The sequence below is a fragment of the Streptomyces sp. NPDC033216 genome (assembly GCF_055577115.1).
Genome location: NZ_JBVIQK010000030.1, coordinates 1 through 57,671 on the forward strand (window position 1 = coordinate 1; position 57,671 = coordinate 57,671).

43 protein-coding genes and 8 pseudogenes are annotated in these 57,671 nt (G+C 67.2%); 28 read left to right on the plus strand and 23 right to left on the minus strand.

Annotated features, from left to right (window positions below):
* The first annotated feature begins 114 nt into the window (after positions 1 to 114).
* From ACZ5Y0_RS32775 to ACZ5Y0_RS32785, 3 genes and pseudogenes are all read left to right on the plus strand, one after another.
* Positions 115 to 498, plus strand: coding sequence for a DUF6009 family protein (locus ACZ5Y0_RS32775; RefSeq protein WP_392121095.1), 384 nt, complete (start codon positions 115 to 117; stop codon positions 496 to 498).
* A 99-nt stretch (positions 499 to 597) separates the two neighbouring features.
* Positions 598 to 1,363, plus strand: a pseudogene (locus tag ACZ5Y0_RS32780) (IS256 family transposase); the annotation flags it as partial.
* A gap of 17 nt (positions 1,364 to 1,380) precedes the next feature.
* On the plus strand, positions 1,381 to 1,503 hold the full coding sequence (locus ACZ5Y0_RS32785; protein ID WP_469132297.1) for a hypothetical protein: 123 nt from the start codon (positions 1,381 to 1,383) through the stop codon (positions 1,501 to 1,503).
* 102 nt (positions 1,504 to 1,605) lie between these two features.
* Here ACZ5Y0_RS32785 and ACZ5Y0_RS32790 read toward each other — a convergent pair whose 3' ends face one another.
* The 4 genes from ACZ5Y0_RS32790 to ACZ5Y0_RS32805 form a co-directional block, all read right to left on the minus strand.
* Positions 1,606 to 2,193: an SMI1/KNR4 family protein gene (locus tag ACZ5Y0_RS32790; RefSeq protein ID WP_469132298.1), complete on the minus strand. Its 588-nt coding sequence runs from the start codon at positions 2,191 to 2,193 to the stop codon at positions 1,606 to 1,608.
* A 369-nt stretch (positions 2,194 to 2,562) separates the two neighbouring features.
* Positions 2,563 to 3,276: a hypothetical protein gene (locus ACZ5Y0_RS32795; protein WP_469132299.1), complete on the minus strand. Its 714-nt coding sequence runs from the start codon at positions 3,274 to 3,276 to the stop codon at positions 2,563 to 2,565.
* Between the two features lie 624 nt (positions 3,277 to 3,900).
* On the minus strand, positions 3,901 to 4,038 hold the full coding sequence (locus ACZ5Y0_RS32800) for a hypothetical protein (RefSeq protein WP_469132300.1): 138 nt from the start codon (positions 4,036 to 4,038) through the stop codon (positions 3,901 to 3,903).
* Positions 4,039 to 4,780: 742 nt separating this feature from the next.
* Positions 4,781 to 5,659, minus strand: a complete 879-nt coding sequence (locus ACZ5Y0_RS32805; RefSeq protein WP_469132301.1) for a hypothetical protein — start codon at positions 5,657 to 5,659, stop codon at positions 4,781 to 4,783.
* A gap of 86 nt (positions 5,660 to 5,745) precedes the next feature.
* Between ACZ5Y0_RS32805 and ACZ5Y0_RS32810 the strand changes: the two genes are divergently transcribed.
* The gene (locus ACZ5Y0_RS32810) at positions 5,746 to 6,228 is read left to right on the plus strand and encodes a hypothetical protein (RefSeq protein ID WP_469132302.1); all 483 of its coding nucleotides are present in this window, start codon (positions 5,746 to 5,748) and stop codon (positions 6,226 to 6,228) included.
* A 776-nt stretch (positions 6,229 to 7,004) separates the two neighbouring features.
* On the opposite strand, the gene ACZ5Y0_RS32815 is transcribed toward ACZ5Y0_RS32810, so the two are convergent.
* Together ACZ5Y0_RS32815 and ACZ5Y0_RS32820 are read right to left on the minus strand one after the other, a co-directional pair.
* The gene (locus ACZ5Y0_RS32815) at positions 7,005 to 7,562 is read right to left on the minus strand and encodes a hypothetical protein (protein WP_469132303.1); all 558 of its coding nucleotides are present in this window, start codon (positions 7,560 to 7,562) and stop codon (positions 7,005 to 7,007) included.
* 26 nt (positions 7,563 to 7,588) lie between these two features.
* Positions 7,589 to 7,925, minus strand: a pseudogene (locus ACZ5Y0_RS32820) (hypothetical protein); the annotation flags it as partial.
* Between ACZ5Y0_RS32820 and ACZ5Y0_RS32825 the strand changes: the two are divergent.
* The 3 genes and pseudogenes from ACZ5Y0_RS32825 to ACZ5Y0_RS32835 form a co-directional block, all read left to right on the plus strand.
* Positions 7,922 to 8,385 (plus strand): annotated as a pseudogene (locus tag ACZ5Y0_RS32825) (NAD-dependent epimerase/dehydratase family protein); the annotation flags it as partial. The pseudogenes ACZ5Y0_RS32820 and ACZ5Y0_RS32825 overlap by 4 nt on opposite strands.
* Before the next feature lie 466 nt (positions 8,386 to 8,851).
* Complete coding sequence (locus tag ACZ5Y0_RS32830) at positions 8,852 to 9,136, plus strand: hypothetical protein (protein ID WP_469132304.1); 285 nt, start codon at positions 8,852 to 8,854, stop codon at positions 9,134 to 9,136.
* Positions 9,137 to 9,491: 355 nt separating this feature from the next.
* Positions 9,492 to 9,824, plus strand: coding sequence for a WhiB family transcriptional regulator (locus ACZ5Y0_RS32835; protein WP_469132305.1), 333 nt, complete (start codon positions 9,492 to 9,494; stop codon positions 9,822 to 9,824).
* Positions 9,825 to 10,074: 250 nt separating this feature from the next.
* Here the strand turns inward: ACZ5Y0_RS32835 and ACZ5Y0_RS32840 are convergent, their stop codons facing one another.
* Both ACZ5Y0_RS32840 and ACZ5Y0_RS32845 read right to left on the minus strand, forming a co-directional pair.
* A complete protein-coding gene (locus tag ACZ5Y0_RS32840) occupies positions 10,075 to 10,473 on the minus strand; it encodes a PIN domain-containing protein (RefSeq protein WP_469132306.1) in 399 nt (132 codons plus the stop codon).
* Positions 10,473 to 10,748 carry a hypothetical protein gene (locus tag ACZ5Y0_RS32845; protein WP_469132307.1) on the minus strand — a complete coding sequence of 92 codons (276 nt, stop codon included), beginning with the start codon at positions 10,746 to 10,748 and terminating at the stop codon, positions 10,473 to 10,475. Before ACZ5Y0_RS32845 ends, ACZ5Y0_RS32840 begins: the two co-directional genes overlap by 1 nt.
* A 996-nt stretch (positions 10,749 to 11,744) precedes the next feature.
* Between ACZ5Y0_RS32845 and ACZ5Y0_RS32850 the strand changes: the two genes are divergently transcribed.
* Both ACZ5Y0_RS32850 and ACZ5Y0_RS32855 read left to right on the plus strand, forming a co-directional pair.
* Positions 11,745 to 13,772, plus strand: a complete 2,028-nt coding sequence (locus tag ACZ5Y0_RS32850; RefSeq protein WP_469132308.1) for an ATP-dependent nuclease — start codon at positions 11,745 to 11,747, stop codon at positions 13,770 to 13,772.
* A complete protein-coding gene (locus ACZ5Y0_RS32855; RefSeq protein ID WP_469132309.1) occupies positions 13,769 to 15,577 on the plus strand; it encodes a UvrD-helicase domain-containing protein in 1,809 nt (602 codons plus the stop codon). Before ACZ5Y0_RS32850 ends, ACZ5Y0_RS32855 begins: the two co-directional genes overlap by 4 nt.
* A gap of 521 nt (positions 15,578 to 16,098) precedes the next feature.
* On the opposite strand, the gene ACZ5Y0_RS32860 is transcribed toward ACZ5Y0_RS32855, so the two are convergent.
* The 3 genes from ACZ5Y0_RS32860 to ACZ5Y0_RS32870 all read right to left on the minus strand — a co-directional run bounded on the left by ACZ5Y0_RS32860 (position 16,099) and on the right by ACZ5Y0_RS32870 (position 20,144).
* The gene (locus tag ACZ5Y0_RS32860; protein ID WP_469132310.1) at positions 16,099 to 17,076 is read right to left on the minus strand and encodes a hypothetical protein; all 978 of its coding nucleotides are present in this window, start codon (positions 17,074 to 17,076) and stop codon (positions 16,099 to 16,101) included.
* 219 nt (positions 17,077 to 17,295) lie between these two features.
* Positions 17,296 to 19,542, minus strand: a complete 2,247-nt coding sequence (locus ACZ5Y0_RS32865) for a tetratricopeptide repeat protein (protein WP_469132311.1) — start codon at positions 19,540 to 19,542, stop codon at positions 17,296 to 17,298.
* 158 nt (positions 19,543 to 19,700) lie between these two features.
* Positions 19,701 to 20,144, minus strand: a complete 444-nt coding sequence (locus tag ACZ5Y0_RS32870) for a hypothetical protein (protein WP_469132312.1) — start codon at positions 20,142 to 20,144, stop codon at positions 19,701 to 19,703.
* 391 nt (positions 20,145 to 20,535) lie between these two features.
* Between ACZ5Y0_RS32870 and ACZ5Y0_RS32875 the strand changes: the two genes are divergently transcribed.
* The 3 genes and pseudogenes from ACZ5Y0_RS32875 to ACZ5Y0_RS32885 form a co-directional block, all read left to right on the plus strand.
* Positions 20,536 to 21,315: a hypothetical protein gene (locus ACZ5Y0_RS32875; protein WP_469132313.1), complete on the plus strand. Its 780-nt coding sequence runs from the start codon at positions 20,536 to 20,538 to the stop codon at positions 21,313 to 21,315.
* Positions 21,316 to 21,682: 367 nt separating this feature from the next.
* Positions 21,683 to 22,039 (plus strand): TerD family protein, encoded by a 357-nt coding sequence (locus ACZ5Y0_RS32880; RefSeq protein WP_469132314.1) that lies wholly within the window; start codon positions 21,683 to 21,685, stop codon positions 22,037 to 22,039.
* A 180-nt stretch (positions 22,040 to 22,219) separates the two neighbouring features.
* Positions 22,220 to 22,437, plus strand: a pseudogene (locus ACZ5Y0_RS32885) (transposase); the annotation flags it as partial.
* Positions 22,438 to 22,448: 11 nt separating this feature from the next.
* Here ACZ5Y0_RS32885 and ACZ5Y0_RS32890 read toward each other — a convergent pair.
* Positions 22,449 to 22,822, minus strand: a pseudogene (locus tag ACZ5Y0_RS32890) (transposase).
* A 282-nt stretch (positions 22,823 to 23,104) separates the two neighbouring features.
* Between ACZ5Y0_RS32890 and ACZ5Y0_RS32895 the strand changes: the two are divergent.
* Positions 23,105 to 23,910 (plus strand): annotated as a pseudogene (locus tag ACZ5Y0_RS32895) (IS5 family transposase).
* 128 nt (positions 23,911 to 24,038) lie between these two features.
* Here ACZ5Y0_RS32895 and ACZ5Y0_RS32900 read toward each other — a convergent pair.
* Both ACZ5Y0_RS32900 and ACZ5Y0_RS32905 read right to left on the minus strand, forming a co-directional pair.
* Positions 24,039 to 24,425 (minus strand): SH3 domain-containing protein, encoded by a 387-nt coding sequence (locus ACZ5Y0_RS32900; RefSeq protein WP_469132315.1) that lies wholly within the window; start codon positions 24,423 to 24,425, stop codon positions 24,039 to 24,041.
* Between the two features lie 200 nt (positions 24,426 to 24,625).
* Entirely contained in the window at positions 24,626 to 24,796 is a 171-nt protein-coding gene (locus ACZ5Y0_RS32905) for a hypothetical protein (protein ID WP_469132337.1), read from the minus strand.
* A gap of 436 nt (positions 24,797 to 25,232) precedes the next feature.
* On the opposite strand from ACZ5Y0_RS32905, the gene ACZ5Y0_RS32910 reads away from it, so the two are divergent.
* A complete protein-coding gene (locus tag ACZ5Y0_RS32910) occupies positions 25,233 to 25,514 on the plus strand; it encodes a hypothetical protein (RefSeq protein WP_469132316.1) in 282 nt (93 codons plus the stop codon).
* Positions 25,515 to 25,678: 164 nt separating this feature from the next.
* Positions 25,679 to 26,227 carry a hypothetical protein gene (locus ACZ5Y0_RS32915; protein ID WP_469132317.1) on the plus strand — a complete coding sequence of 183 codons (549 nt, stop codon included), beginning with the start codon at positions 25,679 to 25,681 and terminating at the stop codon, positions 26,225 to 26,227.
* A gap of 619 nt (positions 26,228 to 26,846) precedes the next feature.
* Here the strand turns inward: ACZ5Y0_RS32915 and ACZ5Y0_RS32920 are convergent.
* The 3 genes from ACZ5Y0_RS32920 to ACZ5Y0_RS32930 form a co-directional block, all read right to left on the minus strand.
* The gene (locus ACZ5Y0_RS32920) at positions 26,847 to 27,044 is read right to left on the minus strand and encodes a hypothetical protein (RefSeq protein ID WP_469132318.1); all 198 of its coding nucleotides are present in this window, start codon (positions 27,042 to 27,044) and stop codon (positions 26,847 to 26,849) included.
* 694 nt (positions 27,045 to 27,738) lie between these two features.
* Positions 27,739 to 28,056: a hypothetical protein gene (locus tag ACZ5Y0_RS32925; RefSeq protein ID WP_469132319.1), complete on the minus strand. Its 318-nt coding sequence runs from the start codon at positions 28,054 to 28,056 to the stop codon at positions 27,739 to 27,741.
* A gap of 33 nt (positions 28,057 to 28,089) precedes the next feature.
* Positions 28,090 to 29,583, minus strand: a complete 1,494-nt coding sequence (locus ACZ5Y0_RS32930) for an NF041680 family putative transposase (protein ID WP_469132320.1) — start codon at positions 29,581 to 29,583, stop codon at positions 28,090 to 28,092.
* A gap of 136 nt (positions 29,584 to 29,719) precedes the next feature.
* On the opposite strand from ACZ5Y0_RS32930, the gene ACZ5Y0_RS32935 reads away from it, so the two are divergent.
* The 3 genes and pseudogenes from ACZ5Y0_RS32935 to ACZ5Y0_RS32945 all read left to right on the plus strand — a co-directional run bounded on the left by ACZ5Y0_RS32935 (position 29,720) and on the right by ACZ5Y0_RS32945 (position 31,185).
* A complete protein-coding gene (locus ACZ5Y0_RS32935) occupies positions 29,720 to 29,914 on the plus strand; it encodes a ferredoxin (RefSeq protein ID WP_469132321.1) in 195 nt (64 codons plus the stop codon).
* Positions 29,915 to 30,002: 88 nt separating this feature from the next.
* Positions 30,003 to 30,326, plus strand: a pseudogene (locus ACZ5Y0_RS32940) (NF041680 family putative transposase); the annotation flags it as partial.
* Positions 30,327 to 30,537: 211 nt separating this feature from the next.
* Positions 30,538 to 31,185: a LysE family translocator gene (locus ACZ5Y0_RS32945; RefSeq protein ID WP_469132322.1), complete on the plus strand. Its 648-nt coding sequence runs from the start codon at positions 30,538 to 30,540 to the stop codon at positions 31,183 to 31,185.
* Positions 31,186 to 31,646: 461 nt separating this feature from the next.
* On the opposite strand, the gene ACZ5Y0_RS32950 is transcribed toward ACZ5Y0_RS32945, so the two are convergent.
* Complete coding sequence (locus ACZ5Y0_RS32950) at positions 31,647 to 32,501, minus strand: IS5 family transposase (protein ID WP_469132323.1); 855 nt, start codon at positions 32,499 to 32,501, stop codon at positions 31,647 to 31,649.
* 377 nt (positions 32,502 to 32,878) lie between these two features.
* Here ACZ5Y0_RS32950 and ACZ5Y0_RS32955 point away from each other — a divergent pair, with 377 nt between their 5' ends.
* The 3 genes from ACZ5Y0_RS32955 (at position 32,879) to ACZ5Y0_RS32965 (ending at position 37,479) form a co-directional block, all read left to right on the plus strand.
* Positions 32,879 to 33,364: a hypothetical protein gene (locus ACZ5Y0_RS32955; RefSeq protein WP_469132324.1), complete on the plus strand. Its 486-nt coding sequence runs from the start codon at positions 32,879 to 32,881 to the stop codon at positions 33,362 to 33,364.
* Positions 33,365 to 34,533: 1,169 nt separating this feature from the next.
* Positions 34,534 to 35,661, plus strand: a complete 1,128-nt coding sequence (locus ACZ5Y0_RS32960) for a hypothetical protein (RefSeq protein ID WP_469132338.1) — start codon at positions 34,534 to 34,536, stop codon at positions 35,659 to 35,661.
* A gap of 441 nt (positions 35,662 to 36,102) precedes the next feature.
* Positions 36,103 to 37,479, plus strand: coding sequence for an MFS transporter (locus ACZ5Y0_RS32965; RefSeq protein WP_469132325.1), 1,377 nt, complete (start codon positions 36,103 to 36,105; stop codon positions 37,477 to 37,479).
* Positions 37,480 to 38,038: 559 nt separating this feature from the next.
* Here ACZ5Y0_RS32965 and ACZ5Y0_RS32970 read toward each other — a convergent pair.
* Both ACZ5Y0_RS32970 and ACZ5Y0_RS32975 read right to left on the minus strand, forming a co-directional pair.
* Positions 38,039 to 38,767, minus strand: a complete 729-nt coding sequence (locus tag ACZ5Y0_RS32970) for an SDR family oxidoreductase (protein WP_469132326.1) — start codon at positions 38,765 to 38,767, stop codon at positions 38,039 to 38,041.
* A 346-nt stretch (positions 38,768 to 39,113) separates the two neighbouring features.
* Positions 39,114 to 39,668: a hypothetical protein gene (locus ACZ5Y0_RS32975; protein WP_469132327.1), complete on the minus strand. Its 555-nt coding sequence runs from the start codon at positions 39,666 to 39,668 to the stop codon at positions 39,114 to 39,116.
* A gap of 110 nt (positions 39,669 to 39,778) precedes the next feature.
* On the opposite strand from ACZ5Y0_RS32975, the gene ACZ5Y0_RS32980 reads away from it, so the two are divergent.
* Positions 39,779 to 40,336, plus strand: a complete 558-nt coding sequence (locus tag ACZ5Y0_RS32980; protein WP_469132328.1) for a hypothetical protein — start codon at positions 39,779 to 39,781, stop codon at positions 40,334 to 40,336.
* 2 nt (positions 40,337 to 40,338) lie between these two features.
* On the opposite strand, the gene ACZ5Y0_RS32985 is transcribed toward ACZ5Y0_RS32980, so the two are convergent.
* Positions 40,339 to 41,157 carry a GNAT family N-acetyltransferase gene (locus tag ACZ5Y0_RS32985; protein WP_469132329.1) on the minus strand — a complete coding sequence of 273 codons (819 nt, stop codon included), beginning with the start codon at positions 41,155 to 41,157 and terminating at the stop codon, positions 40,339 to 40,341.
* A 128-nt stretch (positions 41,158 to 41,285) separates the two neighbouring features.
* Here ACZ5Y0_RS32985 and tpg point away from each other — a divergent pair, with 128 nt between their 5' ends.
* Positions 41,286 to 41,876, plus strand: coding sequence for a telomere-protecting terminal protein Tpg (tpg, locus tag ACZ5Y0_RS32990; protein ID WP_469132330.1), 591 nt, complete (start codon positions 41,286 to 41,288; stop codon positions 41,874 to 41,876).
* Positions 41,877 to 41,988: 112 nt separating this feature from the next.
* Here the strand turns inward: tpg and ACZ5Y0_RS32995 are convergent, their stop codons facing one another.
* Positions 41,989 to 42,513 carry a P-loop nucleotide/nucleoside kinase family protein gene (locus ACZ5Y0_RS32995; RefSeq protein ID WP_469132331.1) on the minus strand — a complete coding sequence of 175 codons (525 nt, stop codon included), beginning with the start codon at positions 42,511 to 42,513 and terminating at the stop codon, positions 41,989 to 41,991.
* Between the two features lie 208 nt (positions 42,514 to 42,721).
* Here ACZ5Y0_RS32995 and ACZ5Y0_RS33000 point away from each other — a divergent pair, with 208 nt between their 5' ends.
* From ACZ5Y0_RS33000 to ACZ5Y0_RS33015, 4 genes and pseudogenes are all read left to right on the plus strand, one after another.
* The gene (locus ACZ5Y0_RS33000; RefSeq protein WP_469132332.1) at positions 42,722 to 43,945 is read left to right on the plus strand and encodes a replication initiator; all 1,224 of its coding nucleotides are present in this window, start codon (positions 42,722 to 42,724) and stop codon (positions 43,943 to 43,945) included.
* Positions 43,945 to 44,173 (plus strand): annotated as a pseudogene (locus ACZ5Y0_RS33005) (helix-turn-helix domain-containing protein). The gene ACZ5Y0_RS33000 and the pseudogene ACZ5Y0_RS33005 overlap by 1 nt, the downstream one beginning before the upstream one ends.
* A complete protein-coding gene (locus tag ACZ5Y0_RS33010; RefSeq protein ID WP_469132333.1) occupies positions 44,170 to 45,477 on the plus strand; it encodes a tyrosine-type recombinase/integrase in 1,308 nt (435 codons plus the stop codon). Before ACZ5Y0_RS33005 ends, ACZ5Y0_RS33010 begins: the two are co-directional and overlap by 4 nt.
* A gap of 122 nt (positions 45,478 to 45,599) precedes the next feature.
* Entirely contained in the window at positions 45,600 to 46,286 is a 687-nt protein-coding gene (locus tag ACZ5Y0_RS33015; protein WP_277323392.1) for a hypothetical protein, read from the plus strand.
* 60 nt (positions 46,287 to 46,346) lie between these two features.
* Here the strand turns inward: ACZ5Y0_RS33015 and ACZ5Y0_RS33020 are convergent, their stop codons facing one another.
* Complete coding sequence (locus ACZ5Y0_RS33020; RefSeq protein ID WP_469132334.1) at positions 46,347 to 53,219, minus strand: polymorphic toxin-type HINT domain-containing protein; 6,873 nt, start codon at positions 53,217 to 53,219, stop codon at positions 46,347 to 46,349.
* A gap of 843 nt (positions 53,220 to 54,062) precedes the next feature.
* Between ACZ5Y0_RS33020 and ACZ5Y0_RS33025 the strand changes: the two genes are divergently transcribed.
* Entirely contained in the window at positions 54,063 to 57,491 is a 3,429-nt protein-coding gene (locus tag ACZ5Y0_RS33025; protein ID WP_469132335.1) for a DNRLRE domain-containing protein, read from the plus strand.
* The last annotated feature ends 180 nt before the right edge of the window (positions 57,492 to 57,671 follow it).

Here is a 57,671-nt window from a genome sequence, read left to right on the forward strand (position 1 = left end):
CCTCACCGGCCCGGCCTACCATGAAGCCGCCAGGGCAAGCTTTACAACAGGCGGCACACCACACCACGAGGCGGACCGTCATCCAGCCCCGCACACCAAGGAGGGCAACCAGCTATGAGCTCGCTACTGACCGAGGGCGATCTCACCCACGAAGCACACGTCGTGTGGCTGGAAGACCCCGAAAACCTTGACTACGTCCGCCAAGCCCTCGACAAGACCCCCCGCCGCCGCAACAAACCCCGCTACGCCCGCGACGGCCGCATGGTCGGCTACGCCGAACTAGACGACCACGCCGAAGCCGACCCTGACAGCGGCCTCTACCGCCGCCGCGTCTTCTTCCTCCTCCCACACGACCGCGACGCCCAACCCGAAGGCCTCTACCAAGAAGGCGCCCCCGGAGAGGCTGTCGACCCCCGCACTATCGATGTAAGGAAGGTAGGGGAGAAGACCCCCCGCTCGCAGAGGGGGCCTGCCGCCATAACCGGCACACGCGCGTGAGCTTGCGCGGGGCTGTAAGACGTTCGGTGTAACTCCTGATCATGGAAGTTGCACCGATGACCAGTGAGAGCGTGTCCGGATCCGAGGGTTGTACAGCCGGTGGAGGCTGTGCAGGCAAAGGCCGTGGACGACCAGTTGATCGACGAGCTGGTGGGCCGAGCCCAGGCCGAGGGTCTGCAGCTGACCGGTGAGGGCGGGCTGCTGCCAGCAGCTGACCAAGCGGCTGCTGGAGTCCGCCCTGGAGGGCGAGATCACCGACCACCTCGGCTATGACGAGCACGACCCGGCAGGCAAGAACGGTGGCAACTCCCGCAACGGAAAACGCTCCAAGACCGTCCTGACCGATGTCGGACCGGTGGAGATAACCGTGCCCCGCGACCGCGGCGGCTCCTTCGAACCGAAGATCGTCAAGAAGCGGCAGAAGCGCCTGAGCGGCGTCGATGAGATGGTCATCTCGCTGGCCGCGAAGGGCCTGACCACCGGCGAGGTGCAGGCGCACCTGGCCGAGGTCTATGGCGCCGAGGTCTCCCGGCAGACCATCTCCACCATCACCGACAAGGTGCTCGCGGGCATGGCCGAATGGCAGACCCGGCCTCTCGACGCCGTCTATCCGGTGGTCTTCATCGATGCCATCCAGGTGAAGATCCGCGACGGTGCGGTGGCCAACCGTCCCATCTACGTGGCTCTGGCCGTGACCACCGAGGGCCGGCGGGAGATTTTGGGGCTGTGGGCCGGTGACGGCGAGGGCGCCAAGCACTGGCTGCACATCCTCACCGGGATCAGGAACCGCGGCGTGAGCGATGTGCTGATGCTGGTCTGCGACGGGCTCAAGGGTCTGCCCGAGGCGGTGGAGACGGTCTGGCCGCGTTGAAGTGCCTCTACATGGCGATCATGTCGCTCGACCCCACGGGCAAGGGCCAGGCCCGCTGGAGCATGCGCTGGAAGGCCGCGCTGAACGTCTTCGACATCACCTTCGACGGCCGCCTCTCCGCAGCCCGTCAGTAACCTTCAACCCCGGTTACACCGCTCGTTTGACAGACCCCTGGCGGCTGGCTTTGTTCACTTCCAGGGGTTCTGTCTCTCGTTCCGTGTCGCTGTTACGGAGAGTCAGAATTTCGGAGCCATGTCATGCCGGTCGGGATGGGCGCGAAGCCGAGGTGAAGTGAGTTCCAGGGCCCGGTTGTCGCGGCTGGCGCTCATGTGCTCGAGCCAGCGTTCGTACCAGTCGAGGAAGTCGGCGGCGGAGGAGACGTCGGGGCCCCAGAATCCGTCGCTGTTCCCGGTGAGGACGCGGCCGGTGAGGGGACCGGTCACCGCGATGACGCAGACGTCGGTGCAGCCCATTTCGATGACGTGGAGGAAGAGGTCGCGTTCGTGTGCCCCCGGTCCTGCGTCGTCGAAGCCGCGGGGCGCCCCTGATTCCCCGCGCGGATTCATGACCAATAGGAAACACCGCTTCAGCGGCAGGAGGCCGTAGAACGGCGCCGCGCCTGAGCCACCGATGTATATGAGGAACTGCCGATAGGCGTCGGGCAGGACGATGTCGTGCTCGGCCTCGAACGCAGTGACGCGTGCCTCGGCCAGCCTGGGGCCGAGGCGGAACGTGTGTTGCTCCTCTCCGAAGGAGTGGCTGCGCAGTGGTTGGAACGGGATCGCGGCCAGCTTGCGGCGCAGGCGGGGTATGCGGGCATCCATGGGGCATCTTCTCCTGTCCCCGTCACCGTACGGGCGACTGTGGTCAGCCGGCCCACGCAGGGCTGCAGCGATGTTCTGACGCCGCTCAGCCGCAGAGCGCCGACGCCGCGGCTGCGCCAGGCCGCCGTCGCGCACGCGGGCCACGTGAGCACGACGGCCAGAGCATGGCGCACGCCGCGCCGACCCGGTACCTGAGCCGGCCGCTCCAACAAGCCAGCACCTGCCCGGGCCCGACGTCGGACTGCTCGCGGAGCCGGTCAAAGACAGGCGGACACAGGGACGATGCGGCGGCGGGCACCGTCTTCCCGGCGGGTGAGGGGCATAGAAAACTCCATGATCACGGGAACCTTCCCCGCATCATTCCCCGAGTCAGCGCAACGCCGCGGCCTCGCCGGACAGCCAGGTCTGCCAGACACGACGGGTGTTCGGCAGGTCGGGGCGGTCGAGGAGCCAGAGCACGTACCCGGCATGACACCGGGCCCATGGACTGTCCGAACCGGCTGCCCGATTGAGCCTGCCGCGCAGGTCAGCGCTGTCGACAGCCCGGGCGACCTGCACGTATTCGCGGTCCTTGCAGCGATACGCCCGGCGGACGACGATCTCGACCAGGTCGGTGAGCTTCGCCTTGAGCGCCTCCTCCTGACCGGCGCGGGCCACCTGCCGGATCAGGCTCTGCTTCGTACCCCACGCCTTCGCATGCTGCGTCCACTCCCGCGGATACCTCGCCTCCCACTCCAGGAACAGCAACACATAGGGCAACCCCGGCCACGCCGCCAGATCCCCGCCCACAGGCCCACCCCACACCCCGTCAGGAAGCGAACGCTGCTGGGCTTGCTCATGCCTGCGGCGCGCCTGCGCAAAGGCCGGCTCCCGGTACTGCTCATCCGCCCCCAGGGGCCGCGTCAGCAGCCACATCTCATTGGACCGGGCGAGCGCGTCCGTGACCTTCCGCTGAGCCTGCGCCAGATGTCTGAGCGCTACACCTCGCGCAGCCGGATCCTGCGCTATGAGCCCGAACGCCCACCCCAGCCGCTCAGCCCATGCACAAGCGTCGCCCGCATCCATACCCGTCTCTTCCGCCACGCACGGGATCATCTCCTGGCGCAGTCGGCTCGCTCCACCTGACAGTGCGGGGGAGAGGCAAGGGCTTCGGGGCGCAGCGGACGTGGGCAGGAACCATCTGCTCTCCCTCTCTTCATCTCAAAGGACCTGCCCCTGGCCCTTCACGGGGTACGTGTGAGCAGCAGCGCACGTAACAGCCTCCGCCGGGGACTGTTGGCCGCAGCGGGCACCGACCGAACGCTCAAGCTGTGGATCGTCGATTCGGTAGGGCACTTCAGCCGGCTCACAGACGACGGCCCCAACACCGCCTAGCAGCGTACCGGCGATGATGGCTGCGGCCACGGCGCTTCGGAAGGTGGTGAGCATGAGCATCCCCTTCGGTGATCGGAAGGAGGCGATCATCACCGGTGACCGGAGCGACCAGACGGTCCTTCGCCTCTGCGGACCTGACTGTGACGGTCGTAATCGGTGTGTCAGCGACGTTCGACAGGGGCGAATGCCTGAGCGAGTGCCAGGCATGGAGGGCCTCGGTCGGCACCGGGGCGGCGGAGCCGAGGCATGTCGGAGGACCTCGGCTCCGGGGCTGCATCACGGACCAGCCGCTGACCGAGCGCAGCCACGGCCAGGAACAGCCGCGACCTGACGCTACGACTTGTTGCGCCGGTACATCACCACGGCCACGATCGTCATCGGCACGGCGAAGATCAGCAGCTGCACCCAGGTGGGCACGAAGTCCGGCGCCCGTCCTCCCGCTGCCGTCACCATCCACTCCCTGCTGGCCATCGTCCGCCTTCCGTCGGTGTGAGTAACGCCGTCGGAGACCGCATGCCCCCGTGCCCGTGGTCGATGGCTACCCGTCGCTCAGCTGCTCTGCGAATGCGGCTGGCGCCGTGCTCGTGTGCCACACGTGGGCCCACAGCTGTTGAGAACCCACCCCGGCGATGGGGCCTCGCCCGTCGTGTCCGGATGGGGTCCCAGCGCACACCTCTGATGCGGCCGTGCGTGAGCGACCGGGCTGATCTGTCAGGGCTGAAGCAGGTCTGCGACGGCGAGCTGGTGGGTGAGATCCAGCAGCAGTTGGTTCGCGGGTGCCCGCTGCAGGGACGTCAGTGTCATGCCAACAGCTGTACCAGACGGCACCGACACCCCCTCTTCCCGGCAACGCCGTCAGTCCTCTGGTCAGTTGGCCTTGATAGAGATCGCGCATGCATCTCTACGGGGCACCGTGGGTGTTGAGGGCCCTCGGCGGGGCCGTTGCGGTACGGAAGCGTGAGCCTGGCGATCACGGCATCGACGTTGCGGTCCAGGCCTCGGGTGAAGGCATGCCGATGGTGCAGAGCGGCTGCTCGGCCTTGGGTGATACAGCGCGTCAGCGTGCGGCGTGAGGAGCGAGGCGATTCCCTGGTATAAGTGCCTAATTAGGTCATCTCTGGGCGACCTGGACAGCATTCACCAGGGCATCGGCCGCCTTATGCGCTCTGCCGAGTGCCGAGCGGCGACAGGCGCATCCGGAGGCCTGGCCCATTCAGGAATTGCCCAGTTTCTGCTTGCGGCGTCGGCGGAGTTCGCGCTGTGCCTGGGCGCGGGCGCATTCGCGGGAGCAGTACTTGACTCCAGTGGTGCGGTGCTGGCGGTATGCGGCGCGGCCGCGTTGACGGACGAAGGCGCGGCCGCACCTTTCGTTGGCGCAGTGGTGGACGATCGCGCCTTCGACGAGGTGGTTGTACAGCTGCAGGAACGCCACGGAGTAGACGGTGGGGTAGCGGTCGGAAAGATCACCGATGCCGATGCTGAAGCGGCCCAGAGCCCGGTTCAACACCTCTTGGAGCGAGGTGAGTTCGGCGTCGATGAGGAGTTCCTGCAGTTCCTCGAGCGAGTGTGGCCAGGGTTGCTCGCGGTGTTGGGTCTGTGATCGAAGGTCGGTGAGTGTCTCCTCGGTGACGTGTGGTCGGACAAGTTCCTCAAGTCCGCCCTCACGCTGGCAGGCCAGCCACGTTCTGATCGCGTCCTGCGCGGTCCGTACATAGATGGCTACCAGTTCGCGGTGCACACCGAACGGATGCGGCTGCTGATCGCCACCAGCTTCGGGGATGTCTTGCAGCTTTTCGTACACGTCCTCGCGGTCGAGGGACAGGTCGTCGCGGTCGATGCCGAAGAGGGGGCCGTAGGCCGCCATCATCCGGGCTGCGCCCTCGAGGTCGCCGGGCGGCAGTTCCATCAGCTCACGCAGGTAGAAGTCCTCGGGCAGCTCTACCGACGTGCGGTCCTCGAAGGGAGCGGGAGTCCACAGGATCCAGTCGTTGTCGACGCGCACGTTCTTGATGCGTCGCTTCAAAGGCGGGATCGGGATGGCGGATCCCGGCCACAGCGTGGGACGAAAACGTGGGTCAACGTACTCCGGCATGGCGGCATCATAGCCGCTACCGTGGTAATACAAAACAGTGGCACTTCGTACTACGCGAAGAGAGCCGCAGACGAGGAGGCGCACCAGTGACCGACTGGCTGGCACGAAAGACCATCGGAGACCAGCACGAACGCACCGTCAAATACGCACTCGAAGCACGTGGCTGGACCGTCCACCCCTGCGGACAGAGCACCTACCCGGCCCCCATCCAGCAGGCCTTGCGCCACGCGCCCTCGGCGCTGCGCTACTTCCCCGACCTCATCGCAGCCCGCGGCAGCGACCTCGTGACCATAGACGCCAAAGCACGCATGCCCAGCACCACCTCCTGCAACTACGCCATCTCCCACAAATGCGCCCTGGCAGGCCTGCAGTTCATGGGCGTCCATGCGCCCGTTCCGCTGTACTACGTCCTAGGCGACCTCCGTGTCCTGACGCCCGCGGAAGTTCTCTACGACACCTTCCATGCCTTGCGTCCCACCAGCGGTGCTTACCACTTGGTCGACAGCCGGCTGGCTATCCCCTTCGACGAGGTCTTCGGGACCGACACTGTCTACGAACGTGCTGCTTGACTCCGCGGGGGCAGAGCGCTTCTCCCGTGGCGGAGCAGCCGGTCCGGGAGTCCGCGGCCGGCGCCAACGGCCCCCACCCAGTGCCGTTGGTGGATGTGGGCGGACCGCTGCATCCTATGCCGCGAAGCCGCATCGACGGCCCGAGGGTTTGTAGACGCACCGGCTTCTGACACCCCGCTGGGAGGCTGCCGAACGGCGTCGGCTGGCTGAGTGGGGACTGCCGAACAAGCTGGTGAAGCCGCTGCGGGTGTGACTCAACCCGGTTCACGGCCAAGCATTGGACGTTGCCTTTGATTTTAGGTGGGCGACTACTACCTGGGAGGATGAAGCCAACGCTGTCGTCGACCGGTCCTGGGACTGCCTGAGCTGCCATTCATCTCTTGGCCCTCGCCGCGGGACGAGCCCGGGACGGTGTGGCCTGGGAGACGCCGGAATTGTCGCGTGGGTGAAGGCCGGGTGTTCGCCCGGATCGACGACAAGATCACCGAGGCGGATCGCGCCTGGGGGAACGAGCATCACAGCGGCCCGCTCTACTACACCGAGTCGATCCAGCTGCGGTCTGACCAGCAACGACGTCATCACCCTCACGGCATGGGCGACCGGTCCCGCGTTGACCCACGGCCAGTCGGCAACCGTCTGCGACGCCGTTCCCCACGAGTGGGACAGTCCTTGGACCACGCCGACGTAATGCCCCTGCCTGACGATGGCCGACGAGGCAGAACCCCCCTGCCTTTGGACCTCGCAGCGGTGCCTTGGAGATCTTCGCCGCCGATCGGTCATGCCACGGGCCGGTTCGCGCTCTGCTCGTAGTCGACCCCCACGTTCACGGCGGCAGGTGAGGAGTACCCCCACAGAGAGATGGCGCCCGAGCACTCCCCGCCCCCACTCGGCTCTTCCGATACCCACCGGTTGCCAGAGAAGTCGAACCACCCTCCGTCTTCGACAAAGCGGCCCGGTTCAAAGGTGTGAGCAAATGCCTCAAGTGCGTCAAGGATGTCCCCGGCCCAATCTCTTTGCTCCATTAGCCCGTTCGTATCGATGTTTGAGAGCTTGGGGAAGTTGACCTCCACCTCCAACTCGGGTTCGTGTTCGTTCTCGGCCAGGCCGCAGCCCTTGAAACCTGGAGATACCTTGGCACGCCCCACGTATGCCGATACCAGGTTCTTGGTTCCTTCCGGTATCTGCTTCGACTTGGCCACCCACGAGCGAACGTCGTCCCCCGTCACATCCACGAGGTGCACGTGGATCCCGTCTGAACGCACTGGTGGGGGGTCGTCGTTGCCACACCCGGTGCCAGCGCCGGCCACCACCAACACCCCCACAACGATGGACATCGTCCTCGTCTTCACCCTTGCCCCCATTACCTGTCGCCGACAGCCCATCGCCGCGGCCGCTGGTCACCCCTGCGTGAGCTCGGGGCATCGTACGCAGCCATGCCGGTCCGTCCAGCAGACGGCACAAGCCCAGGAAGACGGTGACGCCGCTCCGCAGCCTCCGCACTGCCCGAGCCGGTCCGAAGGAAGCCGCAGAGCACATCAAGTCGGTCCTGGCCCTGCAACTCCCGCAGGTCGACGTCGAAGTCGACTTCGTCGTGGCGTGGAAGTTGAAGATCGCCAACACACCGGCGGCGGCCAGACCCGCAGGTCCGGGCACTCAGCATCCGCCGCACGGGACAGCACGCCCTCCGCCCGGGGCATCGCGGCCGGACGGTGCGATGTGGGGCGCCTACCCCGAGTCCAAGGCCGAGGCAGAGCGCGAACTGCTCGCGCTCAAGGGCCTGGACGTACGCATCGGACGGCTCCCCTTCGTCTACGGCGAGGGCGACCCGCACCTCGCCGACTCCTTGCACTGGGCATCCCGTTGGGCGCCGCACCAGCGCCTGCAGATGGCCCACCACGCGGACGTCGCCCAGGGCCTGATGCGTCTGCTCTACGCGCCGGGCATCGCCGGCCGGATCTACAACATTGCCGATGACGCCCCCGTCACGACGGTCGAGCTGCACCAGCTCAACGGCGTCGAGGTGCTCGCCGGGCTCCACGAGCTCACGGACCCCGACCCGTGGCTCCAAATCATGTCCAACCAGCGCATCCGCCGGGGCTCGGTTTCCGGCCGATCTACCCGAGCGTCTGGACGGCCCGGGACGCCGGAGCCCTGTGACGGTCACGGCGCCCGGCCAGTCCACCCCTCTGATCCGCCCCTGGACACCGGCACCGGTGCCCGGTTCAGCACCTGCGACCCGACGTGGCTGCGGCGGAAATCGGCTGACCGATCCGTATGCGGGTAGCACATAGTGGAGCCACATCAGCGAGCAACTGAGCACCCAGGAACGGACGGCCGTGACGAGCGTGTACAGCGAATCCACCACCGAGCGCATCCCCGGGCGGGCCTGGACGGTCCGCCTCCAGGGGTACAGCGACCGCTCCGCGACCGTCACCTGCACCACCGAGGCCTGCCGGATGCCACCCCGTCCAAAGACCTCGCGTCCCTGCGTGCTTTCGCCGCCCGGCATGCCGCCGCGCACGCCAGAGCGGCCACCGTCCGCCCCAACGCCTGGTGCCACTGCGGCTCCCACCAGTGCGGCGCCCACCCCGACACCAGGACGCACTGCGCGGGCGCCGTGGTGATGATCCTGCGCCATGACGCTACGGTCCGCCGGGTCTGGAGCGTGGAAGAGGTCTGCGAGACCTGCGCCCCGCTGATCCCCAACGCCACCGTCCTGGCCCACGCCGCCCGCCCGGCCCGCTCCACCCAGCGGCCCGCCGAGGCACCCGCACCGGCGCAGGTACCGGCAGCCGCCCGGCCCGCCGGCGTGGCGAGCGGATTCTCCTCACCCTCCGCGGCACCCGCACGGCGCTCGCGCCGCACGCCCCAGCGGGCCGACCGCGGCCGCTTCGGGCAGGCACGCTGAAGGACGTCGGACCGACATCGCGACGGGCGCGGCACCACGCACGGGCTGAGGATCACAAGCATGCTCTGCCGGTCAGGCGTCCCAGGCATGAGGACGGTTCAGTGCCGCCCCTGGGCGGCAGACGGTGCCGCGATCCTGCCCCTCAAGGCGATCTCCAGCTCCTGACCATTCGTACTCTGCTGGGCTGCGAGCCGATGCCGGGAGGTGCAGGGGTGCGCGTCAAGTCCCCTTCATTCGTTGGGGTTGGCCGTGGGATGACGGGTATCCGGTGTCCCGTGCGTGTGTCGTAGCGTGTGCGCACTTCGCCTGCCCGGGGGGAGGACGGCGGGGTCGCACCGGGCGGAGGACGGGGGCCATGAGGGTCGGGGACCAGGAGGACTGGAGTGCGCGGGCAGTGTGCCGCAGTGCTGATCCGGAGGAGCTGTTCGCCGAGGGTGCGGCCCAGAACCGGGCCAAGGCCCTGTGTACGGGTTGCCCGGTGCGCACCGAGTGTCTCGCCCACGCCCTTGATCACCGCATCGAGCACGGTGTCTGGGGCGGCATGACGGAACGGGAACGCCGGGCCCTGCTCAAGCGCCGGCCGACGGTGGCCTCCTGGCGCCGTCTGCTGGAGAGTGCGCGCGCCGAGCACGGCCAGCACGCCACCGGGTTCCGGGAGCCGGGCGCAGGCTGGTCCCAGGCGGGCTGAACCTACGACCGGCCGCGGCACAGCCTGCAGTTGTCGGTAGCCGGGAGGCTTGCTCGGTCATCCGGGCGGCGTGCGGTGCGGTCCGACTTTCTGCGCGCCAGGGTGAACCGGCCGCTGATGCGTCCGGACCGGTCCGGTTCTTCGAAAGGGACCCGCTTGTGCGTCTTCTCGCCACTCTCACGGCCGCCACGGCCGCGCTCGCCGTTCCGACCGCGGCGGGCTGGAGCGAGCATGCAAGCGCCGCCGGTGGCTACTGGCCGGGGTGAACGGCCTGGACGCCGGTGCCCGAGTACGCCTTGGGCGTCAGCGTGAGCAGAAACCGCCCGGCCGGATGGGCGGCCGAGGGCCTGGAAGCGTGGATGGCATGGACGGCGGCCCAGGAGTGCCCGAAGCGCAGCAGTTCGGTGGCGGTGACCGCGGCGTCGGTGTCGAACGCCTCGATCCGGATGAACCGCAGACCCTTGATGTAACTGAGCAGGCCGGGCCGCTCGACGTCACCAGCTGTCAGGGACAGCACCGGCGCGTACAGGCTGCCCAATCCGCCGGAAGCCTGGACATAGAACGCTGCGACCGCTTCGTTGAACGGGTCCTTCGGGTCGTACAGAGCGGTAGCGGTGGTGTGGTCCAAAACGACCGAGATCGCCGCCACTACGCGGCCGTCTGCGAGCCGTGCTGCGCCCCGCCCAGGCGCTCCAGCAGCGCACGGGCCTTCGCCTCCGCCTCCGGACTCGGCGCACTGCCGAGGGCGGAGGCCAGCTCGGCGCGGGCCAACTCGGCACGCTCGGCGTATTCGGCCTGTGTCGGCGTGCTCTGCGCCAGCTCCTCGACCAGGCTGCGGATGGTCGTGCCGTGCTCGGCCGCCAACCGCGCCAGCCGGTCCCGCGCGGCCGCGCTCACCTTGATGCTCGTCTCGTCTGCTGCCATACACCGACTCTACCGCCTTCCTCTACCGACGGTAGAGAAGAATTTCACGTCCCTACAGCGGCCGCAGGCGCACGGACCCCGGGGGCCGGGCACTGGCCGGAACACAGGTGGGACCGATAGCGACGCGCATGCACTCGTACGGGACACATACGCGATGCGTACGCTATCCGTACGCATCGCGATAGAGCGTCTGCGGTGGTGCCGCCGGCGGAGCGGAAACGGCTGCGTGCCGCGCACGGCCGCTGGCGGCGGACGTACTCGCGCGAAGCCCACCTCGGTCAGCGAAACACCCCCGGCGTCGGTGGGGAGAACGGGGAGCTCCCGCCCATCATCCGCTCCGCCAGTGGCGAAACCATGGCGACAGGCTGGGGGCAGGACGGAGCACCCCCGCGTCGGCGGGAAGACGTGCCCGCACGATCAAGCAGCTTCGTGGTCCTCCCCGCCGACGCGCGACCCGGGCGTCCTCCCCCGCCGACGCGGGGGTGCTCCGGTACCTGAGCTGTTCCGCTAGATCGCGGACCCGTGACGGCCGCACCGGCGCAGGTACCGGCACCCGCCCGGCCCACCGGGTGGCCGGGTCCCCTTCCGTGAGCACCGACCGTCGCCGCTTCGGGCAGGCACGCTGAAGGAAGTCGAATCCGACATTGTGGTGGGCGCGGCACCACGCACGGGCTGGGGATCGGGCGGCCCTCGTGCGAGCACCCCGCGATGGGTACTGACAAGCCCAAGATCTTCGAATCGAGCAGTACGTCCGGCGAGACCCGGGCACCGCTGTAGCCCGCGTCTCCCGCGCTTGAATTAACGCGCCGACTCACCGGTCGGCCGGCCAAGAGGGCACAGCCAATCGACGAGGACGAGTACGGCTACCTCGAACTCGTCGCCGGTGAGGGCGCACGCGTCAGGAGCAGCGGTCCGGTTCGGAAGGATGGCCTCCGAACAAATCCGATTGGCCCCCGGAGTGCTTCCTGGGCCGGTACGCTCCCGCTCCTGGGGAAGGTGGGGGAGAAGTTGCATCTGGGGAAAGTTGAAGCCAGGGGCTTCAAGTCGCTTCTGAGTATGGACATTCCGCTGCGTCAGGGCGTCACGGTCATCGTGGGGGAGAACAACGCCGGCAAGTCGAACTTCATCGACGCGTTGCGACTGCTGACCGATCCGCTCGACGGGCGGCGCAACCGTTGGTGGGAACCGGACGATGTCCATCCCTGGGCGGACGGGGGCGCACAGCTGACCGCGGTCTACGCGGGACTGGAAGACGTCGAGGCAGCCACACATCTGCAGGCACGCGTTCCCGCGAGTGAGGAGCCGGACCTTCCCCAGGGGAATCACGCCCGCTACTCGGTGGCCTTCGCCCGCCCGGCCGAAGGTGAACGCGCCCCACGCCCTGTCTGGTCGGCGGGGCGGCTGCTGGACGACCCGGAGCCCGAGGCACGCCGCGCGGTCCGCCACGTGTATCTGCCGCCGATGCGCAACGCCCAACAGGAGCTCGCCTCCAGCTCGGGCAACCGGCTGCGGCTGATCCTCGCCGCCGAACTCGGCGGCGAGGAGGCGATCAAGGCGTTCGAGGAAGAGCAGACCAAGCACTTCCGGGACCTAGAGCAACACGACAAGATCAAGGCTGTCCGCAGCCGGATCAACGACCCGCTGAACCTGCTCACCGCCGGCGCGCACCCCCAACACATGGGGCTGTCGTTCGCAGATCCCACCCTGGTGTCCATCGCCCGGGCGCTGCGGACCCGCATGAGCGACGAGGGCTTGGACGTCGAGGACATCGCCCGCTCCGGTCTGGGCTACGCCAACCTTCTCTACATCGCAACGGTCCTGGCCGAACTGGAAGCTGCACGCGGGGCCGACCTGACGTTGTTCCTGGTCGAGGAACCCGAGGCCCACTTGCATCCGCAGCTGCAGAACCTGCTGCTGGAGCACCTCAAGAGCCGGGCACTGCAGTCCCAGGCGTTCGAGCCGGAGACCGAGGGCGCGCCGCTGGGCCGTATCCAGGTGGTCATTACCACGCACTCGCCGGTGCTGGCCGCCGCTACCACAGTGAAGGACCTGGTGGTCCTCAAGCGTCGCCGGACCCCGGCCCCTGCGGCCAAGGCACGCCAGGAATCGGCAGGGGACGCTGCCGTCCCCGCGCCGCACACCGCTGTTCCGGGAGCGGAGCCGCAACCTTCCGAGGCAGCGGCCTTCGCCTTCACCACGGCCGCGGTGCCCGTCGCGGCCATTCCCTTCACTCAGCACGAGCCCGCCAAACTCGACCGCTACCTGGACATCACCAAGAGCGCCATGCTCTTCGGGACCCGCGTGATCCTCGTCGAGGGACTGGCCGAAGCACTGCTGATGCCGGCCTTCGCGCGGCTGGTCCTGGACACCATCTCGGACGATCGGGCCCGCGCCCGCGCCAAGGCGGTGTTCAAAGGCAGCTGCATCGTGGCCGTCGACGGAGTCGACTTCACTCCCTACCTGCGGGCCCTCCTGGCCGCCGTGAACGGGGTACGCATCGCCGACCGGGTGGTCGTCATCACCGACCAGGACCCCACGAAGAAGACGGCAGAGCCGGACGACGAGGCCACCGAGCCGCCCCTCCCGACCACTTCCATGACCGACACTGCCGCAGAGCACCAGGGCAAGAGCGCGGAGATCGGCTTCAACCGTGCTGTCTTCCTGACCAAGCACCTGCAGGATTGGGACGTGCCGAAGGACTGCTTCCGCATTGCAGAAAGCAGACCCACACTCGAACCCGAACTGATGCGACCCGAGAACAAGGCGCTACTCAAGGACGTCTTCCTAGACCTGCGCCCCAAGTCGGCACACCGCTGGAAACCAGTCGACGACGCGACCACCCCCGACGAGCAAGCGGCTGCCTTTGGCACCCTGTTCACCGACGGCAACAACAAGCTCCCCAAAGGCGACTACGCCTACCGCCTCGCAGAGCGTCTGGCCACCCGGCCCGACGGCTTCCGCGTGCCCGAACACCTGGCCGCCGCGATTCGGTGGATCGCAGAAGTGGACGCCGGCCGCCGATGAACCTGATCGAGACCCGCCGCGCGCAGGCCGAACAACGCCAGCAGCAGGCCGTCCACGCCCCGGCACCGCTGTTCCTCCGCGCCTGCCCCGGTGCCGGCAAGACCCGCGTCCTCGTCGACCGGCACTGCCTGACCCCGCCCGGTCCCCGCCGGGCCGGCAGAGCACTGCTGTCCTTCACCAACGTCGCGTCCGACGAACTCCGCGACCGCTGCTCCGGCAACCGGCCCGACCTGACGACCTTCCCGCACTTCATCGGCACCTTTGACAGCTTCTTGTGGCGCTACCTAGTGCGTCCCTTCCTGCCCGCCGCCCCGCTCTGGCAACACGTCCTGTCCTGGGACCAGGTACCGGCCGCCATCGTCGGCCCACGCAAGGTACCGCTGTCGTCCTTCCGCTTCAGCTACGATCCCACCACCCGGCAGACCGCAGTGCAGTGGCCCGCTGCAGCACGTTCCCTGGTCAGGTCACAACTGTCCGAAACGGACTACCTCCGCCTCGCCCATCGACGACGCGACGACCTGTGGCAGCGCCGCGGCTACATGACCGGCCACGAGGTCCGCATCGCTGCCCTCGACCACGTCAGAAACCCGTCCGTCACCCACCTGCTGCGCCACCGCTTCTTCGAGATTGTCATCGACGAGGCCCAGGACTGCTCCGAACTCGACCTCACCATCCTCGAACATCTGCACCAGGCAGGCCTGCCCCTGGTCCTCGTCGCCGACACCGACCAGGGCATCTACGAATGGAACGACGCACGACCGCAGGACCTCCACTCCCTCACCCAGAACCTGACCACCCACCTCGAACTGAACGGCAACTGGCGCAGCAGCCCACCGGTGTGCCACCTGGCCGCCACCTTGCGCCCCACCGCACGCAGCATCCCCGACGACCCGGTAGGTGATCACCACGCCGCGGCACTCCCCCTGCTACTCCTGCCCTACGGCAGCCACGGCAGGAAGACCTCAGGCCTGCTTGACGTCAGTGACGCCAGCGAAGCCTTCGTCGGCTATGCCGCGAGCCAGGAGATTGCCGCAACAGACTGCCTGGCCCTGGCCTACCGCAACGACGCCGTTCCCAAGGCGCGTTCCCGCCCCACACCGAACCACCCCAAGGGCACCGACGCCAAGGCACTTGCCTGGGCCGCAGCCGTCTTTGCAGCCGCCGAGGCCCCCGCGGCCGCACGTAAACACGCGCTGACCATCGCCAGCACACTGCTCAACGACTACTGGCACCCTGATACCGAAGAGACCCTGGACGAAAGCCTGGCAGCCCACGGGATCTCCCAGGCCACCATGCGCCGCCGGGCGGGAAAATTTCTGACCGCGCTGCCCCCGGTCAATGCGACGCCAGCCCGTGACTGGCGCAGCACCGCCCGTGCGGTCCTCGCAGCACAGCTCCCGCCCTCAAAAGACCAGCTGCCAACACCCAAAATCTTGTCGCTGGCGGCCAAGGAATTGCACCAACCCATCGGATCACTGATCGGCCTGCCCCACACCGACAGCGAGACTACGCTTGCCGCTGCCATGCGCAGTTCCACAGTTCACCAGGCCAAGGGCAGTGAAGCCGACGCAGTCCTCGTCCATCTGCCCAAGCCTCAGAGCGTCACCGAACTGCTCCAAGCCTGGGCCGACCCGCGTAACCACACCGAAAACGACGAGCTACTGAGGACCTACTACGTCGCCATCACCCGGGCACGCCGGCTTGTCGCGCTGACTTACCCTTTCTCGAAACATCGAGACGTCATGACCCACCTGGAGACGATGAAGATCGATTACCGGGCTGAGACTGCTCTCCACTTCGCCTGAAGTGGAGAAGCCCGCGTCAGAGCACTGCCCCTTCAGCCATTCGGTTGGGCGGCCGAACCACGTTGCGCGGCTAGCCCATTCCAGGCCCATTTTCCGCAGTGCGTCTGTCGAGGGGCGGCTTTTCTGATCAGTAGGTCGTGGTTTGGCCTGGGCTGATCAGTTTGGTGTCTGGTGGGGGTAGCGCTTCAAGTCCCGGTCGTTACGGCTCGGTGACGGAGGGATGAGGGTTGGGACTGTGTGCTGAGCTGGCGCTTGGTCAGGTGGAGTAGGCGTTGGCCAGCTGTGGTCAGTTTCCCCGGGTGGTGCCCAGGTTCGACGAGTCTTCCTCTGCATTGAGTGGTCTTGGTGGGGTGGTTGATCCATTACAGGGCGGTGTCCATGTCTCGTGGAGTCCAGTTTCGGAGCGGCTGCGGCTCGCCCCTGCAGCCACCGGTGTTGGTATACCTCGAGGCCGCTGGCATCATTGTCAAGCCCGCCCGCGAGGTCGGCATCGCTCGCAAGGATCTGCTCCTAGCGTGGCGCTACTTGCCTCTGAGGTCGTCGATCCGACGCTGTTCCCACCAGTCCAGGATCATGTGGAGGCGCTTGACAGACGGTTCGATACGGCTCAGGGCTCGGTCCAGGTTGAGGAAGGGGACCATGAGGTCGGTGAGTGACGAGGTCTTGGACTTCAACCCCTCTGCCTGCCTCGTCCAGGGCGCCAGGTGTTTGGCTGTGTCGCCGAGGCCGGTGAGCATGTGGGCCATGTCGTCATCCGGGGGTGCCGCGTCCGTTTCACTGGAACTCCTGGAGTCGAGAAGTTGTTGGGCGAAAGCGACGGCCGTGGAGACAGCCTGGACTCGCTTCGCAGCGTGGTCGTGGAACCGGCGGGCCATCGAGGTGAGATCGATGTCGACGCCTTCGGTCAGGCGGCCGCGAAGCTGTTGTGGCGTCACCATGGGGGCGGGGTCCGACGATGCCATGGTCCAGGCGATCGGTTTGTGCCGGCGGAAGAGTTCGTCCGCCAGCACCCGGTAGGCCAGTACGAGGTCTGAGATGAGGTCCGGTTCCAGGGTGTCACGGTGGTAGGCCGCGTTGCGGTATTCGTGCAGCCGGTCGAGTACATCGCGTTCGTGGTCTGTCAGCACGCCCCTTTGCTTCAGAAACTTGGTCTTCTGGTCCAGATGGTTGTCCATCTTTGCCCGTCGGTCCGGGCCTACATGCTGGTGGATCAGCTGACTCAGACGCCCATCGAGTTGCCCCCCGCTGTCACGGAATTCCCGCATCTCCTCGATGGTGCTGTCGGGGAGCTGGAAGGCCAGTTGGGCGTTGACCTCGCGGCTGATGATCACCTCGACAAGATGGTCGAGGAGGATGAGGGCAAGGCGGTCGTGTGCTTGGTCGCCTGCCTCGGCGCATCGACGGATCTCGGCTATCTCGACCGCGAGCCAGTTCCACTGTTCGAGGTTCTGTGAGGCCGGACGATCCCAGTCGGAAGCGAATGGCTGCATGAGAGGCATGACTCCACCCTTCACTCTTCCGGGCGACCACCAGGTGGGTGGGGCAGCCCCACGGCGCGAGGCGGTTGGTGCGGCGTCGCCCGAGGCCCGCACCAGCAACCTTCTGCGCCCGCTGAGCCGTCCGGAGACTCCGCACGGCGCTGGAACACGGCATCGACTCGGATGGAATTCATCGGACACCTATAATTCACCGTGCCACTGGGGCAGAGCACGGACTAGCTAGGACTGGAGCGCTCCGATCTCTTTGTCAACCTCTGCTGCCTGCTCGGTGAGACCGAGCTCTTCAAGCAGGCCCTGGGCGCGCCCGAAGTAGACGGCTGCCTGATCCCTTTCGCCTGCCGTGGTGAGTGCCACGCCAAGGCCGGACAGCGCCGCGGCTCGGAGTTCGGCGGCGTTGGCGCGTTCGCATGCTGCCTCTGCCTGCAGCAGGTATTCGATCTGCTGTTGGGGATTGAGGTTGTCCAGTTGGGCGCAGGTCATCAGGGTTGCTGCCTCCACGAGGGGGTTCCCCGCGGCCTGGCTGGCCGTGAGGGCGCGTCGGCAGGCGGCGCGTGCATCCTCGGGCTTTCCCCGTGCCTGCAGGGCGAAAGCCGTCGTGCAGAGGGCGCTTGCTTGGTTGGCGGTGTCGCCGAGCTGCTGGAAAAGGGAGGCGGCCTCTTCCGCCGCCGCGCATGCTTCTGCGTAGTCCTCGAGATCCTGATGGGCCAGGGAGAGATTGTTCAGCGCAGCGGCTTGTTCGCGTAGGTCACCTGTGACCCGCTGTATTGCGACGGCCTCCTGGTGGGTCCTCAAGGATTCGGCAGGCCTCCCGGACTCCCGCAGGGCCAAGCCGATCCCATTGAGCACCTTGCCCCGCTCGTTGTCGTTGCCCAGCGAAGTGAACAGGTTGAGTGCCCGATCGTAGGAGCGAAAGGCTTCTTCGTAGCGTGAGGCCTCGCTCAGCGCGATGCCGAGGTTGTTCCATGCCCCGGCTTCGGCAGCGAGTGCTCCGGACTGGTGGGCGATGCGGCACGCGGTCGTCGTGATGGAGATCAGGTCGTCGTAGTACCCGCGCCAGGTGAGGTAGTCGTAGAGGACCACCGGAAGATTGACAGCGATGTCGTGGTGTCCGGCGTCCGCCGCCACGGCCACGGACCCCGTCAGGTTGGCCCGCTCGTCGTCCAGCCAGGCAAGCGCCTCGTTCCGATCGGTGAAATCGCCTGGAGCAGGCGATGCTGCCTGCACGCCGAGGCGCGCACACGCAGAGATGGCGGTTGTCGCATAGTGCTCCAGCAGTCGACGGTGCCGGCGGGCCTGTGCCGACGCCTCCGGGCCAGTTCCTTCAGCGGCGGTGTGCTGTGGCGGGTTCGAGACGCTGTGCGCGAGTTCGCTGGCGTAGTCGCGCACGAGGTCGTGCATCGACCAGCGCTGGTTCACGCGGTCGAGCAAGTGTGCCTGGACGAGACTCCGCAGCACGATGCGCACCGCCGGCAGCGGGAGGTCGGCGAGTACCGCCGCCGCACCGAGCCCGATGTCGGGGCCGGGGTTGAGCGCCATAAGGCGGAAGAGCGCGGCATGATCCGGGGGCAGCCGACGGTAGGAAAGATCGAAGGACGCGCGTACAGCGCGTTCGCCGTCGTCCAGGAAGCTGAGTCTGGATTGGGCCGTAGCCAGCTCCGCGTTGAGCTCGGCGATGGTCTGGCAGGGCTCCAGGATTAACAGGGCGGCGCTGATCTGCAGCGCCAACGGCAAGCAACCGCACAGGCTCGCCAGTTCTTCGAGGGCCGTGCCGGCCTCGGTGACGCGGCGGTCGGTGGGATCGGCCGTCAGCAGCGCATGACGAAGAAGCGCCACCGCCGCTTGAGGGCCGAGGACACCAAGGTCAAGGAGCCGCGCGTTCAAGGTTGCCAGGGTGTGACGGGACGTGACCAGGAGTCGGTGCGCGCCGTCGCCGGGGAGCAGGAGGCGAACCTGGTCGGCGCTCGAGGCGTTGTCGGCCACGATTAGCAGGCGTCGCCCTTGGCTGGCCAGAGCGGCCAGCTCGGTCCGGTAGAGCGCTGCACGCTCCTCAACTGCCTCAGGGACGGCGTCATGGGCGACACCGAGAGCCCGCAAGAATGCCTCCAGGGCCTGACCACTCTGCACCGGGCTCTCGTCGTACCCATGCAGGTCGATGAAGAGACTGCCGTCGAAGTAGCCGGCTTCAGTCGCGGCATGCCCTGCCGTGAGGGCAAGTGCCGTCTTGCCCACGCCGGCGAGACCCCCGATCGACGCCACCAGCACGGGGGGAAAGTCATTCTGGCCAGGGGCGGCGGCTGCCGGGCCGGATCCGGAGGAGTCCGGATCCGGCTGACGCGAGACGACGGAACGCAAGGCCGACAGGATGCTTGCAACTTCAGTTTCCCTGCCGCTCAGCATCGTGGGCGCTACGGGAAGCGAAGCAAGCGCAGTGGGCAGCGGCGCTGGTGGGTGCATCACGACGGTCACGGGGCTGTAGTCGCCTGTGGTGGCTATGCCAATATCCCTTGAGGCCGCAACGGACCGGGTCCCCGAGGCCAAGGCGGCACCGTCCGGTGTGCCGGGATCGAGGTCAGAGCGCGAGCTGTGCGAACCCGGTGCCGTTTCAGGCTTCCTTCCCCACCGGTTCATGAGTGCGCGTCGTCCCCGGTGATCGCCTCGCCGATTTCGCCGGCAGCTGCGATGCCGCGCTCACCGTCGGCCTGCGCCGACCCAGGAGCTCCTGCTGCCCGCGGCATCGCAGGGCTGGCCGTGAGACGAGAACGATCGCCGGTAACGGCCCGTCCGATACTGCCTCCAGCCGCGACCGACCGGGTTCCCGCCGCCGTCGTGGCGGGTGCGCCTCCCGCGGCAGGTGGGCGCAGGAAGGAGTATCCGCTCACCGCGGCGGCGGCCAAGCCGCCGACCGACCCGGCCACCGTGGCGAGTTGGGCAGATGTGTCGAGATCGGCAACCATCGCGACGATGCCCAGCCCCAACGCTGCCAGGCCCAGCACAACCACCAACAGCCACACCACAACCCGCGCTAGTCCTGTCACACCCGCATCATCGCAGAGGGGACTGACAGCCATTGCCTTATCGTGCTCGCCCCGGCTCAGACAGACCGCCGCCGGAGCCGGGGGCATCGCTCACAGGACAGTGACCAGTGTTCGTCCTTCATGCGGTGCAGGGCGTTGGAGCCACCGCCACGCAACAAGCTCGTCTGCCCAGCAGGGTGGGTGGAGTTGGTGGCTTGTTCGTCACCACGGCAGATGACCGTCGACCACCGGGGCGGACCAGTAGACATGCAGGCCACGCACAGGACCGGGTGTTCTTCGGCACAGCGTCGCGACGGCGTGGTGCCCGTAAGCGGGCTCTCCAGCTATCCGGGGAGTTACCGCTGTACTACGTCCGCACCGGGCATTCGCTACCGCGGCGATGGCCAGGCTGCCTGTCAGTGGCACTCCGTACGATGCCACCGAAGTGAGTGACAGAGGGGTGGAGATGGCGGGGGCCAGCGAAGAGGTGCTGAGCAAGGACCGGGGGAAGCAGCCCCTCTGGGTTTGGATCATGGTCTTGATGGCGCACGAGCGCCGCTGCGTGTATTGCGACCAGCAGCAGTCACAGACCCTTGAGCACGAAGCACCCTTGGCAGGCAGGGCAGGCCGAGACATCTGGTGGAACCTCGTGCCTGCCTGTGACCTGTGTAATAGCTGGAAGCAGAAGAAGTCTGCGGTTGAGTGGGCGCGTGACATGAAGCTGCATCATGCACACCCGAAGGCCGGCTTCGCTCGCCATGCCCTTCCACTCCGAGTCGTCGAGGGGATCAACGAACGGGTAGCCCAGGTACAGCGTGAGATACGCGAACCCGCTCGGCGCCAGTGGTTCGAGCATCACTACGGACGAAAGCGCACGCCACGGTTGCGCCGGGAAAAGCATGAAGAAGTCCAGCGGTGCGCTGAAGGAATGACGCGTTTCCTCTATCGGCCGTGGGAGGCACGAGAGATCGAGCCGCCCACGAGCCACTGTATGCGCGTGCTGTGCTGTGGCTATCAGCAAGCGGACGCCCACCCGGAGTACATCACCCTGGCTGAAGCCGAGCGGGAAGATCTGCGGCGTATGGCGTACGAGAAGGGGTGGTACCTCGGTGATCTGATCGGCAACCTGTTGGATCGGGCGGTCAAGGAATGGCGCCAGTCTCAGTCGGGCGATCGCGGAGATGAGACGACTGCTGAGGTCCAGCCGAGTGAGTTGACCGCATAGGCCTCCTGCCGCATGTGGGTGTCAGTGGGGTCGCAGGGGAAATGCTGTGCCCCTTATCTGCGTGTCAGGCCGGTTCGACATTCTCCCGAACGCCGTAGCGGCAAGGTGTCGAGGCCCAGCCCTTGCCGGCCGATCGCCGACCTTCACGCCTACTCGATGCCCAGCTCCCGCAGCGAGTCCCGTCCGGGAGCGGTTGTTGTGATCAGAAACGGGTTGGTTGGCCTGTTCTGGTTAAGTTGATGCGGAAAGGGCGGTGAAGCGGTGCGAGTGGCTGGGGTGGTGGGCGCGCGTGCGAGGGCGGACCTCGGTGTGTGGTCTGATCTGGGTGTTTTCCAGCTAGCAGGCGGTTGGAACCAGGTCATGTTCAGTGATCGCTGGTTTCCCGCAGGCCGGATGCGCGTGCCGGCTGTGCGAAGTGGCCGCGGATGCACGTGTAGGTCACTACCGTTTCTTCTCCGGTGATCAGCAGGGGGCGGGGATGCAGACGACGTCGCTGCGTAAGGGCGAGAACGTGTCTCTGTCGACAGCGCGGACGGTGCTGTCGGTGGCGGTGCAGGGGATTTCGGCGGATGTGTCCGCGCTGCTGCTCGGGCCTGATGGCAAGGTTCGCGGCGATCATGACCCGGTCTTCTACAACCATCCGGCCCAGGACGGTGTGTCCGTTGACGGTGCTGCGGTCACCCGCTGCAGCCAGGCGCCGTCTTCACCCGAGCGCCTCAGCTGACGATCAGCCAGAGCGGCGCACACCCGGCGGTGTTCAGTGCACCGGACTTCACGTCGGGGGAGACCGTCGTGGTCCTGGCGGAGCTATACCGCCGAGGTGACGGCTGGAAGGTCCGTGCCGCCAGGCTCTGGCCAACGTGGCCACTGCGATGACCGCCGCGCTCGCACGCCGGCGACAGGCCGCCGCCGTGGGGCCTGCGGCATCACACCGAAGATCGCCCGCAAGGGCACAGCCCACGGCTCCGGCTTGGGCAAGACCCGCTGGGTCGTCGAGCGAACCTTCGCCTGGCTCCACCAGTTCAAGCGCCTCCGAATCCGCTACGAGGTAGCGCCGACCTCCACCTGGGTTTACTCCAACTCGCCTGCAGCATTATCTGCTTGAGACGACTCCGGACCTAATTCTGAAACGATCAGTCAAGCGTGGGTGCCGGCCGTCGCATGACGCGGTCCGTGCGCATTCGGCCGAGTACCTCGACGGGCAGATCGGCAAGGAGGTAGGCCATGCGCGGGGCGTCGTATCCGGCGTCGAAGACGACCAGGACGTCCGGGTCGCCCGGCTCCCACTGAGCAGGTCAGCCACGACGCGGCGGACCTGGGCCGCGGTGACCTCAGCGAGGTCGTCATCCGGACCGAGGCGGACCGCGTCCAGCAACTGACACCACGAGGTACGGCCGGTCTCCAGCGCGGCCACGAACGAATACGGCCAGCCGGGAATGAACTGGTCACTGGAGCGACCCGAGCGTCCGTAGACGTGACAGAACAGCCTCCGGGCTACATGGAGCATCCGGACGCAGCCAGTTGGTCACGTCGACCGCGAGGACCAGTCGGCCGCCCTGGGCTGCGGCAGCACTGCCAGGGTCCGGCGCAACCCGGCCGCGTCGCCCCCCGTTGTCCGGCTCTGAGATGGTCTCGTGATCTCACCCCCCAGAGATCGCGGGACTGTGCGAGGCGTACCAGAAGCACCTGCCTCGCCAGCACGCTTAGTGAGTCTCTTTCATCCTGTGCTGGAGGGTGAAGTGGGCTGGTCAGCGGGTGTGGTGACGAGGCAGGGCCCCTCGTCGTTGGCGTGGTGAGCTCACTCAACACGCTGGCGACCGAAGGGGCCCTGTGGTTCCGTATCCTGCCAGGCTTGATGTCCCGTATGAGCTGGTCGAGCATGTTTCCTGGCTGCTGTACGAACACCGTCGGGCTCGCAACACACGTTGGCGCAGGCTCGGCTGCTTCAAGCAAGCGCTTCTCACGCTGGTGCATCTGCGGAAGGACGAGACGTTCTGGCAGCTCGGGGATGGTTTCGGGATATCGCAGGCCACCGCCTGGCGGTACGTCGACGAGACGCTGGACGTCCTGGCCGGCTGGGCGCCCAGTCTCCATGAAGCGCTCACCGGCCTCGGTGAGGGCGACCACGTCATCGTTGACGGCACCTTGATCCCCATCGACCGGATCCGTGCGGACGAGCCGTACTACTCGATGAAGCACCGCAAGCACGGAATGAACGTGCAGGTCATCGCTCGTCCCGATGGCACACCGCTGTGGTTCTCCCGGGCGACGCCCGGCCGCACCCATGACCTGACCGCGGCCCGGGCTCACGGCATTGTCCAGGCCTGCCTGACCTGGCAGATCCTCGTCCTTGCCGACCGCGCCTACCAGGGCGCCGGCGCCACCGTCCGCACCCCCTATTACCACCACCGCGAACAGCCCGAGCACTACCAGCAGTTCAACCGCGACCACGCTCGACTGCGCGCTCCGGGCGAACGTGCCTTCGCCCAGGTGAAGTCATGGCGACTGCTCCGGCGAGGCAGAAGCTCCACCCGCCGTATCAGCACGATCGTCCAGGCCGTCCACACACTACTGACCTGCAGCTATTCAGGATGAAAGAGGTTCAGTGATGAATTCGGGGGCCGGTAGGAGGCAGCGGACGGGCCGCCGGCCGCCGGAGGGTTTTCCGGCGGCCGGCGGCCCGTTGAAGGGCTGGGGAACGGTGTCCTCGGCGCGGGTCCCTGTCACTCGCAGGGATAGCTGGTGATGCGGACGGTGTACGCCGCAGCGACCCAGCGGTTGGTGCCCACGTTGCGGAAGCCGTTGGTGGTGGACGCCGACGCGAGGATCGTGGCGCCGTTGGGGTAGGAGTCGACGACCCGGTACTGGGTGCCGGGTCCGCTGCGGACCAGCAGACCGCCGCTGGCGTTGACCCTGTAGTAGCACCGGGTGGCGAGCACACCGGCCGCCGGCGCGAGCTCCAAGGCCGCACCCGTCGTGCGGGCGGGTGCGGCGGCCTGGGCCGTGAGACCACCGCCGAGGAGCGCGGCGGCGGACAGGGCCGCCACGGCCGCCGTGCGGGCGGCGGAGCGACGCGGAGACATGGTGCGGCGTGCTGCTTTGACGGTCATGGAATCGATTCCCCTTGCGTCGTCGGTTCTGGGTGCGGAACACGTACGTAGGAGCAGGCCCGGGCCGGCTGAGCGGTGCGTCCTCCCCTTGTCGAAGGCGGCTTACCTCCAGGAGTTCGACGCCGAGCATCCCCGGACACGCCGAACGCCTTGAATGCTCCTGGTTGCCGACACGGGCGGCTACGCCCTTAAGCCATGGCTTAAGGGCACACCGCCATGCTGCGGTTCCCGGCCAGCAGCTCCCGGCCGAGGGCAGTTGCCACGTGCAGGACGGAACCACCGCGACGACTGGTGGTGATGAGGCGCGCGTCGCGCAGTGCCTTCGTGTGCTGGCTGACGGCCGCCAGGGAGACACCGAGTCGCGCGGCCAGTTCAGTGGTGTTGCAGGCAGGACCTTGATCGGGATTGTGACCAGCCCGAACGAGATGGCGCCGCTCCAGACGGGGCGTGGCATGACGACCCCCAGCAGGATGAGGAATCAAGCCCCAAACGGACAGGTGCGCGAGGCTCGGCAGCGGTTGTGCGGAGATGCCGTTCAGGTGAGCCGGTGCGCGGCGGTCTCGGTGAGCCGCCGGATCAGTGGCAACGCCTGGATCGGCAGAGCGAAGGAGCCCCCGGCGTGGCCGTGACGATCCGGCCGGGGGCTTTCGCCCGCGCAGCCGTTGGACCGCGAGAAGATGCAGGCCGGCGTTGCTCAACGGTTCCGGGCCCAGGCCCGCGCAAGCCCAGGAAGCAGACCACCAGCCCGGCCGCGGCGTCCCTCGCCAAGAAGAGCGTCGCCACGCCCTCGCGGAGCGAGGGCGCCCAGTGACCGTGTACATCGATCCCCTCGGCGCCGCGATCCTGCTCGTGGGCATCGTGGTGGGCTGCACCGTCTACCGGCACACCCGCGCATCCTCCGCACCGGCCAGCCGCGGCGACATTGTCGGCTCCATCGCCTCCGCCGTCGCCGTCATCACCGCCTTGGTGTTGTTGCTCGGAGGGGGCACCAACACCACGACGGAGAGCGACAAGCCCGCTCCCGATCTCCAGCACCACGAAGTAGGCGGGGAGCCGTCGACCGGGGCCGGCCGGACCACGAACCAGTAAGCCGGGCCGGGAGCTCGACGCTCCCGGCCCGTACAGCGGTCCGGCCGGCGGCCGCTCGGACCGGGAGCCTTGAGCCGCTAGTGCTGTGACCGCGAAGGTTCGCCGGGTTGGCGGGTGGAACGGTTGGATGGACGATGCCGTCCGTTCCAGCCGTTGGAGGTGTCGTGACCGAGCCTGTGCGGGTGCGCAGACTGAGGGATCAGGAAGGGCAGGAACTGCAGCAGGAGCGGCGGCCGAAGGCCATCAGCAACGTAGAAGCCGCACTGCCCGCGCTCTGGCTCAACCTCGCACTATGGTGCGGGGACGGTCATATCCCCGCACCATATTTCGATGCAGCTTGTGCCGTAGCTGAATCAATCGGGGCCGACCCCGACTGGCGCACCTGGTGGTCCAGCGCAGCGGAGGGTGAGCTCGTGATCGAGATTGAATTCGGTGACCGGTACGGGCGCACCAGCGTCGCAGTACGGAGAGGTCAGATCTGGGCTTCGTTCTGCCTTGAAACCTCGTGCTTCAAAGGTCGCACCCCAGGTGTTCTCACCTATCTTGCCTGCACGGACATGGAGGCAGCTTTCACGCAGGTATCGGCAGAATTGGCCATGGTTGCACCGCCTGCGCTTCCGTTTCTTTCCAACTCGACGCCTCCAACACCCAAGAGTGAAGCAGCACGCGAACGACTGGCTGAATTGCGCAGATGTCACCGGGCGAGGCCATAGATGTGGCTACTGACCGGGGCCGGCTCCGGCGGACGGGCCCGGAGCCGGCCATGGCCCTGGTCGTAGAACTGGTGCGTACGGCGACGCTGATGCGCCACCGCCAACCCGGCGAACCTTCGTGGTCACAGCACTAGCGGGCCCATGGTCGGCCGCGTGGTCGGGGTTGCGCCAAGGGGTTGCGCTGGGGGTTGTGCTGCTCGGATTCCGCGGCTCGTCGCTTTCGCAGGTCGGGTCGCGTGGTCGGGGGTTTCCGGATGGGCTGACATCCCCTCTACGCCACCCATCCCCCGCCGGAGCAACAGGAGCGAGGGAGCAGGGGCGGGTGCGGGAGGCGTGCGAGGGGATCGGGCGGCTTGTCTTCCCGTTCCGCGCGGCCCGGGCCGCGCGGCCGGCGACGTGCCGCGGCTCAGCGACGACTTCCTCGTCCTCCGCGGGGGCAGGCGCCGCGATATCGCGTAGCGGGACATCATCGGCCTGGAGGTCCGGAGGACCGCTGAGGTCCGGACGGCGGCCGATGTCCCTTCTCGACCGCCGCTTCGACCACAAGGTCCAGGTCCTCGTGGACTGGTGGACCGCACGCCGGGCTGGCCCCGACCGCGCGTAGCGAGCCTGCTGACCGTTACAGGTCCGACTCTGCAGGCGGGAGTTCCGTCTGGCTGCGCTTGTGCAGCCAGTCCAGCAGCCGGAATCCGCGCTCGCTCTGCTCAGAGTTTCCCCACAGTGCGGCCGAGAACGCTGCAAGGGTGAGCCCCGCAACGGTGCCGAGCACGACCATCTCTGGGCCGGTGATTGGCTGGGGCTGGCTTGGGATGTCCATCAAGTGTCCTCCGTGTCGGGTGATGCAGGTGATCCAGCGTAGGAGCTGTTTGGGGCGGGGCGTGCAGGTATCCAATAGAACGTCCCTTGCCGGGCAGGGGCGTTGCGGGTCAGGGGGACGAGGAGCCTCGACGTCAAACGTGCGCTAAGCCCTCCGGGACCCGGGTGTGGGCTCCAGTCAGATCAACTACCTGGAGCCCATGGAGTCGCTCTACGGCTGTTCGTCCGTCTCGGACGGTCGCGGCCGGGTGCGGCGGCCGCGAAGGCGTGCGGCACCCCAGGTCGAAGCGGTGAGGACCAGTGCGGCGCCGAGACTGCCGAAGAATTCGGGCAACGAGGCGCGAAGGAGCTCGTACATGAAACACCGGGGCACGCCAAAGGACCCCCGAGCGTGCCCGTCTTCTCTCTGTACGAAGGGGTGGTCGGCCGGCCGTGTTTGCCCCCGGGGTCTCAGGGCGTGTGTAGGTGTGTAGGTAGGTGGCGGCCCGGACTCTCGGCTGGGACGGCGAGCCGGTCGAGACTCCGGGTGAGGTCGGCCGTATCGGAGTATGCCGTCCGACCGGACCAGCCAGATACGGAGTTGCGGCTTCCGGAGGGCATGCGGTATTGCCCGGTGCGGCTTGCATATTGGGCAGCGCACCCGCCGAAACGGCCTGTTTCGCCTCACAGTGAGCCGGTGACAGTGAGCTTGTCGTTTAACCAACCGCGTTCGGCGGGGGCGAGGCAACGGTGACCTGGGCGGTCCAGGACCCGGGTTCCCAGGGCGGATCCCAGGTCACGTCGACGCGCGCTTCGTGGAAGTCGTGCGCGAGTCCCACCACCATGGCCGCCGCCGCGGCCAGTGCCTCGGCTGGGCCGGCGTTGACCGGAACGTCGGGGAGGCGCCCGCAGTGCATCCCGCCGTCCACGGTGAGGACACTGTGGCGCCAGCCTTCCGGCGTCGCGAGCAGGACGATGCCCGTCGGCAGGCCGAAGGGAGGTCGCCTCTTCTTCTCCCGCTTCCGTCTCACCATGAAGCCATCCAACCTGGTCGGCTTCCTGACGTTTCAGGCGGGCGAGACTTCAGGTGCCCCGCGGCGGGGCTTGGTGCCGACTTTGTGGTGGGCGGGACGGCTGAAAGCCTCGCCGGTGGCGAGGACCCGCCCGACGTCGTGACGGGTGGCCGGTCGCTGGTTCTTCGAGCCTGGCGGCCTGCCTGGGCCGGGGCGGGATGGTTTTGGTGCACCAGCCGGGGAGCCGGTCTTCGCGTGCAGGTTCCTGAACACTCTGCGGACGCGGGCGGGTGTCAGCCTGTTCGGCTCGGTCGGCTTCTCCCAGGGCCTGCGGAGGTCGGTGGCCAGCGGTCGGGCGAGCCGGAGCTGGGCATAGGCGGCGATCACGAGCCAGGTCCACCGGTCGGCCGCTTCCGAGCTGCGGAGTCGGGGCTTGGTCCAGCCGAGGGTCTGCCTGAACAGGCGGAATGTGTGCTCGATGTCGAAGCGGCGAAGGAAGGACTGCCAGCAGCGGTCGACGTCCGCTTCGGTGGCGCCGGTGCGTGACCACCACAGCCAGACCGGCTTGTTGACCCCGCCGCTGGGCAGCTTCTGAACGACCAGGCGGATGACGGTGCTCTCGATGATGGGCAACGGACCGTCGTGCTCGAGCCATGCAGCCCGGCGGGTCAGCCGCGGGTGCAGCCGGTCCCACGCCTGCGCGGTCGCCTTCCCATAGAGCCGGGTGTCCGTGATCGTCACGGCCTGCTCGGTGCCCCAGGTCGCGGGGTCACCGAAGACGAACTCACCGCCGTGCTTGGGCAGCCGGCCGCGCTTGGGGTTGGCCAGGTGGAACTCTTCACGGGAGGGTGTCAGACGCCGCATCACACGATCTGAGCGGAGTCGGCCGAGGATCTCGACGGGCAGGTCCCCCAGCAGGTGGGCGATGCGCGGGGCGTCGTATCCGGCGTCCAGCACGACCAGGACCTGCGGGTCACCCGGCCGCCACTGGCCAGCGGCGACCAACCGCTCGACGACCTCACGGATCTGCACGGTGGTCACCGCGGCGACGTCGGCGCCAGGCTCCAGGCGGACCGCGTCCAGCACCGCCGTCCAGGACGTGCGTCCGGTCTCCCGCGCGGCCACCACCGAGTACGGCCAGCCGGGCACCATCTGATGCTTGCCCTCACCCCGCCCGAAGGTATGGCAAAAGGGCCGGTCGGCACACGTGTTGGCGTCCGGGCGCAGCCACGGCGAGACATCCACCGCCAGCACGATCCGACCGTCCGCCGCCCGTGGCAATGGCACCCCAGCCAGGGCACGACGCAGCCGCGCAACATCGATCCGGCCCTGGTTGAGCCCGCCGTACAGCGATCCGTGCCCACGGCCGTGTTCCGGCGCGAGGGCAAGATCAACCAGCGTCCGCACCGGCCCGTCCGTGCACAGCAGCGCGTCGCACAACTCGAACAACGCGTCGCCCCGCACGGTCAGAGACGCGTACAGCTCCGACCGGAAGTGTGACACCTCCGCGAACGCATCCCGCAGGACGCCCTGATGCACCAAACTCACGACCACGGCCTTCGCGCTGATCCACTCTGTGACGGAGCACAGGATCAGACGGAGGCCGCCTACGTGTCCGCTGAAGTGCGAAAACGCTGATCAAGTTCGAACCACGTTCGACGCCGGTCGTTAAACGACAAGCTCAGTGGCTGTCTCCGTCAACCGTGAGAAGTGCTACGGCGCTGGAGAGTGCGCTTACCGCGTGCCTGAGGTGTTCACCGTCGTGGACAACTACGGGGAGGTCATCCCCGGCCGGGAGTCCACCGACGAGGACCCGCGCGTTATCGCCGCCGCAGAGGCATGCCCGTCGCAGGCCATCAGGCGTTCGTGCACGGGCTGAGGGCGCCGGGGTCTTCCGTTCATGAGCGGACATCCCCTCTACGCCGCCCACGCCCGCACTGAGCTTGTTCTTTTGAGATCCGTACGCCGAGGCGGCGGACCGCTGGACCTGGCTCCTGGTCGTCGCCCACACCCAGCTCCGCCTCGCCCGACCGCTCGCCGCAGACCTCCGCCGCCCCTGGGAAAAGCCGGCCAAGCCCGAACGCCTCACCCCGGCCCGGGTGCGCCGGGGGTTTCGGAACATCCGAGCCCACCTGCTCTGCCCCACCCGTGTTCCCCAACCTCGGGGCGCTGGCCCCGGACGGCCGCCCGGAAGCAAGAACCGCCGCCCCGCACCCCGCTACGACGTCGGCAAGACCGTCAAACGCCCCGAGACCCTCAAGGCCATCGGCAAACCCGGTAGATCCTGGTAGATACCGACCACGCGACGCCGAGAGTAAAGATCAAGCTCACCAGACGATGACATTGCCGCCTTCGGCTGTGGTGTGTACGGACGTGGCAACGATTGTTGAGAAGTCCAGCATCTGCTGTGAGTACGGGCTAGTGCCGTGGCTGGAAAGGTCCGCCGGGTTGGCGAGCACTATCCTTTCCTGGTGAATCCACCCTCGGCTACCGTCCGTCCTTGTGCCCGTAAACCTGAGCCTGGTCGTCGGATTTCTGACTCTGTCGGCAGTGCTGTCGGTGATCCCGGGGCCATCTGTCTTGCTTGAGACCAGTCGCGCCATCACCGTGGGGCGTCGGTCGGCGATGTGGATCGTCCTGGGGAATGCTTTGGGTGGTCTTGTGCTCCTGGCGCTCGTGCTCGCCGGCCTTGGAGCAATCGTCGCAGCGTCGGCCGAACTCTTCGTGGCGATCAAGGTGGTCGGTGCGTGCTATCTGTTCTGGCTGGGCTTTAGTGCCTTGCGCGCCGCCCGGTCCAGCTCGGTGAACGAGACCTTCGCCGCAGCCGATGCCCCGGACAGGACGTCGTGGGCTCGATCGGTACGGCAGGGCCTTCTTATCGGTGTCGCCAACCCGAAGAGCATCGTGTCGCTGATGGCCGTCCTGCCCCAGTTCGTTGACCACTCGCGCGGAAACCTCGTTCTCCAGATGTTGGTCCTCGGATTCGCTGGAGGCGTGGTCCAAACGGTTATTGAAACCACCTGGGTCTGTGCCGCTGGATCCATGCGGAATTGGTTTCTGGGGAAAACCCGTCGCATCCGTGTTCTGAAAGCGAGCGGCGGAGTCGCCATGATCGCGTTTGCCAGCAAGCTCGCAATCGAAAGCCCGTAGGTCCATCGCTGTCATGGCCCCGTCGGTCAGTCGGTACGTCACGGCGTGCCTGCCGCGATGCTCTTTCGCAGGGTCAGTCGTTTCGTACTGGGCGCCCGCCCCAGCGAATGCGCTCCCCGCTGCGGATGCGGGCGCGCTCGCGACGCTGGGCGGCCAGCACATCGGGATGGCGAAGCGGGACGGCTCTTGAAGCATTCGGTGACGTACCTCCGTGTCGTAGCCGCTGACCTCACCAAGGTGATCCAAGTGCGGGCGTATCGCTCCCCACTCGACCAGGAAGTCATCGACCTCCCTCGGCTCGGCCTGAGGGCTGTCGCCATCGAGCTGGCTGGATTGCAGCTACCGCGCCACGGCTGGCACACAGGGCAGGAAATCCGGCACTCTGGTGGCTCTGCGTGACGCCCGTAGATAAAGAACAAGCTGAGAGGTCGTTTTCTCCCAGTGTTTTATCACGGAATCTGCTATTTGGTCTGAGGTGCCGGGTCGCGCCAGGAGACGGTGGCTTCGCCGGTGAGGCGGCGGGCCATGAGCTCGGTCATGGCGATGTGGATCATGGCTTCGGAGCGGACGGACAGGGTCTCGTAGTCGCGGGCCAGTCGGCGGTGGAGCATGAGCCAGCCGTAGGTCCGCTCGACTGCCCAGCGTTTTGGGATCGGGGTGAATCCCCTGGTCCCGGGCTTGCGTTGAGTGATTTCCATGTCAATGCCGAGGGTGGCCGCGTGCTCGACGAGGTGCTGGCGGTAGCCGCCGTCGACCCATACCTTGCGGATGCCAGGGTGCTCGGCAGCGACCTGGTCAAGGAGCCTGGTGCCGGCGACGGAGTCCTGCACGCTTGCCGCGGTGACCAGCACGGCAAGCAGGAGACCGATGGTGTCGGTGACGATGTTCCGCTTCCTGCCCACGATCTTCTTCCCGGCGTCGATGCCCTGGTCGACGGCGGGGACGCTGGTGGAGGTCTTGACGCTCTGGGCGTCAATCACACAGGCCGACGGCTCGGGATCCCGCCCCTCCTTCTCCCGGAGGAGCTGCCGGAGCAAGCCGTTGAGCTGCGCGAACACGCCCTCGTCCGCCCACTTGGCGAAGTAGCCGTAGACCGTGTTCCAGTGTGGAAAATCGTGCGGGAGGTAGCGCCACTGGACGCCGGTGCGGTCCACGTACAAGATCGCGTCCATGATGTCGCGCAAGTCGTGCTCGGGCGGCCGGCCGAAGTCCAGGGCCCTGCCACGGCGCTCGAAGCGCCAGGCCGCCAGCACCGGCTCGATCAACTCCCAGCGGGCATCGGACAGATCACTCGGATACGGACGTCGCGTCGGCATGCTTCCGGCGTACCGCCGCAGACCGAGTGCGCCCAGGCGCACAGCGACGACAACGGAAGCACGCGGCCGCGAACGCTGGGCATCCTGGGATGAGACAGACACAAGCCACTTCTCACCTCACCTGCCACCCCGCCTGACCAGCAAGAATCAATCCACATCTCCAGCAGCACGAGCATCACAACCCGGCCGCCTGAGAATCGCTGGATAAGCGGACAGTACAGGTGAAAACGACCTCTCAGTGCCTGTTTCTCAACCCGCTTACTGGATTTTGAACGGGTCTAGTCGGATACGACCGGCACGGCTCGTCCGCGCGGCTGTACGTTTCACCTTCGGCGCGTGTTGACCGCGTCGAACCACTTCTGTGAAAGGTAATCCAGATGAACAGCCCTGCCCGCCCCCTTGCCCCAAGTAGCGCCGGTGGCGCCGCGCCGGCCTTCCGGCTGGGGGTGGTGCAGATCGCCGCGCCCGTGCTGGGCGGCAGTCTGGTGGGCACCGTGCCGGCGTACGTGCTCGAGGCGGCCACTGGTGGGCGCGTGACGGCGGGGGAGCTGTGGACGTGGGTCTCGGCAGCCATGCTCGCGAGCGTGGTCGTTCCAGCCCTGGTTCCTCAGTACCGTGTCGAGCTCAGCGACGACTTCCTTGTCCTCCGCGGGGGCAAGCGCCGCGATATCGCGTGGCGGGACATCATCGGCCTGGAGGTCCGGAAGACCGCTGGGGTCCGGACGGTGGTCGTGCACGTGTCGGATGGACGTCGGATACCGCTGCGCGCGCCCATGTCCTTTCTGGACCGCCGCTTCGACGACAAGGCCCAGGTCCTCATGGACTGGTGGACTGCTCACCGAGGTGGCCCCGACCGCGTGTAGCGGCCGAATCGGGGCGGAATACCCTGTGCCCCAACCGAAGCGATCCAGCGTGACCTGGCCGCCGCGAGACTGACAGGCGTCGACGGCGGGTCGCACTCGGGGCACTCGGCTCGGCCAACCCCGCTCAACTCAGCGGCCACCCGCTTACGCAACCGGCGGTCCCGGCGCCACTGCCTGGAACGACAGGCCGCAGAGCAGTACATGGCATCCGGCCGTGCTTCCGGCCTCAGCCGTTCACCACAGACTTCGCACACCCGCTCCCGGGCCTGCCCGGCGTCCTCGGACACCACGCCAGCCTAGGGCCCCAAAGCTACTCAAATCGGTGGATCAAAAACAGGCACTCAGTCACATCCATGTACTGAGGCCAAACGCGTTGTGCAGGACATCCGGTCCGTGTTGCCTTGGTTCCTGAGCGGTGCGGGTCGCACCCTGATGGAAAGACGGATGCCTTGAACAATCTGGCGGCGGAGCTGTCCCGGGAACAGACGACGCTTTTGACGACCATGGCGCATCAGTACCTCTTGGAGGGAACGTGGCCGGTGTGGCATTTCACGGTCGCCACCTTGGACCGGCAGGACCTCGATGCCGAAGAGCTGATCCGCTCCCTGCCACGCGTCGGCTCCACCGGTAACGTCGGCCTGTCCTACGGACTCACCTCGCACGGCGGTCCCCATATCGCCGACGACGACCGTCCTGCTCTCACCGTCGCGGCGGCCCTACACGTGCCCGAGCTCCGGCCGTACGTCAGCGATCCGTTTCTGCGGGTTCTCCAGACTCTGGTTGTCGTGCAGCGCAGCGCGCCGGTTTCCACCCAGGAAGCTGCCAGGCCGCGTTTTACCATCGCGGACATCGAGCGGGAACTCCCAGACCTGCCCATGGGCTTCGCTGCCAGGCTTCCCGGCATTTTCGCGCTTGAGCCAGCCACATGGGGCGGATCCAGCGGGGGCACACCGTCGGAAGGCACCTGGTGGCGTGAGCTGCGCCGGGAGATTCGCCAGTACAGGGAGGCCACAACGCTGATGGAGTACGTAGGTACCACGGCGCGACTCATGACCGAACTGGCGGGGGAGTCCCTCCCGACGCCCGCTGTTCCCCGATCCGCCCCGGGGCGGCAGCCCACGCCAGTCCCGCACGTCGACGAGGGGCTGATCACCGACTTGGGTGGCAAGGTGAATCTGGATCTGAGCGGCTACGAGCTCCGCTGGCCTACGCCGCTGTTCGTGTCCGAAGGCGAGCGTGTCCTGCGGTCCTCGAGCAGGTCCTGGAAGGAGCAGGCAGTCTGGCTGCTGACGGAGGCGTTGGCCGGCACCACTGCGGTAGCCGACTTCGAGGACCTGCCCGACCGCCCCGTACCCTCAGATGACCCTTGGGCCAGCACGACCCCCGGCCGGGGGAAGCGGGACGGAATAGATAAGCGTGGCTGGCTGACGGAGCTGGTCGGCCGCGCCTCCGAGCTGCGCCGTGCAGTCGACCCGCGACCGTACTGGCCGCAGCGGCAAGGCCTGACCCTTTCGCACGACGGCAGTACCCCTCGCGACACCCGACGTGACTTCGAACGGATCATCAGCGACTTCCACGACAACGGCTACTTGGTGGAGGTCTTCGGCGAGGAATGCGTTGATGATGCTACCGAGCTGCCGGACGCCTCGCGGGTGATCGAGCGACGCCTTGGCATCCCCGACCTGTGGCCTCTTACCCCGGCGACGTGGGACGAGGACACCTTCTTCGGTCTGATCGAGGTCTTCCACGACCTGGTGAGCCGTCCCCGCACGCGCCGTTTCCACCCTTGGGACAACTGCGGGTGGCACCACTCGGAGTTCCACACCGGACCCGCCCGCATCCTCTACCGGGGCAAAGTCAATGAGCTGCTGCGTAACGCCGGCATCGAGTACGAGCTGGCCGCCGAGGGTGAGGACCTCGGGCGCCTAGTCGCCGTCACCGACGACGCCCGCAGCGCGCTGGTGCACCAGGCGCTCACCGACAGCGCCCCGGACATCACGACCCGGGTCCGTCACGCGGTCGCGCTGTTCCGCGGCCGGGACACCACGGTGGAGAGCAAGCGTTCGGCGATCGTCACCCTCGCGGGCATCCTCGAGGAACGCCGGGCCCTGCTCAAAGACAAGCTCGGCAAGGACGAGGGGGCATTGTTCGAGATCGCCAACCGCTACGACCTGCGCCACCGCAAGGCAGACCAGCGCGGGGACTACGACGAAGCGTTCCTGGACTGGATCTTCTGGTGGTACCTCGGAACGGTGGAGCTCACCAACCGACTCGTTGCGGCGCGGACTGCTGGCTGACCCCTGGACACCAACACCCGAATCCGTATGGAAGCGGCGCGGCAGAGTCCGCTGCTCGAGGCAGCCGCGGCACTCCAGGAGGTGCAGTGCGCCGCCCTCGAGCTGGAGGAAGGAGTACGGCGCGGCCTTGCCTTCACGCGTGTTGCAGCTGCCGCAGAGCGGTCCTTCCCCGAACTACAGGTTCAGCTGCTTGTCTGGCGAACGAGACCGCCTTTCACGTCGGGCCGCCGACGGCTAGGGTTTGGGCGCAGGGAGTCACCCACGAGGAGCTGAGACATGGTCGGTCTTCCGAGCGCGCGTTGACGTTGTTGGCCGTGACCGGCCTGTCATCGCGTGCTGCCCTTGATGTTGCGGCATAGCGAGCCTTTCCCTGCCTGAACCGTCGGTGCACCTTCATGTGCTCGATGGCGGGCCTCGTTGTCGGCAACACAAGGGATTCCCGTGCCGTCCGTTTCTTCCGCTGTATCCGATTCCGGTCGACCTGTTCCATCACGCCTGTGGCGGGACGTCGACTTCCGCAGACTCTGGATGGGTCAGACAGCCTCCCAACTCGGTGAACACACAAGTCTGGTGGTTCTGCCGCTCTTCGCCGTCCTGACGCTCCACGCCAGTGCCGGCCAGCTGGGCGTCCTCCGCGCGGTGGGGCAGGCGCCGATCCTGTTGCTCTCGCTCTTCGTCGGCGCGTGGGTGGACATGTGGCGGACCCGCACCACGATGGTTCTCACGGACGTCTGTCGGGCCCTGGGCCTCGGCGCTGCCGCCGTGGCCGGCCTCTTCGGCTGGCTCGGCCTGCCCGGCCTGCTTGCGCTCGCCTTCGCCGTCGGGGCCCTGTCCGTGTTCTTCGACGTGGCATACCAGGCGTCTCTCGTACGACTGGTGGAACGCGACCAACTGGTGCGAGGCAACAGCGCGCTCGAGGGCAGCCGATCCGCGGCGCAGATCGGCGGTCCCGCTCTCGGCGGTGCGTTGGTGTCCCTGCTGTCGGCGCCGATCGCTGCTGCCTCGAGCGCGCTGTTTTTCGCGCTGTCGTTCCTATCGATCCGGCGGATCCGCCGAGCCGAACCGATTCCGGAGCGCCCGGAACACCCAGCTCGGGTCTGGCAACGTATTCATGAGGGCCTGCGTTTCGTCGCCGGTGATACCGCACTGCGGACCGTGTGCCTGGCCTCGGCCGCCTTCCAGTTCTCCTTCGCGGCCGTGATGACCGTCTACCTGCTCTTCCTGCCGCGGGAACTGCACCTGTCAGGCACCGTCGTCGGGCTGGCACTCGCCGCGGCGGGACCGGGCGCGCTCCTTGGCTCGCTGCTGGCCGCCCGCCTGCCGAACCGGTTCGGTCATGGCGCGGTGCTCGTGTGTGCGGCGGCACTCGGAGACGGCGTGTTCCTGTGTGTGCCCGCGCTGCACGGCTCTTCTCCGGTGACGGTTGCCGCGCTTCTTGCGATCGGCTTCGTGTTCGGGACCGGCGGCCAGTTGGTGAATGTCACGGTCATGGCCGTCCGGCAGGCCGTCACTCCGGACGGGTTGCAGGGCCGCGCGGCCGCGACGATCACGTTTGTCGGCATGGGGCTGACCCCGCTCGGTTCTCTGGTCGGCGGATTTCTCGCGGAGGAATGGGGGCTGCGCGCCAGCCTCCTGGTGACGGCCGCAGGCATGATGCTGTCCCCTGTGGTGATGGCTTTGTCCCCGCTCGCACGCCTGGGCCGGGAGCTTCCGGTCTCGCACGACGCGCCGTCGACAACCGCCCATCCTGAAGCCCACGAGATGGCCCTCCGCGACAGGGATGCGGCTCATGACGCGGCTCCTGAAACCGGTTCATGACAAGAGGCCAGGGCTGCCAGAGCGTCCGGCGATCTGGCCGAAGGTCGGCAAGCCCAGGTGGGTGACTGTGGGTTTGAGAGCGGCATCGAGTTGGGCCAACTTGTCCTCGGCGCCGGTCAGGCTGATTTCAAGGCCTTCGACCTCGCCGAGCCTGCCCTCGCACTGTGCTTCGGAGATCCGATCGATCAGGTTGTCGCGAATCTCGATCAGCCGGTCTCGTTGGGGCGGATCGGGGCGCAGGAGCGAGCATCGGACGCAGACGTGCTCGTGGATGCACGAGGTCCCGAACCGCCCTTGCGCAGGTCCCCAGGGAGAGCTTGCGCTTCTCGAAGTGGGCGAGGAAGGCGTCCCATTCCTCGTTCGTCGGGGTCCGGTATTCCTCGCTGGGGCGGAGTGACCGACGACGGGCGATGAACGCGCGTTGAGCCTCGATGGCGTCTGCTGGGTAGATCGCTAATGGTGGAATCGGGTATTGGAACTGCCTGAATGCCCCGGTCCGGGGCCCATGTGCCGCCCGGACCGCGGTGTGAGTGCCGTGCGTGGACGTACCGGGAATCGGTCAGACCTGCTCGAAGTGGAACGCCTTGATGAAGCAGTCGCGGGGCTGGGTGACGGCAAAGAGGATGCACTCCACGAGTGACTGCGCGGTGAGGGCGTCCTTGGCCTCGCGGGGTGTGTTCTCCCACTGCTCGGAGAGCGGGTCAGGGTTGTCAAAGTCGGGCGGGTAGAGGGAAATCACCCGGACTCCTTGGGGCCGCAGGCGCTTGGAGAGGATCTCGGCGAACCCTGCCTGGGCGCTTTTGGCCGCGTAGAAGGCGTCGTGCGCCTCCGAGCGGTGATGACCGGCCGTTCCACAGGCGGAGATCATGGTCACCACGTCCGGCTTATCCGAGTTGAGCAGGAGAGGGAGGAAGTTCCTCACGGTCAGGACGGTGCCGGTGGCGCCGGATGCGATGGTGTCGACGACGTCGCCGTCGGAGGCGGATTGGAGGTCCGGTCCCTCGAGGTAGCGGGAGCCGTTGTTGATCAGCACGTCAACGCGGTCGGTGTGCCGGGCGACGCCAGCAGCGAAGTCGCCGATCGAGGCCGGATCCGTCAGGTCGCAGGCGAAGGCATGGACCTGCTGGTGTCCCCGTCCGCGAATCTCGTCGCGAACACGTTCAGCAGCGGCGAGAGTGCGCGCGGAGAGAAAGACCTCGGCTCCGAGCTCCGCGAGACGGATGGCCAAAGTGCGTCCGAAATCGCGTCCGGCAGCAGTGATGACCACGCGGTGATCGTCGAATCTCATGTCGGTGCTCCTGGTTCGTGGATGGGAGGCTGTGGTGAAGTGCGGCGGCTGACCTCAGCGGCGTAGGCGGCCCAGTCTCCGGCGGTGGCTCGTTGCACAACCGGCACAGGTAGGCGTCGGCCCGCGTGCCGCGCCGGCGGAGCGTCTCGTACTGCACACCGCGCAGATGACCGGTGTAGGGCTGGAAGGCCGCGCCGGAGCACGGCGGGCACCGGGTGATGTATCCGGAAGTCGTTGGAGTGCGCCAGCCGCCCCAGTACGGGCCCTGCTCGCCGCAGGAGGAGCACAGACGCGCCCGCGTCACCAGTTCATCCTCCCGCAGCTCCCAACGGTCCAGGAGGTCGGCCTAGGCCCGTGGCAGGAGCCAGTTCTCCCCGGACCACGTCAGGAGCTGAAGGGGTCGGGTGCCGGCGATGTTCTGCGTGTGCCGGTGGCTGCTGCTGGACGCGACGAACTTCTCCCACGTCAAGTCACCGGGCAGCCCGTTCGCGCCGATGGCCCGCCAGGAGCCCCAGTCGTCGTAGTGCCGCCCCTGCTCAAGGAGCTGGTTGCGGGCCTGGTCGAACATCCACGAGACCAGGCGGCGGCGCCAGTTGGGCCGGTGCCATTCCTCCGTGTCACGCTCCGAAACGTCGCGATAGACGGGCAGCTGGACGTCGACGACGTCGTCCAGGCGCACCTCCATGTCCGCGAACACACGGCCGGCGGCGCGGATGTCACGTTCGTCGTACGTCCAGCGCTTGTGCTTGTAGCAGCGCACCGCTACGTCGCCGAAGAAGACGTGGCCGTGCTCGCGCACGTGAGGCATGTGGAGGAGCTCGTCAGGATCCAGCGGCACAGAAACGTTCTGCGTCAGGTCCGCGAAGAGGAAGCGTGCGTACTCCCGGCTGATGGTGGGCATGGCCGGATGGTGGCAGCCGCCACCGACAACGCCGCGCGAACTTCCCCTCCTTACCGGTCAATGCTGGTGAAGCCGTTCGGCGGCTGCGCAGACGCGCCTACGATGCGCTCGTGCGGAACACCAAGGCGTTCAAGGAAGCAGTGGCCCAGACGCTCGCGGAGCTGGCCCGCCGGGGAGTGACCCTCGCGCCGGCGACGGTGGAGGACACGATCGAGAAGCAGATCACCGCCGTCTCCGAGCGGCTCGGGATCCAGGTGCGCTCCGCCTGGCGGTACTTCGACTCCTCTGTCACAGCCGACCGGCTCGCGCAGAGCCTGTCGTCGTACGAAGAGAGCAGCAGCGAGAGGGGCGTCGGGCAGGCGATGCCGCCGATCGACAACCCGGAGCTCGCCCTGGTCCTCGCCGGGGTGCCGGACTCCCTGGCGCAGACCGGCGGCGACCTGTACGCGGTCATCATCAACGTCGCCGTCAACGCCTGGATGGCCGGCCACATCCACGGCGAGGACGGCTGCACCGGCTGCGACGGCAGCCGCGGCCCGGCCGGACACGACTGGGAAGCCCGAATGCGCACGATCACCGAGATGCAGCCGAACATCACCAAGTGGTTCGACCGCGACGTGTGGACCCGCGCCGTCAACGACGCGGGCTACGCCGTCACCCGCCGCTGACGTCAGCGCGCAGGGACGGGCAGGACGCCACGGACGACCAGCTGCCGTCCGTACGGGGTGGCCATGGGCTCCATCTGGATGCCGGTGCGCAGTGGCTTCACCGAGAAGCGAAAGCCCTCGGTCGGGCCGTGGCAGATCAGCCCGGTCGGGGTAGGGATGCCGATGCCGTCGGGGGAGAGGGCGAAGCCCAGCCCGGCATAGAAGTCCGTCAGCTCCGGCTCGTGCGTGGCGTACAGGACGGCCGCGCCCAGCTTCCCGGCCTGATGCGAGCCGGCCGCCTTCTCCGCCTCGGCCACCAGGGCGCGCGCGACGCCCTGGCCGCGCCACTGCTCGACCACCGCGAGGGAGTCCAGGCAGGCGACCAGACCGGCGATGATGTGCACGTTGGGCGATCCGATGAGCATGGGGTGGGTGAGGGCCCACGTCGCCGGCAGCGTGAGCATGCCGCCGACCAGCGCGCCGGACGACGTCTCCTCCACCACCCGCGCGTACGTGGGCTTCTCCGGATCGAGGCTCTGCTCGATCACGTTGGGCAGCCCCCGCCATGACCCAACGGGGTTGTCCGGGTCGGCCAGCCGGATCACCGGCTCCAGCGGGGCCGTGTCGGCGCGGGCCGCGTCCCGGATCACGAGGCCGTCCGGCAGCTCCGAAACGCTCACCGGGATGACCTCTCCCGGCTGCACCCCTGACCGGTCGGCCGCGCTGGGGGCCGCGTACATGCGCTCACCCAGCACGTTCCCCGAGAACAGACGCTCCGCCTCGCGGCGCGCTGGATTCCCCGACCGGCGGGCACCCTTGCGCACCCCTGTTCGCTTCCCCACGGCGTTCCTCCCCTTGTCACCGGAACCCTCCCCCGACCGGAGCCCCACCTAACACCCCTCGTCAGCAGACGACTTGGGGCCGCCGCGCCCGGAATCTATCCACAGGCGATCCGTGATCCCTAGGAGGTATGAGCGACCACGAGCAGCAGCAGTCGGCCCCGACCCGCGGCAAGGTCCTGGAGGCCCTCACGCGGGCGGAGCGGAAGGTCTTCACCCGGCCCGCGCCGAAATCCGCAAAGGCTCAGGTGAAATTCCTCCTCACACGGGCGAAGGGGTCGACCAAGGCCCTGGCGGAGCGCCTGGGCGTCTCGCGCCGGACGGTGGAGCGCTACCGCGCCGGGAAGCTGACGACCCCGCAGAAGCGCCTCCAGGCCGCCCTGGTGGAGGAGACCGAATCCGAGTGGCAACCGCAGGTCAGGGCGCAGGCTCGGGAGCAGGCTTCCACCTTCAGCGGGATGATGGTGGAGGTGACGGCGTACTTCGGATTCACGTGCTCGGGCAGCTCGGACGACGGCCGCATCCGCACCATCACCACCCCGATCTCGCCCACCTACGTGAAGCAGATCCTGGAGCTCCAGGAAGCCGGAGCGACGGAGGAAGACCTGCATCCGATCGTCGCGGAGGCCATCACCGAGTCGTATTTCACGGAATGGGGCACCCGGGCCGATGGCCTGCGCGCGGATTTCACGCACGTCCAGTCCATAGATTTTCAGTTCTGACACGGCCGAATTCAGGGCCTGCTATAAAACAATCCGTGAGCCGAAGCACGGTAGTTGACACACAGGCAGGTTGGTTGTCACCTGCGAGGTGCGGCGCGGGAAGGCCCTTCTCTCAACTCTTGACGGCCTCTGCGATCTGCTGAGCGGCTTGGGCGGGGGTGAGGTACGTGGTGTCGACGACCTCGGCCTCGGCGTGCAGCCACGTTCGGGCCGCCTCGGCGTAGGGCTCAAGGTATTGGAGACGGAACGGGGAGTTGGGGCCGAGAACGGTATCGCCCGCAATGCGCGCGCGGAGGGTGTCCTGGTCGGCATGGAGGACGAAGTGCCGGACCGGAATGGCGTGCTGGGCAAAGCCCGAGCTGATCTCGCGCCAGTACCGCTCGACCAGGACGGTCATGGGCATCACCAGAGTGCCGCCGGTGTAGTCGAGGACGCGTCGGCCGGTCTCGACCACGAGCGGCCGCCATGGCGGCCAGTGCTGGAAGTTGTCCGTGTCGGGCAGTCCTGGCCTGATGTCCATGAGCGTCTCGCCGACTTTCTCGGCGTCGAACACCCGTGAGTCCGGGATGAGCTGCTGTACAAGTGCGCTGGTCGTCGTCTTGCCTGCGCCGTGGGTGCCGTTGAGCCATACGATCATGGACTTGACGCTAGCGTCGTGCGGGCCGCAGGGACGCGCAGGGGAGAAAATCCGGGCAGAGAACGGCAGGTTCTCGATCTTTGCTTCTGGTCACAGGAGGGCTGCTGATCGAGCCTGTGTGACAAGTCGGATGCCTCGCCTGTGACAACCAGGATGCTTCACTCGGTCCCTTTTGCCAGCTCGTCCGACCCTGCTGGTGACACCTATCGTGCTTCGGTTCAATCCGGCGGGCCGTCGCACTCCGGCCTGCTCTCGCCTCTACGCCGCCGACACCTACCACCTCATCCGCGCTGGCCTGTCCGGCGGCAAGACCGTGCCCGACACCGTCCGCACCCACCCTCGCGTCTTCGTCACCCTCACCCCGCCGTCCTTCGGCCCCGTCCACAACCGCCTCACCACGCCCGGCGGCGGCATCCGTCCCTGCCGCTGCCGCAAACTCCACGAATCCACGGACCCCTTGGTCGGGACGCCGCTGAATCTGGCGACGTACGACTACGCGGGCGCGGTCCTGTTCAACGCCCACGCCTCCGCCCTGTGGCCACGCTTCACCACCTACCTGCGCCGCGAGCTCGCCGCCCGACTCGGCATGACCCAGAAGGCCGCCCTCGCGGTCCTGCGGGTCTCCTTCGCCAAGGTCGCCGAGTACCAGCAGCGCGGCCTGGTCCACTTCCACGCCGTGATCCGGCTCGACGGCCCGGACGGCACCAGTCAGCCCCCGCCGCCGTACGCCACCGACGCCGTGCTCACCGCCGCCGTACGCGCCGCCGCCGCACGGGTCCGCGTCACGGTCGAGTCGGATGCGATCGGGGAACGCGAACTCGGCTGGGGCGAACAGCTCGACGTACGTGAGATCGCCGCCTTCGGCGCTGACGCCGAGTTCACCGATCAGGCCGTGGCCGCCTACGTGGCGAAGTACGCCACCAAGTCCGCCGACGCCTCCGGCGCCCTCGACCGCTCCCTGTTCTGCCGCCCCTGCCAGGGACGCGGCGCCACCCTCCTGCCCCACGGAACCCCGCTCCCGTGCACCGCCTGCGCCGGCACCGGCCAGGCCCGGCCCCTGCCCCGCGTCGGCGTTGCAAGGCACGTGCGGCAGATGATCCGCACCTGCTGGGAGCTGGGCAAGCTGCCGGAGTTCGCGAGTCTGAAGCTCTGGAAGTGGGCGCACATGCTCGGCTTCCGGGGCCACTTCTCCACCAAGTCCCGCTCCTACTCGATCACTCTCGGCGCGCTGCGCGCCGCCCGCCGCGCCTGGCGTACGGAACGGGCCCGCCTCCACGCCGGCCTGCCCGAGCCCGACCCGGACACCACGCTCGTCGTCGGCCACTGGGACTACCAGGGCTCGGGCTACAGCCCCGGCGCCGCGCTCCTCGCAGCCGCCGTCTGGCACCGCCGGGAACTGGAACGTCGGTTCATCGCGGAAGGGGGCTGCTGATGATCACCCATGCGCCCGCCGCGCCCCACCAGGGGCCGAGTACGCCGGAGGAGTTGCTGACGGTTCCCCAGGTCATGGCCCGCCTCCAACTCGGCCGCTCCGCCGTCTACGACCTGCTCCGCACCCGGCAAACTCGCTTCGATCACCCTCGGCCGCGCCCGCCGCATCCCCGCCCGTGCGCTGGCCGACTTCATCCGCACCCGCCTCGACCAGGAAGCCGCCCGATGACCACACCCCGAGACAACCCCGCCTCCCGCCGCGTGCGCGCCAACGGCGACGGAACCGTCTACCAGCGCAAGGACGGCCGTTGGGAAGCCGCCGGATACGTCCTCGCCCCCGGCAACACCCGCCGCCGCGTCCGCGTCTACGGCACCACCCGCAAGGAAGCCCTGGCCAAGCTCACCGAGAAGATTGCCGCCAGCAACCGCGGCCTACCCGTCCCCTGCGCGCAAGGCAGCGTGGCCGCGTACTTGACGTACTGGCTGGAGAACGTCGCCATCCACCACCTGCGAGAGAACACGTACACCCGCTACACCGCAGTCGCCGGGCTCTACCTCATCCCCGGCCTCGGACGGAAGAAGGTCGCAAAGCTCACCGCCAAAGACGTCCGCACCTGGCTCAACCAGCTCCGCACCACCTGCCAGTGCTGCACTCGCCGCCTCGACGCCGGCCGAGATAAGCCCCGCTGCTGCGCCGCCGGAAACTGCTGTTCCAAGCGGCTCTCGCCCCTGACCCTGGCCTACGTCCACTCCGTCCTCAAGTCCGCCCTGGAGCACGCGGTACGAGAGGAGGAGATCCCGCGCAACGTCGCCCGCAACGTCCGCATCGGCACACCCCGGCCCCGACGCTTCGAACCCCTCACCGCCGGAGAAGCCCGACAGTTGCTCGCCGCCGCCCAGGGCCACCGGCTGCACGCGCTGTTCGAACTCGCCCTCCACACCGGACTCCGCAAGGGCGAGCTCCTTGGCCTGCGCTGGGAGGACCTCGACCTCGACGCGGGCACCGCCGCCATTCGCCGCACCCTGCAGCGAACCGCCGCAGGCGGGCTCACCACGCTGCCCACCAAGACGCGGGCCTCCGAGCGCCGCATCGCCCTCCCCACCCGCTGCGTCCAGTCGTTGAAGCTCCACCACGAACAGCAGAAGCGCGAGCGTGAGGCCGCGGGCACCACATGGCAGCACGACGGGCACGTGTTCACCACAGCGCAGGGTCGACCGATCGACCCGACCAACCTCACCCGCGCCTTCATCACGCTCCTCCACAAGGCCGGCCTCCGCCGCATTCGCTTCCACGACCTCCGCCACTCGACCGCCACCCTGCTCCTGGAACAGGGCGTCGAACTCGTCGTGATCAAGGAACTCCTCGGCCACGCCCACATCGGCGTCACCGCCACCGTCTACGCCCACGTCCGACTCCGCCTCCAGCGCGACGCCATCAACACCCTCAGCACCGCACTCGGCAGCCCGGAGACCGCCGAGACGGCAAGCGGCGACGGCGACGAACCGCCGCCCTGCGCCGCCCTCGTCCGCTGACGTTGCCGTCAACTACTGCCGTCATGGCCCACGGGAGCCCCACCTACGGGGCTCCCGTTTTGCTTTAGCGATTTACAGGTCAACTCAGGTCGACACCCGGCATGTAGCGCATAATGTCTCACATGAACTCTCTCGCCCCCACGGACAACCCGGGCCTGCTGCGATTTCTGCGGAGGTGGTACGGCGCCCCGCAATCACCCAATGTGAGACTGGGAGAATCACCTGAAGCGCCCAGGGAGCTTGTCGAGTGGCATGAAATCTCTGCCCAGTGGGGCGGGGAGATCACCTCGCACAACTACGCCATCCCCCTTTCGGAACTCGCGGTGGAAGACGGAAAGATTCCGTTCTGGGTTGAGAACCAAGGAACTTGGGTCTGGGCATTCGACCCGGCCAGTGAAGATCGCTCTGTGTACGAGCGAGAGCCGTCCGACGAACCGACCCCATGGCGACGGACTGACGAGCAGCTCTCAGATTTCTTGATTCATGCCACGATCCTAGAAGCAATCCTGGGGGCTCCTGCGACGAAAGTAGCGCAAGGAGTCCCGGCAGATTGGCTCTGGTCTCGGGAAGGAAGTCATGAGCTCCCCTTCCCTGCGTGGAACTGGCCAGCCAACGATTCGCGCATCCTCTTCGGCGAGAGCTGGCTGGCGCTCGTCCACCCGAGCGATGATCCCGACGAAGGTCATGACGTCACCCTGGCGGCGAGGGCGCCAGGCGATCTCTCCTGGGCTGAGAATATGCCAGGAGTCAAGTGGCGCTCATACTCCGGCGCTCAGGACCACACAACCGATGAACCACTGCCCTGGTAGACAGGGAAACACTAATCGGCGGCCGATCCACCTGGATGGGCCGCCGATTCCTTTCCTAACTCAGTCAGGAAGTCCCGTGAATTTTTCAGTCCTACGCGGTGAGATCACCCACAGCTGAGCACCTTCGGGCAGCATGTCAGGCAATGTACTTCTGCATGTTCCGCAGGCCCCCGTCGGGTAGTCGATGTAGAGCACGGCCTTTCTGACACCCGGGTTCATACGCAAGAACGCTGCTGCGTGAGTCTCCACGTGCTCCCCGTTGGCCTTCGTACGACCTGGGAGGTTCTTGAGGAGTCCAGACTGACCGCCTGGACCACTGATCATCGGCAGCTGATCGCCCCCGACATCAAGAATTCCCACAGTGCGCCGCGGGTAGTCCTTCTGCAAATCCTTCAGGGACGGGCCGCAGTTGCTGTTGTGAACAAGGACCGGAGTCTGCCCCGCCAGCACATAGTACGTGTGCAGGCCGTCGACGGTGAGGTTGTAGGTGCGGGCGTGTGCTTGGTATGCCCGGTTGGCCAGGATCGAGACGGTGGTTCCGTCGTCGGTGCGGAGGGTTGTGCCGGGTGTGAGGTTTTGGGCCTCGATCCACTGTCCGAGTTCGGGGACCCAGAAGGGGTGTTCGTGGGTGGCGGTGAGTTTACGAGGGCCGTCGGGTGTCTGGATGGTGAGTTCGTTGAAGTGCTTGTCGTGTTCGGTGACGATGAGTTGGGTTACCTTGTGGGGCCCGGTTTCCCCGGTGTCGGGGTCCGTTGCAAGCACTTCGTCCCCGACTTCTACGTCCTCGATGTTCTTCGAGGATTCGTCCGCAAGGAGGACTTTGGTGCCGGCGAGGAAGCACTGGTTGCACTTCGGGGATTTAGACCTGGGGCCGCCAAAGCTGCCGAAAATTCCAGGGCCTTCGGGGCCGTAGCCAGCTGCTCCGAGTGCGCTAGATATTGCTGCACCCGCTCCCCAGCTCAGACCGGCAGGGCACTTTCTGTCGACTGCCAGGCAGCCTTCGCCCTTTGAGCCGTTGACGGCGGCGACATTGATGGGCTCGGACATGTCCGTGCAGTTGTCGATGCCATATGTGGAGCAGAGATATCTGATTTTCTCGTAGAACGCATTGATATAGGTGGGCGCTTTGTTCCATTTGGCGGGGACGTTTACGGTGGGGAAGATCGTGATGTATCCGTCACCGTTGTAGTCGTACTGGGCGCTGCCTTCGTCGTGCCAGTCGAACAGGACCAAATTACTGGGGGCGTCGCGGACGCAGCCTCCAGGTTTGGTGCATGGTGCTGTTCCGCCGCCCTCGGCGTCCAGCATGAGGCCGGTGGGGTCGCTTTTGCTGATAGGACTGTTGTTTGCGTAGGCGTACCCGTTCATCTGGAGCGGGTCGGCGATATCGATGACCGGGTCGGCGGAGGTGAAGCGGCCGGCGGTCTGGTCGTATTCGCGGGCGCCGATGTGGGTGAGGCCGGTGGTGGTGTCATCGATGCCGACGCCAAGGTAGCTGCGTTTGTTGGGCCAGGTGGCTGGCTTGGTGCCCCGGGTTTCGCCGTACGGCTTGAAGGCGCGGCGGGTGACCGGCTGGGTGCCGGACAGTTCGACGGTGGTGTTTGCGGTGCCGAGGTGGTCGGCGAGGAGCACGTTGAGCTTGTGCCCGGTCGTCGCCCCGTTGGTAGTGGTGCGGACGACTGTTGGGGCGCCGGCCTGGCCGTATGCGCGGGACGCCTTGGTGATGGTGCCTGTGGCGTTCGTCGTCAGTTCCGTCTCGCCCAGGTAGAGGACCGAGCCGGAGGGTGAGTTCTCCAGGATGCGGTTGCCGTCCGCGTCGTAGACGTACGTCGTCTTCACGCCGGCGCTGGTGAGGGAGTCGAGCTTGTTCTCGGGCGACCAGACCAGGTCCTGGGCGCTCGTGGACAGGTCGCGGTCCGTCGTATTGCCGGTGGCGTCGTAGACGTAGCTGCTGCTCTTGCCCGCTGGCGTCGAGGCGACTGACGTCATGGTGTGTGGCTGGGTCTTGGTGCCGTTGGCCAGCGTCTTGCCGTGGCTGTAGGTGTAGGTGACGTTCTTCGTCGCGTCGGTCGTGTCGTGCTCGGTGAGGGTGGCTCGGTTGCCGATCCAGTCGAAGGCGAACGACTGCCGGTAGGCGGTGGCGCCGGTGGAGACGGTGCCCGCGGACGGGGCCGTTGCCCCAAGAGATGAGACCAGGGCGGCGTCGGGGCTCGTGGTGTCCGCGGCGGTGTCGGGGGCGTCGGCCACGGGGCCTGAGGAGGTGGTGTAGTCGGTGTCGTAGCCCCAGGTGGCGCCGTTGGCCGCTTTGCAGCCGGTGCTGTTGCCGTCAGGGTTGATGTTCGATGTCCAGGCGTTGACGAGTTCGCCCATGACGTCGTAGGTGAAGCACTGGGTGTCCCAGGTGCCCGCGCCTGCGTCTGCGAGGTGCCGGGAGGTCGAGGTGATGGTGCCGGAGACGTCGTAGGAGTAGTAGCCGTCGGTGATGCGGTGCGGGCCGGCGGTTTCGCGGTCGGTTACGGTGCGCTGGAGGCGGCCGGTGTGGGGGTCGATGAAGTTCGTCGTCCACACGCGGTAGGGCTGAGTTCCCGAGACCGTGCGGAGCACCTCGCCGTAGGGCGAGTAGGTGGCATCGGTCGTGTACCAGGTGGCGCCCGAGGTGCTCTCGACCAGGCCGTCACCGTTGTAGCGAGTGACGACCTTTTCCCGCGCCAGACCGCCCACCGAGGGCAGGATGACGGATTGTGGCTTGCCGGTGAGTGTGTAGGTGTAGTTGGAGGCGTAGGTTCCCGACAGGCCGGTCGTCATCGAGTTTGCCGGGATGACGGTCTCGGTTCCGGTGGCCTTGTATGCCGCGTCGTAGCCGGTGACGCGGCTGATGTAGTCGCCGTCGGCGGTGTGCCGGACGGACTCCTTCAGCTGGCCGATGCCACCGGGCGCTGTGTCGTAGGTGTACTCCTTGGCCGGGCTGGCGGTAGCCGAGCCGTGGCGCACGTAGCGGACCCGGCCGAGCGGGTCGTACTCGGTGAACGTTTCCTGCTGGCGGGCGTTCTTGGTGTAGATCAGGCGGTCGGCGCTGTCGTAGCGCATCGCGGTGGTGCCGGTGTCGGGGTCGGTGGAGGAGGTGACCCGGCCTCGGGTGTCGTAGACGTACGACCAGACGTTGCCGGCGGTGTCGGTGACCTTGCTGCGGTTGCCTCGGGCGTCGTACTCGTAGGTGGTGTCGCGGCCGGTGTCGGAGGTGGCGGCGTCCTGGCTGTAGTAGCGGATGGACGAGACCCGTCCGAGCGCGTCGACATCGGTACGTGTCCGGGGCGCTGTGGAGCCCGCCGGGTTCACGGTGACGCTGGTGTCCCCATAGGACTTGGTCGCTGTGTACTTGCGGACGTCCGCGTAGTAGGTGTCGGCGCGAAGCTCGCGCTCCAGGCCGTCGTAGGTGTACCTGACGGAGCTGGGGATGAGCGACTTGGACCTGGGGGCGAAGAGATCAGTGCTCGGCTCGCTCTTCGCCAGGTATGCGCCGCTCTTCTCGGCGACCAGACCGTGGTCGTCGTAGTGAGTGTCGACGATGATCCGGCCGGCGCCGTGGGCTTCGCTCTGGGTCTGGACTTCGCGCTGGAGTCCGTCGTAGAGGGTGATCTGGCGGGAGTAGGAGCCGTCGTCTTTCAGGGACTGGACGGTCACCGCGGCCGGACGGTTCACCTCAGGCGTGGCCACGGCCATCTGGTACGTGATCTGCACCGTGGGCGACGTGGTGGGCGCGGATGGCGACCAGCCCTTGATGAGGCGGCCGAGGGCGTCGTACTCACTGCGGGTGACACGGCCATTGGGGTCGGTGATGCTCAGGGCGAGTCCGCGGCCCGGGTCGTAGGCCGTGGTGGTCACCTGGTCCTTGGTGTTGATCGACTTGACCTGGGTGAGCGGACCGCCGGTGTCGGCGGGTGTGTACTGCGTCTCGGCGGTGCCCACTTCGGGCGCAGTGACGGTGCGTACCCGGCCCAGCGGATCGTAGGTCGTCGTGGTGACGACCGCACTGGCATTACCGGCCCCGTCGTTCGTGGCCTGTGCCGTAAGCAGGCCCTTGACCGGTGTTGCGTTGTCGCTCAGGGCGTCGTAGGTGTTGTGCACCTGCGTCTTGAGCTCGGTCGACGGGTCGGCAGTGGCCTGGTCAGCGCACGACGTCGTCGTGGTGCGCTGGTCCTTGGGTAGGCCGATCAGCCAGGCCGAGGTGTTGTGGACGTACGTCGTGATGGTGCAGGTCTGATCGGACAGGATCTCGGAGCTGCCGCTGGGCTTGACCACGGCAGTCTGGACCTGGACCGGCAGGCCGTAGGTGTCCTCGAGTGTGGTGAGGGTGCGCACCGCGCGCCAGCTGCTGCCGACCGTCTGGATGTCGTCGGTGCGCTTCACACCGACGCGGTGGGCGAGGAGCGGGGCGGCTGTCGTGCCGTCCTCGTTCTCCCGGGTACGCGAGGCCGTCTGCTGGGAGTAGGGGAAGGAGAGACTGCGCTTGAGTATGCCGCCGCTGGAGTTCTCGTAGGTGATCGTCTCGGCGGTCATGCCAGCGAACTGTTCCGCGTCGTCGCCGAGAAGCGTATAGGTGCCGGTGGAGTCCTTCACGGCTCCGCCGGTGCCCTGGAAGTAGCGGCTGACGGTCTTGGACTGGGCGTTGACGGCGCGGACGCCGAAGATCTCGGATGTGCTCTTGGCGCCCTTGAGGACGGTGACGGTCCGGTAGCCCTTCCAGTCGCTGTAGGTGCGCAGGGCGGGGCGGGTGAACTCGTCGTCGCTCTTGGCCCAGGCCGAGTCCTCATACCTGTAGCGGGTGGTGATCGGCTTGCCGTGCGAGGTGATCTTGTCTGTCTCGGTCACGGTGTCGACGACGTACTTGTTGAACCAGGCCTTCGCGGGCGTCTTCTCGTCACCGTCGGGCGACCAGCGAACCGGGAAGCAGGTGCCGTTGGCCTTGCCCTTGTCCTCCGCCGGTTCGTCTGGGCAGCCGCCGGTGTACTCGATCTCGATGTCGCCGCCGTTCTCGGTGGAGACGGTGCCGATGCGCGGGCGGGTGAAGCCGGGGCGCTGGTCGTTCTTGCCGTTGAGGACCAGGTTGGGCAGCTGGCGGTCCTTGAGCCGGCCCCGCAGCGGGGAGTCGGTTCCTACCGTGTACGGGGCGAAGCTGACGCCCGCGGCGGACTGCTTGGTGCCGACGGTGTCGCCGGGGGCGAAGCCGGTGCGGGTGATCGAGTTCAGCCACAAGCCGGGCGCGGTGTCGTACCAGTCCTTGGGGAAAGACTGGTGGAGAGCGTAGGTGTCCACCTTACCCAGGCCGCTCTGGCCGGCGCGGGCCGCCTTGGTCGTCACCGTGGTCAGGCGCAATTGCGTCCAGAACGACGGGAAGGCGGGGCACATGTCGGAGGTGGACTTGCAGTTGAGGTTGCCGGGAGTGTCCCACCACTTGCGGTAGGCGCCCGGGTCGTCAGTCTTGGCGAAGTTGTCCGGGTCGCAGACGGTCGGGGATTCGTCGATGCAACGCTGCTCGACGCCGAACTCGACCTTCGCTGACGGTGTGGTGAGGTCGCTGCGCATGCCGTACTCGATGGATACCGGGTAGGCGTAGCGGTCGTACTGCTCGGGCGTCTTGAACTTCTTGCGGACGGCGTAGTTGTTCGTCTCCTGCTTCCACTTGACGATCATCGTGTTGCCGTGGACGTCGACGACCTTGTCCAGACCCCAGCGCCAGGCCTGTTGCTTTCCTGCTCCGCATCGGGAGTCGGCGAAGGCGGCGGCGTGGCAGGGCTCGGACGGGTGGTTGCCGAACACAGGGACGGTGGAGACGGAGCCGGTGTCCTCATGGCCGCCGCCGACCTGGTTCAGCCCCAGGTAGTACTTCGTGCCGTCCTTGGTGGTGACCAGCCAGTATTCGCCGTTGTTGTCGCTGTTGGTCCCGCCCACCTTGTGCTCGACGCGAGTGCCGTCGTCCTTCAGGGGACGGTAGACCTCGGTGTCCGTCTCCGGGTTGCTGCCGGCGGACGCGTCCCGGACGAGTTCGGTGGTTTTGCCGTTCAGGGACATCACGGCGTTGTACGACACCCAGCACAGGTCGGACGTCTTGTCGCTCTTGACGGTGTTGTTGGGCGCGCCGGCATCCAGCGTCTTGGTGTCGTCTTTGCAGGGGCGGTAGCGGCGCTCGATGAAGCCGGGGTCGTAATTCCAGCCTTCGCCGATCCAGGAGGCCTGCGGAGAGGAGACGGCGGTGCGGCCGTCCACCGCCTGAGAGTTGTAGTTGAAGGAGATCTGGGGTGCAGGCCCGGCTGGTGGCGGGGGAATCGTCAGTGGGTACGACCAGGTGAAGGCACCGGCGGAGCCGCCGGCCTCCCATTTGCCGTCAGAGGCGAGCGGGCTTGCCTTGAAGTCGCCGCTCTTGCCCGCCCCTGAGTCGACCGCGCCGACAACCGCCGTGCTGCCGGAAGCCGCCACAGGAGTCACCGAGGTCGAGATGCGGTGGTAGGCAGCCTGCATCACGCCGGAGGAACGGGGCTCGGTCGCCGTGATGGAGGCCGGAGTCACGGATCCTTCGGCGGCCGGGTCGATGATCGCGGTGATCGAGTTCGCGTCGACGTCGTTCGTGGTCTCCAGTTCCTCGTATGCCTGGCATGCCTCGTCGTCGGGCGTGTCCAGGTAGCAGTCGGGGAACTGTACGAAGCGCAGGCGGGAGGCCCAGTCCGCTCCGTAAAGGCTCTCGAACTTCGAGTAGTCAAGCTTTATGGAGACGGGAACAGCACCTGTGGCCGGCGCTTCGACCTTGACCACCGCGCCGTCGACGCCTTGGCCTTCGGCGGAGGTGCGGCTTGAGATGACGACCTGCCAGGTGCCAGCCGGCTCCGGCTCGCCGGGAGCTTGTCCCAGGCTGACGGGCAGGGGGCCTGCCGGGAGCATGCCGGTTGGTTCATCGGCGGTATCTGCACGCAAAGACGCCGGGACCACTGCGGCGTCGAAGTTCACAGGGGCAGTCACATCGGCCGGCGGGGGAGTGGTGCCCGACGGCGGCTCAAGCTGAGGCTCGGGCTCCTCCTGCTTCAGCGTCTCCAGGTCGCGGGAGAACGTGGTGCCAGGGACTGGTTCTTCGCTTCTCAGCGGTTCCAGCTGCACTGCTTCGCGGCCGGTCTCTTCATGAGACGGGTCGGGGTCGGGTGGCACCGCCAGCGCCTGAGCGGGCAGCAGCCCGACCAAGAGTGTGGCGGCGATGCTCGGCACGACGGTGCGTGCGATGCGGCGGCGGGCATGCGGAAGTCGGCCGAACACGACGGGGTCCCCCTGGACCACTCCAAGCGGGACCAGTGACGGACCACGCGCGATGACTTGCTGAACAGCGCAGATTCTGTGGCCGATCTGTGAAGGAACACCAGACCGCTTGTGATCATGTGACTATGATCACGCTCCGTAACGGCGCATTGCTCTATGAAGTGCATGGAAGGCGCATATATATGGAGTCAGCGGCGTGACTGTCCTCTATCCGGCTTCTCGTCCAGTACTGACCTGCAAGCCTTCAAAACATCCGCTCATTTATGACGAATGGCATTGGTGTGCACGGTTGGTGAAGTGCCGTCACTACTGCACCGGCAGCGTTGACGCCCGGCCAGGTGAAGTACGTTCCGGCACTCCCACCTGTTCATCACGGGGTGACGACAGGATCTTCATAAGTCATCATCAGCTGCCTGGTGGGGGAGCTCCGTCCTGACCGCCGGTTTCTTACAGGGATGGGGAAGGGGAACTCGCCCGATGACGCGCACTTGGCGTCGCAGGCCCGGTCGTCGGGCCACTGCCGCACTGCTCGCGACCGCGGTCGCCACCACAGGAATCGTCTATGCCGGATTCCGGCTGGATGACCACAACTCCCAGGACACGGAAGGCCGGCGTGCCCCGTTGGTCACCGAGGCCACCGCGCTCCGCCAGGCGGCCAAGACAGGCAAAAATGTCGAGGTGACGTCGGCCCGCACCGCCGCCTCCACGACATGGGCCAGACCCGACGGCCAGATGGCGAAACGGCTGTACTCTTCCCCGATCCGCGCCAAGGTGAGCGGCGTCTGGAAGACGGTCGACCCGAGCCTGCACCGCACCAAGCAGGGATGGGAGCCGAAGGCCACCAACACCCGCATGGTGTTCTCGGCCGGCTCCGGCAAGGACAACGACGAGCGAGCCTCACGCGCGGGCGCCCAGCGCCTGTCGCTGGTGAAAAGCGCCACCACGGACACCGGAACACCACTGGTCACGCTGTATGTCGACGGCGGCGCCCACTCCATCCAGCTGACCTGGCCCGGCCCCGTGCCCACACCGGTCGTCGACGGCAACCGGATCCTGTACCCGGAGATCTTCCCCGGCGGTGACCTGGTGCTGACCGCCGACGACGACGGCTTCGGCCAGGTCGTCGTGGTGAAGAACCGCCAAGCGGCCGCAGACCCGCACGTGCGTCAGCTTGTCTACGGCCTGCACTCAGCCGACCTGGCGTTCCGCCTCGACCCCCTGACCGGCGTGGTCAGCGCACTCGACGGCGAGGGCGAAGAGGTCGCCCTCTCTCCGACGCCACTGATGTGGGACAACAGCGGCTCCCCGGCGGTCACCGACGGCAGTGTGGGTGCCACCGCCCAGCCCACTGCTTCCGAGACCCCGAACACCACCGGCACTTCCGGCCCCTCGGCTTCCGCCACACCCAGCGCCTCAGAACAGGCTCCCGTAACCGACGAGCAGGCCGGCAGCGCCGAGGTTCTACCTTCGGCCACCGACGAATCCGTGCCCGTGACGCAGTCGCCGCTGCCGTCCGTTCCCGCAGAGCCGCTCCCCGCACCCTCGCAGAGCGGCTCCTCACAGACCCTGAGCCTGCCCTCCCTGGAGGGCCCCTCGCCCGACTCGCGCGGCGAACTGGTCACTGCCGATCTGTCCACGAGCCAGTGGACGCTCACTCCCGACCAGGACTTCCTCAACGACCCGGCGACCATCTACCCGGTCTTTATCGACCCGTCGGTCAAAAAACACGTCCAGAACTGGACCACGGCCTACAGCCGCCACCCCAACGCCACCTTCTACAACGGCAAGGGCTTCAACAGGGGCGGCACGCACGAGGCCCGCGTCGGCTTCGAGTCCGACACCTGGGGCACCTCACGCTCGTACTTCAACATCGACTTCGACAAAAACCTCAAAGGCACCAAAATCACCAGCGCCCGGCTGGTGATGCTGGAAACCTACTCCTGGTCCTGCCAGGACCGCTCGATGAGCGTGCACCTCACCACCGCCATCAACGGCCACACCAACTGGAAGAACGCCCCCAAACTCCACGACGGCAACAAACTCGCCACCAAGAGCTTCGCCCACGGCTACAACTCCAGCTGCCGCGACGCCTACGAGACCTTCGACGTCAAGAGCGGCGCCCAGAAGGCCGCCGACAAGGGCCAGGACACCATCACCTTCGGCCTGCGCGCCCGCGATGAGAACGCCCAGTACGCATGGAAGAAATTCCAGGCCAACGGCGACAACGCGCCCTACCTCGAACTCATCTACAACCGTGCACCCGCCATCGTCACCAACTCCCTCGACCTCAGCCCGGACGGCAAGTGCACCACCAGCGCACCTTACGTCCGCATGGGCTCCGGCAACCTGACCTTCACCGCCAAGGCCACCGACAAGGACGCCAACCTCAACTACCTCGACTTCGACCTGTGGCCCACCAACCAGTGGGGCACCACCGGTGACCTGCTCAAGACCACCGGCAAAGTCTCCGTGGGCGGCGACACCAGTGCCGCACTGCGCACCACATCCGGATTCTCCACCAGCACCCTCAAGGCCGGAACCGCCTACTCCTGGCGAGTACGCGCCGTCGACGACGCCGGCGCCACCTCCCCGTGGTACCCCACAACGCCCTGCCAATTCGTCCTCGACACCGTCTCGCCCAAGCCGCCCAAGGTCACCTCCACCGACTTCCCCAACGCCGACGGCAGCCAGAACGGCTTCGGAATCGACGCCGAGGACGCCACCTGGTCCACCAAGAAATTCGGCACAGCTGGCGCCTTCACCGTACGAGCCCTGGACACCGATGTCGTGCGCTACGAGTACGGCTTCAACTCCCCCTCCTACCCAGGTACCCTCGCCCGCACCAACGGCACCGCAACCACCGTCAGCGCAACCATCACCAACGCCACACCACCAGCCGCCGGACCCAACGTCCTCTACGTCCGCGCCGTCGACAGCGCCGGCAACGTCTCCGAACCCACCCGCTACTTCTTCTACGTCACCCCCCGCGACCAGGCAGACAAGGCAGGCGACTTCACCGGTGACGCCCTGCCGGACATGATGGTCGTCACCGCCGAGGGCAACCTCGCCCTCTACCCCGCACAGCAGGACAAGGCCGGCGACCTCGACTACTCCATGCCGGGCGCCTACCGGGCCAACCCCGACAAGGACCCCAACGGCGACGACCTGCCCCCCTATGTGCCCGCCCCCAGCGGTCACTTCAAAGGCGCACTGATCACCCACAACGGTGACATCTACGGCGGCGACGGCCTCCAGGACCTCGTCGTCCGCGTCGAGGGCAAGCTGTGGATCTACCCCGGTGACGGCTACGGCGCGGTCAACATCGACAAACGCCGCGAGATCCTGCTGCCGCCAGGCGCCCCGAGCCCCTCCACCCTCACCCAGATCGTCGCCGCCGGCGACATCACCGGTGACGGACGGACGGACTTCCTCGCCACCATCGGCAACGCACTATGGGCCTTCACCGGCTACCACGGCGCCACCATCGACCAGGCCACCCAGCTGTCCTCCTCGCCCTGGCTCGACCGGGACCTGGTAACCGTCATGGACGTCAGCGGCGACGGCGTCGCCGACATCGTCTACCGCCACGACCCGACCGGACAACTGCTCCTGCGCAAGGGCATCGCCGCAGCCACCGGAGGCGTCAACCTCACCTCCCTGGCCGCCGCCGCCAACTCCGCAGGCGGAGCCGACACCGAGTATGGCGCCTCCGGCTGGTCCAGCACCGCCATTCCGCTGCTGATGGGCACACCCGACGTGAACAATGACGGGATCCCGGACATCTGGGCGGTCATCTCCAACGGGCAAGTGAGGTTCTACGCGGGCAGCAAGACCGCCCTGTCCGGCAGCGGCACGGAGATCATCACGCCGAAGACGTACTGGCAGACTCGGATCGCCATCGGTTGAGGCCGCTCAGCACCCCTTCGCCTGTCGGTCTCTCGAACATTTCACCCCGAGAGATCGACAGGCGATACCTCCACCGCTGGCCCAGACTCCACATAGACCGGCTGGCGCCCTTGGGTACCGAGGCAACAACTCCCACCGGATCCTGCTCGCCCTGCGGGACGTCCAGGAGCAGTTCATGCA

Coding starts and splice junctions, on each gene's coding strand:
- ACZ5Y0_RS32775 (WP_392121095.1), top strand. CDS start 115: ATGAGCTCGCTACTGACCGAGGGCGATCTCACCCACGAAGCACACGTC.
- ACZ5Y0_RS32785 (WP_469132297.1), top strand. CDS start 1,381: ATGGCGATCATGTCGCTCGACCCCACGGGCAAGGGCCAGGCCCGCTGG.
- ACZ5Y0_RS32790 (WP_469132298.1), bottom strand. CDS start 2,193: ATGGATGCCCGCATACCCCGCCTGCGCCGCAAGCTGGCCGCGATCCCG.
- ACZ5Y0_RS32800 (WP_469132300.1), bottom strand. CDS start 4,038: ATGGCCAGCAGGGAGTGGATGGTGACGGCAGCGGGAGGACGGGCGCCG.
- ACZ5Y0_RS32805 (WP_469132301.1), bottom strand. CDS start 5,659: ATGCCGGAGTACGTTGACCCACGTTTTCGTCCCACGCTGTGGCCGGGA.
- ACZ5Y0_RS32815 (WP_469132303.1), bottom strand. CDS start 7,562: ATGTCCATCGTTGTGGGGGTGTTGGTGGTGGCCGGCGCTGGCACCGGG.
- ACZ5Y0_RS32830 (WP_469132304.1), top strand. CDS start 8,852: ATGATCCTGCGCCATGACGCTACGGTCCGCCGGGTCTGGAGCGTGGAA.
- ACZ5Y0_RS32835 (WP_469132305.1), top strand. CDS start 9,492: ATGAGGGTCGGGGACCAGGAGGACTGGAGTGCGCGGGCAGTGTGCCGC.
- ACZ5Y0_RS32845 (WP_469132307.1), bottom strand. CDS start 10,748: ATGGCAGCAGACGAGACGAGCATCAAGGTGAGCGCGGCCGCGCGGGAC.
- ACZ5Y0_RS32855 (WP_469132309.1), top strand. CDS start 13,769: ATGAACCTGATCGAGACCCGCCGCGCGCAGGCCGAACAACGCCAGCAG.
- ACZ5Y0_RS32860 (WP_469132310.1), bottom strand. CDS start 17,076: ATGCCTCTCATGCAGCCATTCGCTTCCGACTGGGATCGTCCGGCCTCA.
- ACZ5Y0_RS32870 (WP_469132312.1), bottom strand. CDS start 20,144: ATGGCTGTCAGTCCCCTCTGCGATGATGCGGGTGTGACAGGACTAGCG.
- ACZ5Y0_RS32900 (WP_469132315.1), bottom strand. CDS start 24,425: ATGACCGTCAAAGCAGCACGCCGCACCATGTCTCCGCGTCGCTCCGCC.
- ACZ5Y0_RS32920 (WP_469132318.1), bottom strand. CDS start 27,044: ATGGACATCCCAAGCCAGCCCCAGCCAATCACCGGCCCAGAGATGGTC.
- ACZ5Y0_RS32925 (WP_469132319.1), bottom strand. CDS start 28,056: ATGGTGAGACGGAAGCGGGAGAAGAAGAGGCGACCTCCCTTCGGCCTG.
- ACZ5Y0_RS32950 (WP_469132323.1), bottom strand. CDS start 32,501: ATGCCGACGCGACGTCCGTATCCGAGTGATCTGTCCGATGCCCGCTGG.
- ACZ5Y0_RS32955 (WP_469132324.1), top strand. CDS start 32,879: ATGAACAGCCCTGCCCGCCCCCTTGCCCCAAGTAGCGCCGGTGGCGCC.
- ACZ5Y0_RS32970 (WP_469132326.1), bottom strand. CDS start 38,767: ATGAGATTCGACGATCACCGCGTGGTCATCACTGCTGCCGGACGCGAT.
- ACZ5Y0_RS32975 (WP_469132327.1), bottom strand. CDS start 39,668: ATGCCCACCATCAGCCGGGAGTACGCACGCTTCCTCTTCGCGGACCTG.
- tpg (WP_469132330.1), top strand. CDS start 41,286: ATGAGCGACCACGAGCAGCAGCAGTCGGCCCCGACCCGCGGCAAGGTC.
- ACZ5Y0_RS32995 (WP_469132331.1), bottom strand. CDS start 42,513: ATGATCGTATGGCTCAACGGCACCCACGGCGCAGGCAAGACGACGACC.
- ACZ5Y0_RS33010 (WP_469132333.1), top strand. CDS start 44,170: ATGACCACACCCCGAGACAACCCCGCCTCCCGCCGCGTGCGCGCCAAC.
- ACZ5Y0_RS33015 (WP_277323392.1), top strand. CDS start 45,600: ATGAACTCTCTCGCCCCCACGGACAACCCGGGCCTGCTGCGATTTCTG.
- ACZ5Y0_RS33020 (WP_469132334.1), bottom strand. CDS start 53,219: ATGCTCCCGGCAGGCCCCCTGCCCGTCAGCCTGGGACAAGCTCCCGGC.
- ACZ5Y0_RS33025 (WP_469132335.1), top strand. CDS start 54,063: ATGACGCGCACTTGGCGTCGCAGGCCCGGTCGTCGGGCCACTGCCGCA.